Below are 55,333 nucleotides of genomic sequence, written 5' to 3' on the forward strand. Positions count from 1 at the left end.
ACACCCACCCCGGCCAGATCCGGAAGAGACAACGCCACCGACACCACCCCCCGATGACGTCGTCTCACCAATCCAGCCCTACGTCAACGGCATTGGGGCTAAGCGGCCTCGGTGAAGTGGGGTGCGTTTTCGCGTCGTGCGGTGCGGTGGATCGCAAGGCGGAGCGGCGCGCTTGTGCTGGACGTACCAGGGTGCTGCGACAACGCGGCGAGGTGCCGTGCCGGGCGGTGCGGGGGCGTGCCCCACTTCCCCGAGACCGCTTAGGCATCTGCCCCGGTGCCGGCCCCGGCTCAGGCGCCCGCGGCCGCCGCGCCCAGCAGGCCCGTCCAGTCCGGGATCTTCACCGAGCGGCGGCCCAGCGAGCGCCCGAGGTCGGCCTCCGCCGCCTCGATCGCGAGCCAGCCCGGCCACTCCACCGGGTGCAGTCCCGCCGCCCGCAGCGCGTCCAGCGGGTCGCCCGGCAGCTCCCGCCGGGCCAGCGCCCCCGCGTCCTGGAGCAGCGAGGAGGCCGTCTCCTTGGCGCAGGGCCGGTTGGTGCCGATCACCCCGGTCGGGCCGCGCTTGATCCAGCCCGCCACGTACTCGCCGACCGAGGCCCGGCCCGCGCGCATCACCCGGCCCGCGGCGTGCGGGACCGTGGCCTTCGCGGGGTCGAACGGCAGGCCGGGCAGCGGAACGCCCTGGTACCCCACCGAGCGCAGCACCAACTGCGCCTCGATGTCCTCGTACACGCCCGTCCCGGCGACCCCGCCGCGCCCGTCCGGGGCGGTCCGCTCGAAGCGCATCCCGGTGACCCGGCCGTCGGGGCCGCCCAGCACCTCCACCGGGCGGAGGTAGAACCGCAGGGCGATCCGGCGCCGGGCGTCGCCCGGGTCCTGCTCGGCCCAGCCGCGCAGCGCCTCGAGGTTGCGCCGGGCCACCGCAGGCAGCGCGGCGGCCGTGCCCTGGTCGGTGTACGCGGGGTCGAGCGCGAGCTCGGCGGGGTCCACCACCGCGGCCACGCCGGGCAGTGTGCCCAGCTCCCGGAGCTCCTTGGTGGTGAACTTGCCCTGCGAGGGCCCGCGTCGGGCCACCATCGACACCGACTTCACCCCGCTGTCCGCGAGTGCGCCGAGGGCCGGCTGCGGCATGTCGGTCGGGGCCAGCTCCGGCTCGCCCCGGGCCAGCATCCGCGTCACGTCCACCGCGACGTTACCCGCCCCGACGACCACCGCCGAGCCCACCCCGGGCAGGTCGAAGGCCTCGCCCTCGGCGTCCGGGTGCCCGCTGTACCAGGCGACGAAGGCCGTCGCGGAATGCACCCCGGCCAGCTCCTCGCCGGGGATCCCGAGCATCCGGTCGCGGGCGGCGCCCACGCAGTACACCACCGCGTGGTACAGCTCCAGCAGCCGTTCGGTGGTCAGCTGCGGCCCGCCGACCTCGACGTTGCCGAGGAAGCGGATCCGCTCGTCCTCCAGCACGGTGCGCAGGCTGCCCTGCAGCGATTTGATCTTCTCGTGGTCGGGGGCCACCCCGTAGCGCACCAGCCCGTACGGCGCGGGCAGCCGGTCCAGTACGTCGACGCGGATGCCCGGCACCTCACGCTGCTGTACGAGTGTCTGAGCGGCGTAGACCCCGCTGGGGCCCGAACCGACGACGGCGACACGAAGCACGGCGGAGCTCCTCCCGCAGGTGCTCCCAGCATGCCACCGGGCCCGGCGGCCGTCAGCCCATCGCGCGCATCCGGTGGATCTCGGCGGTCTGCGTGGCCACCACCTCGTTGGCCATTTCCTCCACCGCCCCGTTGTTTCCGGCCGCCAGCGCCTTGCCTGCCATCTTCACCGCGCCCTCGTGGTGGGCGGTCATCAGGGTGAGGAAGAGCCGGTCGAAGTCGGCGCCCTTCGCCTCGGTGAGCTGTTTCAGCTGCTGCTCGGTCGCCATGCCCGGCATCGCGCCGTGGTCGTGGCCGGCCGGAGCTCCGGAGGGGGCCGGGTAGCGGGCCGACCAGCTCTCCATCGCGCGGATCTCGGGCTGCTGGGCGGCCGAGATGCGCTCGGCGAGCCGCTTGACCCCGTCCGCCGAGGCTCGCTCCGGGGCCAGCGCGCTCATGGTGAGCGCCTGGCGGTGGTGTTCGGCCATGTGCTGCACGTAGGCCCGGTCCGCCGCGTTGGGTTTGTCGTCGGGCTGCCTCTTGGCAGCTTCCCCGGGGGAGAGGGTGCGGGCCTTCTCGCCCGGTCTGCCGGGGGCGATGACCTGCGCTCCGCCGTGCTCCGCCGCGTCGTGGCCGTCGCCGCTCCGGCAGCCGGCCAGGGCGAGCAGGAGGCCCGCGGCCACGACCGCCCCGGTGGTTCGACCGAGTAAGCCCTTTGCCATGTCCATGGTAAGGAACATACTGCCGGGGTCCTGGTTCCGTTCCCACCACGAGCGGAATCGATCGGACTCCCATGGGAGGGCACAGTGACCTCGAAGCACACCACCAGAGTGCGGCACAGGAGTCTGGGGGCGGCCGTGGCCGCGGCCGGGCTGCTCGCCACGCTGTTCGCGGCCGGTCCCGCGGCCGCCACCCCCGATCCGGGGGACTTATCGCCCGGCAGTGCAGGCAGCGCCTCGTCCGCGCAGGGTGCGGACCCGGCCGCGGGCCGCGAACTCGCCCCCGGCGAGATCCCCGGCCAGGACGAGATCGTGCACAGCGCGAACGTCAGGCACCTGGCCAACATCCCGAGCACCTACCCGGGCGTCATCAACACCGACCTCGCATTCCAGGGCAAGTACGCCTACGCCGGCAACTACAACGGCTTCACGATCTACGACATCGCCAACCCCAAGGCCCCGAAGGCCGTCAGCCAGGTGCTGTGCCCCGGCGGCCAGAACGACGTCTCCGTCCAGGGGGACCTGCTCTTCCTCTCCACCGACTCCTCGCGCAGCGACGACTCCTGCAACAGCGTCTCGCAGCCCGCGACGGAGAAGTCCTCGTGGGAGGGCATCAAGATCTTCGACATCAAGGACAAGAAGAACCCGAAGTACATCAAATCCGTCGAGACCAACTGCGGCTCCCACACCCACACGCTGGTGCCGGGCGAGCGCGACATCTACCTCTACGTGGCCTCCTACTCCCCGAACGAGGCGTTCCCGGACTGCCAGCCTCCGCACGACGGCATCTCCGTGATCAAGGTCCCGAAGAAGAACCCGACGCAGGCCGCCGTCGTCGCCTTCCCCGTTCTCTTCCCGGACGGCGGCAACCCGGGCGGGCCCGCCAACCCCGGTGTCACCAAGACCACCGGCTGCCACGACATCACCGTGCTGCCGTCGAAGAAGCTGGCCGCCGGCGCCTGCATGGGCGACGGCATCCTCTTCGACATCAGCAAGCCCGAGCAGCCGCGGGTCATCGACCGGGTGCAGGACAACGTGAACTTCGCGTTCTGGCACTCGGCGACCTTCAACGAGAAGGCCGACAAGGTGGTGTTCACCGACGAGCTGGGCGGCGGTGGCGGCCCCACCTGCAACGAGGCCACCGGCCCGAACCGCGGCGCCGACGGCATCTACGACATCACCGGCCGCGGCGACCAGCGCAAGCTCGTCTTCCGCAGCTACTTCAAGATCCCGCGCCTGCAGGCCGACACCGAGAACTGCGTGGCCCACAACGGCTCGCTGATCCCGGCCGGCGGCGGCCGCGACATCATGGTCCAGGCCTGGTACCAGGGCGGCGTCTCGGTCTGGGACTTCACCGACTCCGCCCGGCCCAAGGAGATCGGCTACTTCGAGCGCGGCCCGCTCACCACCGACCAGCTCGGCCTCGGCGGGTCCTGGTCGGCGTACTACTACAACGGCCACATCTACTCGAACGACATCGCCAAGGGCCTCGACGTGCTGCGGATCGACGACTGGCGCACCGAGGGCGCGAAGTGGGTGCGGATGGACCGCCTCAACGTGCAGAGCCAGCCCGACTACCACTGACGGCCGGCGGTGTCAGCCTTTTGAGGGAAACGTTCCGCCGGGCGGTCCGCCGTCCGGCGGGACGCCGAGCTCCCAGTCCAGCCCGTACCGCTGGAACAGCTCCGCCCGCAGCCGCGCCAGCGGCATCGGCGCCCCCGGCAGCAGGACCGCGACCACCGCGCCCATCAGCAGCGCCCGCAGCAGCGGGTAGTCGGTGTCCACGTCCGCCGAGCCGTAGCGCGTGACCGTGTCCCGGAGCAGCTCCGCCAGCCGCTGCTGCTCCGGGCACTGCACGAACCCCTCGGCCTGGAGGATGCCCGCCATGTGGGTCCGCATCAGCAGCGGCTGGTCCCGGGCGAGCCCGAGGATCGCGTCGACGGCACGGGCGAGCCGCTCGCGGCCGTCGTCGCTGCGCGGCTCCCGCTCCAGGGCCGCGTCCAGCGTGAGGTGCATCAGCCGGTGCACCGCCGACTGCAGCAGCTGGCGCTTGCCCGGGAAGTAGTACGAGACCAGGCCGCGGGCCGTGCCCGCCCGATCGGCGATGTCGCCGAGCGTCGTTGCCTCGTAGCCGTGCTCGGCGACGAGATCGACCGTGGCCTGGAGCAGCCGCTCCCGGGAACGTCTGCGCAATTCTTCATTGACCGATGCGCTGCGCGGGGACATGCTTACTCCTGCGTTGACTGGCTCCCAGCCAATATACTCAGCGCACGGGGTCGCCTGCTCTGGGCGACGCGGGGGATCGCCCAGAGCAGGGACTTCCACAGCTCGAGGGAACGACGAGTTTCGGCCTGTCCGCACCCGGGAGGGCGGGATCAGGCCGGTGGGATCGGACCGGCCTGATCAGGTGAGCGCGCGCAGACCCGGCATCAGGGCCACCACCAGCGGTACCGCCGGGACCAGCGTGGCCAGGGCCGTCAGCCGCAGCCGGCGGCCCGCCGACAGCCGGGGCGCCGCCGACAGCAGCCGCCGCACCCGCTCCGAGACGTGCGGCTGCGGACTCGGGTAGGGCCCGAACACCCCCCGGTCCTCGTTGAGCCCGACCAGCGCGAGCGCGATCGTCAGCCTCCCGTACCGCCGCGAGGCCACGTCGTCGGCGGCCAGTTCCACGAGCCGGTGCATCTCCGCCTCGAACGCCGCGAACACCGGCACCTGCGGGAATCCCCCCGCCAGCGCCCGCGAGCAGTACAGCAGCCAGTCGTGCCGGGCCTCCGCGTGCCCCTGCTCGTGGGCCAGTACGGCGTCCAGCTGGCTCCCCTTGAGCCGCCCGAGCGCGGCCGTGGTCACCACCAGCTGCGGGGCCGCACCCGGCAGCCACCACGCGTCGGGCCGCGTTCCCTCCAGTACGACGAGCCGCGCCCCGGCCGGGTCCTCCCCGGGCAGCAGCGGCGCGCGTACGAGCATCTCGGCGCCCCGTGCCCGCCGCCGGGCCCGGGCCCGCAGCACCTCCCGGGTCAGCCGGGCCCCGGTCCACAGCCCGCCGCCCGCCAGCGCCAGCGCGGTGCCCACGGCCCACGGGCCGCCTGTCGGGCCCAGCGCGTACGCGTCGACCACCCCGTGCGGCGCGGCTGCGAAGAGCCGGCCCCGGACCGCCAGCCAGGCGGCGGCCGCGCTCAGCACCATCGACAGGGCGAAGCACAGGAGAACCGCGCCCACCACGCACTGCCACACCCACAGCGCGACGACGGGCTCACGGTCGGGCCATTCGGCCCGGGCCAGCAGACGGGGGGCGAGCACCGCGGTCAGAGCGCCGAGCAACAGGAGTGCGGCGGGGACCATCATGTCCGCCAGCCTATGAGTGCGGGGCTACCTGCGGGTACGGGCTTGCGGCATTGGTGACGCAGGACACGTTTGCCCGCCGCGTCCGAGAACGTCACAGGCTCAGCAGCATCGCCAACATACCCATCCCCATGGCGAGTCGGCACGCCCGCGTCAGCTCCGTGGGCACCGCCTTCGGCCCGCCCGGGACCGGCTGCACCCCCCCGCCCGCCGTCACCAGCCGCGCCCCGCCGAGCAGCACGTACCCCGCGAAGTACAGCAGCAGCGTCCCGGTGACCAGCGGCAGGCCCCCGCCGTGCCCGTGGCCGGCGGTCATCGTCAGCGCCATGTACGCCATGGCCAGCGAACCGACCAGGTGGTGGGCGTGGTGCACCCCGCCCCGCAGCAGCCACAGGGCGTGCAGCGCGGCCCCGCAGAAGACGGCCAGCAGGATCCCGGGGCCCCACGGCCCGATGCCCGACGGCACGGCCATCACCGCCATCCCGAATCCCATCAGCGCCTCGCCCGCCGCCCCGCCGCGCGCCTCCCGGCCCGATCTGCGCACCCGCCGCAGGCAGTACGCACCGCTCACCGCGCACAGCAGCACGAGCAGCCAGGCGGGGAGGGAAGCGGGAAGGGACATCGCGGGACCGTGCACGGCGCAACCCCCGGTTCGTCGGCGTCACCGGAAGAGATGCCCCGGCCCGGATGCCCGCACGCCGCCCCGGGTTAGGCTCTCCATGCCGCACCGGGCATGTCATATGCCGCCGAGCTGAACGGAGCCCCCGATGTCGACCGCCCACCCCACCGCTCTGAACTTCCGCAGTGCCGTAGAAGCGGACGTACCGGATCTGGTGGCGCTCGTCGAGTCGGCCTACCGCGGGGACGCCAGCCGCGCCGGCTGGACCACCGAGGCGGACTATCTGGACGGGCAGCGCACCGACCCCGAAGGGGTCCGCTCGATCATCGACTCCGCCGACAGCGTCCTGCTCGTCGTCGAGCGCGCGGGCGAGCTCGTCGCCTGCTGCCAGCTCGAACACCGGGGCGACCACGCCTACTTCGGGATGTTCGCGGTCCGCCCGGGGCTGCAGGGCGGCGGCCTCGGCAAGGAGATCCTCGCCGAGGCGGAGCGCCGCGCCCGCGAGACCTGGGGCGCCAAGGAGATGCGGATGACGGTGGTGAACGTACGGGAGGAGCTCATCGCCTACTACGTGCGCCGCGGCTACCGGCGCACCGGCGAGCTGAGCCCCTTCCCGTACGGCGACGAGCGTTTCGGCGTCCCGCTCCGCGACGACCTGGCCTTCGAGCTGCTGGTCAAGCCGCTGTAGCGCGGGAGCCCGGGGCCGGGCGTGGCGTCAGGCCAGGAACCGGCCCGTACTGCGGATCTCCGGGAAGTCGGTGGCCGCGCCGTCCAGTTCGAGAGCCCGGGCCAGCCGCAGCTGCTGCAGGGTGTTGACGGTCCAGCCGGTCACCTTCAGCCCGGCCGCGTGGACCGACTCCACCGTGTCCAGGGTGAGTTCGCGGATGTCCAGGGCGACCGTGTGCGCGCCGGAGGCCAGGGCCCGGGCCACGACGTCCGCGGCCCCGCCGCTCAGGTCCGAATGGAGCACGGTCCGCACCCCCGGCAGCAGCCGGGCCGTCTCGGCGAGCAGCTCGTCGTGGACGGAAGCCGCCTCCACCCGTGCGCTCAGGTCGCGGCGCAGGACCAGCTCCGCCAGCGCGGCCGCGGCGGCCCCGTCGTGGACCGACACCTGGAGCGGGGTCCGGACCGCGTCCAGGACCTCCTCGAAGGCCGGCACGTGCTCGCCCTGGCCGGCGTCCAGCTCGCGCAGTGCGGACAGGGTCAGATCGGCGACGGCCCCGGCGCCGTCGGTGGTCCGGTCCACGTCGGCGTCGTGCAGGACGACGAGCACGCCGTCCTTGCTCAGCTGCACGTCCAGAGCGATGACGTCCATCCCGGAACGTTCCGCGCGGACGAACGACCGCAGGGTGTTCTCAGGTTCGACACCCATGACCCCGCGGTGACCGATGGTGAGGAAAGTCAAGGTTCTCTCGCTTCCGTCGACGGCGGCTCCCCGCGCGGTCGCGGTGTCCCTGCCGGCCGCGCGGTGAGGACGCATGCTAGTGCGCCGGGGATGCGATGAGACCGCCCGTGCAGCACCCGGAACGAGGCCGTCGGCCGGTTCCCGCCAGGGCTGTACGCCGCCGCGGGCCCCGGGGCGGCCCTGCCGTGTCACCCGGGCGTGGGCGCGTCCCCGCAGCCTTGACGATCCGGGTCCGCCGCTCCGCTCCGGGCCCCCGTCCCGGTCCCGGACAGCTCCGCGAGATCCGCCAGCAGGGCCTCGCCCAGCTCCAGTTCGGCCAGGTGCTGCCGCTCGCTCCAGCGCAGCGCGAGCGCCGGGAAGGCCCACTCCGGCACCTCGCCCGCCTGCTCCATCGCCTCGCGTACGGCGGCCAGTTCGCCCCGGGTGCGCTCCAGATGGTCGCCGACCATCGCGCGCAGCCGCTCCGGCTCGGCGAGGTGGCCGAGCCAGACCCGCAGCAGCAGCCCGTGCTTGAGTACCGGGGGACCGGCCTCTGCGGTGTCCGAGGCCCAGCCGGCGAGGGCCTCGCGGCCGGCGTCGGTGATGGCGTAGCGGCGCTTGGCCCGGGCCTCCTCGGGGCCCGAGCGCGCGGAGGCCGTGTACCCCAGCTCCTCGAGCCGGCGCAGCTCGGCGTAGATCTGGCTGATGGCCGGGGACCAGTAGAAGAAGCGCAGGGAGGAGTCCGCCCACTTCTTCAGCTCGTACCCGGTGCGCTCCCCGGGGAAGGACAGCAGCCCGAGTACCGCCCATGCGGTCGGCGGAAGGTCTTGCTTCTTCGACGTATGACTACTAGTCATATTCCGAATTGAAGTATGGCCGGGCACGGGACGCAACCCTGGAGGCATCGTGAAATTCTCCGTGATCTTCGAAGCTCAGCTCGCCGACCCGACCGTGGAGCGGGAGCACCAGGTCATCCACGACTGCGTGGAGCAGGCCGTGCTCGCCGAGCGCATGGGTTTCGACCGGATCTGGGCCGTCGAGCACCACTCGCTGAAGTGGTACGCACACATGTCCGCCCCGGAAGTCTTCCTGACCTGGGTCGCGGCCCGGACGCACACCATACGCATCGGCCACGGGGTCGTCTGCATGCCGTTCAACTTCAACCACCCGGTCCGGGTCGCCGAGCGGGCCGCCATGCTCGACCTGCTCTCGGGTGGCCGCCTCGACCTGGGCGCCGGGCGTGGCGGCACCGCACAGGAGACCTCCCTGTGCGGGGTCGACAGGGAGCGGACCACCCAGGAGGTGGAGGAGGCGCTGCGGATCATCGGCAAGGCCTGGCAGGAGGAGGAGCTGGAGTACCACGGTGGGCTGATCGACATCGCCCCGCACCCGATCCTGCCGCGGCCGAAGCAGACCCCGCATCCGCCGCTGTTCCTGGCGTGCAGCCGCGCCGAGACCCTCGTGCAGGCCGCGGAACTGGGCGTCGGGGCCCTGGTCATGGGCTTCGCCGGGCCGGAGTCCATCGCCGGGATGCGGGGCGTGTACGACGGGGCGGTCGCCGGCCGGGACGGCGCCCGCTTCGTCTCCACCGCCGTCAACGACCACTTCTCGGTGCTCTGCCCGACCATCGTGCTCGACGACCCGGCCGAGGCGCGCCGGATCGGCATCCGGGGCCAGCGGTTCTTCGCCCAGTCCATCGGCCACTGGTACGGCGGGGCGGGCGTCCCGGACGAGGCCGTGGTCGCGGGCGCCGACGAGGCGGCGGAGATGGACAGGGCGGCCGAGCAGGTGGTGGCCCGGCTGCACGAGCAGGACATACCGGTGCGGCCCACGTCGACGGCCACGTTCCGCGCCGACCACGCGTACGGGAGCGCCGACGACGCCATCGCGTACGTCCAGCGGCTGAAGGAGGCGGGGGCGGACGAGATCATGTGCCTGATCCAGATGGGCACCGTGCCGCAGGAGGCCTGCCTGGAGACGCTGCGGCAGTGGGGCGAGAAGGTCATCCCGCACTTCCGCGACGTGTGAGCGGCGGCGCCTGAGCATGCGCCCGCCCGGTGGGTGACGGACGTCACGCACCGGGCGGGCGCGGGCTGCCTGCAGGGCCGGGCGGACGTGAACCTCGGTACGCGAAAGGGGCGAAGCCGTCGCTCGAAGGGTGGACGGCGGGAAGAATTACGGTGTCGGTAGGGGTCTCGCAGGATAATTTCCCGAGCAGCCTCTTGAGCGGGAGAGGCCTGCACACATACGCTGTGTTGACGCGAGGTTCTCCTGTGGAGGAAGTGACATGACGGAAATTCTTGTGCCGGGTTCTGGCGGTGCGGTGATAACCGCCGGTGCGCGGGTGGTGGACCACCCGGCGTGGCCCGGGCTCAAGGCCGCCGTGGAGGAGATCCGCCCCTGGCAGTCCAAGGACGGCTCCATCGACTTCGAGGCCTCGGGCGCCCCCGTCCCGGTCGATGCCGAGGCCGCCGTCGAGCGGGCGATCGGCGCCGTCGAGACGCTGTCGCCGCTGCTGCCGCACGCCGCCGCGTACCACCGCGCGCTCGTCTCCGACCTGCGCAAGTGGGTCGCGGACGGCTTCAAGGTGCCGGACTTCCTGGACTCCCTGCTGGCCTTCCACCCGGCCGCCGAGCGCGCCGACGGGCTCCAACACCTGGTCGTCTTCCCCATGTACACGCAGAACGGCAACCTCGACCGCAACTTCGAGGCCGTCGTCCTGAAGATGGTGTGGCCCGAGTGGCTCTCCGAGCTGGAGCGCACCCGGTACGACAACCCGCTGTTCCTCGGCATCACCTTCGAGGACTTCACCCCGGGCTACGACACCCACTCCGCCGTGCTCTTCCCGGAGACCATCGCCGTCCGCGAGGCCCCCGAGCGCTTCACCTGGGGCGGCATCTTCTGCGACCGCGAGGCCGCCCGGTACCGCAAGGTCACCGCGGCCGCCGTCGACATCCTCGGCATCGAGCTGCCCGAGGACATCGCCCGCATGGTCGAGGACCAGGAGCGCTGCGAAAAGGCTTTCGTCCTGTGGGACATGGTCCACGACCGCACCCACAGCCACGGCGACCTGCCGTTCGACCCCTTCATGATCAAGCAGCGCCAGCCGTTCTGGATGTACGGCCTGGAGGAGCTGCGCTGCGACCTCACCGCCTTCAAGGAGGCCGTGAAGCTGGAGTCCGAGGGCAACGAGCACGGCCGTGACGTGCAGTACGCCGTCCTCTTCGACCGGATGTTCCGCTTCCCGGTGTCGGGCGACCGCAACCGCAACTACGACGGCCTCGGCGGCCAGCTGCTCTTCGCGTACCTCCACAAGCACGACGTCGTGCGCTGGACGGACAACACGCTGAAGATCGACTGGATGCGTGCCCCGCAGGTCACCAACCAGCTGTGCGCCGAGATCGAGGTCCTCTACCGGGCCGGCATCGACCGCCCGAAGCTCGTCCACTGGTTCAAGGCGTACGAGCTCGTCTCCACGTACCTCGCCCCGCACCCGGGCTCCAAGTGGGCCAAGGGCCCCGACGCCCTCGACCTGACGCAGCCGCCGCGCAAGCTCGTCGACGACGTGCTTCCCGACGAGTTTCCGCTGAGCATGTTCTATGAGGCGCTCGCCAAGAAGCTCAAGGGAGTGATCGCCTCCACGAAGGGCATCACTGCAGTGAATGCCGATTCGGCCGAGCGGGTCGCCGCGTGAGCACTCGCCCACAGGAGGCTGCACAGATGAACAGCGCTGGGAAGACCGGGAACGGCAAGCTCCACGGGGCTGTCGTCGCGGTGGCCGGGGCCGGCGGCCCCGCCGGCCACGCCGCCCTGCTCCGCCTCGCCGAGGCGGGTGCCGTGGTCGTGGCGGCCGACGCCGACCCGACGCGTCTCGCGGAGTCCGTTGACGCGGCCCGCTACGCGCACGGCGGCGCCACCGTCACCGGTGACACCGTGGACCTGCTCGACCTGGAGGCCACCAAGGCCTGGGCCGAGCGGACCGAGAAGGAGTTCGGCCGCGTGGACGGGCTCGTCCACCTCGTGGGCGGCTGGCGCGGCAGCACCACCTTCACCGACACGGACCTCGCGGACTGGGACTTCCTGGAGAAGCTCCTGATCCGCACCGTCCAGCACACGTCGCTCGCCTTCCACGACGCGCTGCTGCGCAGTGACCGCGGCCGCTTCGTCCTCGTCAGCCAGTCCGGCGCGCACAAGCCGGTCGCCAACAACGCCGCGTACAACGCCGGCAAGGCGGCCGCCGAGGCCTGGACGCTCTCCCTCGCCGACTCCTTCCGCAAGGCGGGGGGCGAGGAGGGCCCGGGCGCCGCGGCTGCGATCCTGGTGATCAAGGCACTGGTGCACGACGCCATGCGCGCCGAGCGCCCCAATGCGAAGTTCGCGGGCTTCACCGACGTCAAGGAGCTGGCCGAGGCCATCGCCGGCGTGTGGGAGCGGCCCGCCATCGATGTGAACGGACAGCGTCTGTGGCTCACTCCGCAACCGTGAAAACCGATGCCCGCCGCCACCACGATCCGGCGGTACGCGGTTTCGCGAGCGACAACTACGCAGGGGTCCATCCAGAGATCCTGGAGGCCCTTGCCCTGGCCAACGGCGGCCACCAGGTCGCCTACGGCGAGGACGAGTACACCGAGAACCTGCAGAAGATCATCCGCAGCCACTTCGGCCCGTACGCGGAGGCCTTCCCGGTCTTCAACGGCACCGGCGCGAACGTCACGGCCCTCCAGGCCCTGACGGACCGCTGGGGTGCGGTGATCTGCGCCGAGACGGCGCACATCAACGTCGACGAGGGCGGCGCCCCGGAGCGGATGGCGGGGCTCAAGCTGCTCACCGTCCCGACTCCGGACGGCAAGCTCACCCCCGAGCTCATCGACCGGCAGGCGTGGGGCTGGGAGGACGAGCACCGGGCGATGCCGCAGGTCGTCTCGATCACCCAGAACACCGAGCTGGGCACGGTGTACACGCCGGACGAGATCCGGGCGATCTGCGAGCACGCGCACGGCCACGGCATGAAGGTCCACCTCGACGGGGCCCGGATAGCCAACGCCGCGGCCTCGCTCGACGTGCCGATGCGCACGTTCACCAACACGGTGGGCGTGGACGTGCTGTCGTACGGCGGCACCAAGAACGGCATGATGTTCGGCGAGGCCGTGGTGGTCGTCAACCCGGACGCGGTCCGGCAGATGAAGCACATCCGCAAGATGTCGATGCAGCTCGCGTCGAAGATGCGGTTCGTGTCGGTGCAGCTGGAAGCGCTGCTCGCCAAGGACCTGTGGCTGCGCAACGCCCAGCACGCCAATGCGATGGCGCAGCGGCTGGCTGCGGGCGTGCGCGAGACCGACGGGGTGGAGATCCTCTACCCGGTGCAGGCCAACGCGGTGTTCGCGAAGCTGCCGCACGAGGTGTCGCGGCGGCTGCAGAAGCGTTACCGCTTCTACTTCTGGGACGAGGTCGCCGGGCACGTGCGCTGGATGTGCGGCTTCGACACCCAGGAGGAGGACGTGGACGGCTTCCTCCAGGCGCTCAAGGAGGAGCTCGCCCGGTAAGGGTGTCAGCCCCCTTCGATATTTGAATAAATATACCCCCGACCGTAAATTCATTGATCCTCGGTCGGGGGTATGTCTATGCTCCGGGCCATGCAGCTGATCCCGCAAAGCCCAGACAGTCACGCCTATATAGCGGCGGACGAGGTCATCGACCACGACCACCCGCTCGTCCGGGAAACCGCCGACGCCCTCTGGACCGCTACCGGCGACGCATACTCATACGCCAAGGTTGCCTTCGAGTTCGTCCGCGACACCATCCCGCACTCCGGCGACTCCGGGGACCTGCGCGTCTCCTGGCGCGCCTCGGACGTGCTGGGCACGCGCAACGGCATCTGCTACGCCAAGTCCCATGCGCTGGTCGCCCTGTTGCGCGCCCAGGGCATCCCGGCCGGCCTCTGCTACCAGCGGCTCGCCGACGACGACGGCTCGAACCCCGTAGTCCACGGGCTGATCGCCCTCCGGCTGCCCGGCGCCGCGGACTGGGCCCGCCAGGACCCCCGCGGCAACAAGCCCGGCGTGGACGCCCAGTTCACCCTGGACGCCGAGCGACTCGCCTTCCCCGTACGCCCCGAGCTCGGCGAGGTCGACTACCCCGAGCTGTACGCCACCCCGCACCCCGTCGCGCTCAAGGCCCTCCGGGAGTCCGCCGACCGGACGGAGCTGTGGCGGAATCTCCCGACGGCGTTGTAGCCGCCGCCCCGCCGGCCGGTGCCGGGGCCTGCCGCGCCACCAGTGCGTGCAGCAGGGCCGCCGCCAGGATCAGTACGGAGATCCCGGCCAGCAGCGACTGCGGCGGCGCGGCCGCGGCGAAGCCCACGAGGGCGGCGCCGACCGACGCGGCGGTCAGCTTGAGCCCCGCCCCGAGGGTGAACACCTGGGTCCGTACCGCGTCGGGGGCGTACTCCGAGCGGATCCGGAGGGTGGCCGTCAGCAGCGGCCCGTCGCACACCCCGGCGGCGGCGAACAGCACCGCCGCGAGGGTGACGGACGGGGCGAAGGCGGCCACCGCCAGGGCGGCCCCGGTGCCCGCCATCGCCCAGCGCGCCAGCCGCCCCGGCTCCAACGCCGTGATCCGGCCCAGCGTCAGGGACCCCGCCAGCGCGCCCACCGCGAAGGCCGTCATCAGCACGCCCCCGGCGCCCGGGCTGCCGAGCCGCGAGGCCAGCAGTACCGAGGTGGTGGTGAGCGTGCCGATGCCGACGAAGGCCAGCGTCGTGGCCGAGGTGATCGCCCGCAGCTCCCGGATCCGCCACAGGGCCGCCAGCCCGGCGCCCAGACCGGCCGGGGGAGGACTCGTCCGGGCCGCGCCCGGGCTCGTGCCCGCGGCGGCCCCGCGGTTCGTCACCGGGGCCGGCTGCGGGGTTCCGTACGGGAGGGTCGCGGCCAGTGCCGCGGCGAGTGCACCGGCCAGCGTGAGCGCCGCCATCGCGGGTGCGGCCGAGCCCAGCGCGGCGGCCAGGCCCACCACCGCCGGGGCGGTGACCGCGGCGGCGTTGTAGGTGGACGCGTCCCACGCGTACGCCCGGTCCCGCCCGGCCCCCGCCGGGACCAGACCGGCGACCAGGCTGGACATCCCGCCCGTCACCATCGGCCCGCAACTGCCGCCCAGCAGCGCCACCGCGAGGACGAGCGGCGCCGGGGCCCGGCCCAGCAGCACGGACAGGGCCGCCACCGCGCAGGTGAACCCGGCCAGCGCACCCACGTGGAACAGCCTCGGCCGGCGGGTCCGGGAAGCGGCCACTCCGGCGAGCGGTGCCGCCAGGATGTGCGGAGCCAGCCAGGCGGTCAGGACGAAGGCCCCGTGCGCGGCGCTCCCGGTGCGCTCGAGGGCCAGCAGGACCACCGCGAGGCTCATGCCCTCCGAGGCGAACCGCGCGGCCAGCGCGGCGGCCAGGTACCGTCCGAACCCGTGCATCCCCGGAGCCCCCCTCGAGATGTGTAACGTGATAGTGGCACAAGACGTTACGTCATACAGGTGTAGTGCGAAAGGATCCGGAGATGACCGATTCCGCGCAGGGGTTCTCGGTCGGCCGGCGGCTGATCGATTTCGCCGAGGCGGTCCGCGTGGACCCCGAACTCCCGCGCGCCGAGCTGGCAGTGCTCCTCGCGCGGCACGGGGAGCACCCCGGAGACCTCACCGAGGAGGCCTTCACGGAGGCGGGCGCGGCCGAACTGCGCGCCGCCGCACGGCGGATGGGTGCGGTGCTCGCCGAGACCGACGAAGACCGGGCCGCCGAGGCCCTGAACGCGCTCTTCGCGCACTACGGCACCCGGCCCCGGCTGACCCGGCACGACGGCCACCCCTGGCACCTGCATGTGGACCGGGGGGAGCGGGCCGGCTGGGGCGAGTGGTTCCTGGCGTCCGGAGCCCTGGCGCTCTCCCAACTGCTCACCGAGTACGGGCGGATCGCGTGGGGTGCCTGCGCCGCCGAGGGCTGCGGGCGGTTCTTCCTCGGCGCCGGGCCCGGCAGCGCCCGCCGCTACTGCTCCACCGCCTGCGCGACGCGCGCGCGGGTCGCCGCGCACCGGAGACGCAAGCGCGCCGAGGCGTCCGGGCAGGTGGGGGCGTAGGCGGACCGGTCCGCGGAAACAATAGGAAAGTTTCCTGTCGGACAACGTTGTCAACTTGGCATGCCCATGGGTACTTTCGCGGCAGGAATTCCCCGTTCCCCCCACCTCCGACCGGAAGGCGCTTCATGCGTTACGGAGTCCCCGCGGGGCTGGCCGCCCTCGCACTCGGCTTAACCGCGGCCCTGACCCTCACCCCCACCGCCCACGCCGGCCCCCCACGGCCGGCCCCCTCCGCCGCGCCCGCCCCCGCGCAGTTCGCCCACCCCGGAGTCCTGAACAGCCGCGCCCAGCTGGACTTCGTACGCACCAAGGTGCAGGCCGGACAGCAGCCGTGGAAGGGCGCGTTCGACGCGATGCTCGCCAGTGAGTACGGATCCCTGTCGCGCACGCCCAAGCCGCGCGCCGTCGTCGAGTGCGGCTCGTACTCGAACCCGAACATCGGCTGTTCCGACGAGCGCGAGGATGCCATCGCGGCGTACAGCGACGCACTCGCCTGGTACATCACCCGCGACGCGAAGTACGCGAAGAAGTCGATCGAGCTGATGGACGCCTGGTCCGCGAAGATCAAGGACCACACCAACAGCAACGCCCCGCTGCAGAGCGGCTGGGCGGGATCCACCTGGCCGCGCGCCGCCGAGATCATCAAGCACACGTACACCGGCGGCTGGCCGAACCAGGGGCGGTTCGCGACCATGCTGCGCGACGTCTACCTGCCCGAGGTCATCAACGGCAAGCCGAACAGCAACGGCAACTGGGAACTGATCATGATGGACGCCGCCGTCGGCATCTCCGTCCATCTCGACGACCGCGCGAGCTACGACAAGGCCATGGCCGTCTACCTCGGCCGGGTCCCCGCGTACTTCTACCTGGCCTCCGACGGCCCGCAGCCGAAGTACCCGCCGCGCTCGAGCATCGACACCAAGAGCGAGCTGATCGACTACTGGCACGGCCAGAGCGCGTTCGTGGACGGCCTCGCCCAGGAGACCTGCCGGGACTTCGGCCACACCGGCATGGGGATCGCCGCGACCATGCACGTCGCGGAGACCTCGCGGATCCAGGGCCGCGACCTCTACCCGGAGTTCAAGGACCGCTTCCGGCACGCGCTCGGCTTCCACGCCGCGTACGAGCTCGGCGCACCGGTGCCCTCCTGGCTGTGCGGCGGGAGCCTGACCAAGGGCATCGGCCCGGCGACCGAGGTCGGCTACAACGCCCTGCACACGCGGCTGGGCATCGGCATGGAGAACGCCCGCAAGCTCACCGAGGGGCGGCGCCCCGCGGGCACCGAGAACCACTTCGAGGCATGGGAGACGCTGACCCACGCCGAGAACCCCAACTGACGGGCAGGCGCGCCACTCGGCAGGCACAGTACTGCGGCCCCGCCGTGAACAGCGGGGCCGCAGGATCACCCGACCCGGTGGTGCGGGATCAGCCCGCTTCCTTGACCTGGGCGGCCGTCGGCGCGGTACCGCCCAGGTGCGCCGGCAGCCACCAGGAGTCCTCGGGACCCTTGGGGGCGGCCGGGTAGGCGCGCTGCGCCGCATCCAGCAGCTCCTGCACCCGCTCGCGCAGGCGGCGGGTGATCGCCCCGGCGTACTGGTCGCTCGGCGCCTCGATGGGCTCGCCCACGCGCATCGTCACCGGGATGTGGCTGCGCTTGAGGTTCTTCGGACGGCCCTTGGTCCACAGCCGCTGGGTGCCCCACAGCGCCACCGGGATCAGCGGGACACCGGCGTCCTGGGCCATGCGCGCGGCACCCGACTTGAAGCTCTTGAGCGTGAACGACTGGGAGATCGTCGCCTCCGGGAACACGCCGATGATCTCGCCGGCGCGCAGCGAGTCGAGGGCGTGCTGGTAGGCCGTCTCGCCCTGCTTGCGGTCCACCGGGATGTGCTTCATCGCGCGCATCAGCGGGCCGGACACCTTGTGGCGGAAAACCGACTCCTTCGCCATGAAGCGGACCAGACGCTTCTGAGGCCGCGCGGTCAGGCCGGCGAAGATGAAGTCGAGGTAGCCGATGTGATTCGACACGAGAACCGCTCCGCCCTTGCGCGGGATGTTCTCCGTGCCCTTCATGTCGATGCGGATGTCCAGCGCCCTGAACAGGGTGTGGGCGGCGCCGATCACCGGAGGGTAGACGAGCTCAGCCATGAGGGGGAGACCCCGCTTTCTGCCTGGGGAGGTGCTCCCGGCCGGAAGTTACGGCTGCGTAGGTACGCGGCCCTTGGGGATCGTGCCCCATACGCGCGCTGCTGGCCAGCCCAGACGTCTGTGCCCGAGGAGATTCTCGTCACGCCGGGAATGCGACGCGTGTCCGGGGCGCTCGGATCACCGTACGAACACATTCAATGATGCAGGAATGAGGTCCGCGGTGACGGCTGGTGTCGGGCGTCTGGGTGCGGCGGAACTGGGTGCCGAGCCCGGGGAGCGGGCCAGCCTGGTGCAGTTCTCCAGCGCGTTCTGCCAGCCTTGCCGGGCCACGCGGCGGATCCTCGCCGAGGTGGCGGAACTGGTCGAGGGGGTCGCGCACATCGAGATCGATGCCGAAGCCCACCTCGAACTGGTGCGCGCTCTGGGCATCGAGAAGACGCCGACCGTGCTCGTTCTGGACTCCGCGGGCCGGATCGTGCGGCGCGCGGCGGGGATGCCGCGCAAAGCGGATGTGATCGCCGCGCTGGGTGCCGCGGTATGACCGGCGCGCCGGTACACGCGCCCGCACGCAGCGTGACGCGCCTCGCATCTGCCCCGTGTGGCTTGACTGTGTACACGAGAGATCGCCAGGCTGGCCGCATGCGGTATGAACTCCTGCTTTACGGGCGGGTCCACGTGGACCTCGTCCGCTACGCGAGCGCGCGTTGTCGGAGCCACTGAACGACCCCGGCCTCCGACCCGATCCGACCGCGCCCGTGCCCGCCGCCTGTGCGGCAGAAGGAAGCTCCTCGATGACAGCCCCGCCGGCAATCCCGACGGCCCAGTCCGCACGATTCGGCACCGCCCAGCCGGGCTCGCCCGACCTGCTCCGTTCCGTCTTCCGCCGGCATGCCGCGGGAGTTGCCGTGATCACCGCCGCCGACGGCGGCCGACCGGTCGGGTTCACAGCGACCTCGCTCAACTCGGTCTCGGCCGATCCGCCGCTGCTGTCCTTCACGATCGCCACCGGGGCGTCCAGCTGGCCCGCGATACGCGACTCCGAGCACCTCGGCGTCCACATACTCGGCGAGCACCAGACGGAGCTGGCGGGCCTGTTCGCCCGCAGCGGAGCCGACCGGTTCGGGCCGGCCACGGGCTGGGCCCCGGGTCCGCACGAGGTTCCGCTGCTGGACGGCGTTCTGGCGTGGCTGGTGTGCCGCGTCGTGGCGCGGGTGCCGGCCGGGGCGCACCGGGTGATCATCGCGGAGGCGGTGGCCGGGGACCCTGCCGGCGAGGGCCGCCCCCTCCTGTACCACCAGGGTCGCTTCAACGCGTTGCGCGACTGAATCGTCCCTGCTGGGGCGGGTCTGGGCGGCGTTGGACAGATCACAGTTCACCGGCCTTGCAACCGTGCGGGACCCACGGTGTACTGACGAGTAACATTCCCATCGGAGCGCGGGCCGCCCCGACCGGGATCCGCCCGACAAGGCGCCTATGCTGCCTGCACAAGGCGGTATCAGAAAAAAGACGATGCGGTAGGAGAGCCGGCGTGAGCCTGAGGATCGTTGTCTGTGTGAAGTACGTGCCCGACGCCACCGGCGACCGGCACTTCGCCGATGACCTGACGGTCGACCGCGACGACGTCGACGGTCTGCTGTCGGAGCTCGACGAGTACGCCGTCGAGCAGGCGCTGCAGATCGCCGAAGAGGCCGACGACGCCGAGATCACCGTCCTGACGGTGGGCCCCGAGGACGCCAAGGACGCGCTGCGCAAGGCGCTGTCCATGGGCGCCGACAAGGCCATCCACGTCGAGGACGACGACCTGCACGGCACCGACGTCATGGGCACCTCGCTGGTGCTCGCCAAGGCGATCGAGAAGGCCGGCTACGACCTGGTCATCACCGGCATGGCCTCGACCGACGGCACCATGGGCGTGCTCCCGGCGATCCTGGCCGAGCGCCTGGGCGTCCCGCAGGTCACCCTGCTCTCCGAGGTCAAGGTCGAGGACGGCACCGTGACCGGCCGCCGCGACGGCGACTCCGCGAGCGAGCAGCTGGAGGCCTCCCTCCCGGCGCTCGTCTCCGTGACGGACCAGTCGGGCGAGGCCCGCTACCCCTCCTTCAAGGGCATCATGGCCGCCAAGAAGAAGCCGGTGGAGTCCTGGGACCTCGAGGAGCTCGAGATCGAGGCCGACGAGGTCGGTCTCGAGGGCTCCTGGACCGCGGTCGACTCCGCGGCGCAGCGCCCGGCCCGTACCGCCGGCACGATCGTCAAGGACGAGGGCGAGGGCGGCAAGCAGCTGGCCGCCTTCCTTGCGGAGCAGAAATTCATCTAAGAGGCAGCCTGGCCGGCCCGAGGTTCATCCAAGACCTTCGGCCACCCCCTCATAGCCCCCAGACACTTCGCAATAGCAGGAGAGCAGTCCCATGGCTGAAGTTCTCGTCTACGTCGATCACGTGGGCGGCGCCGTCCGCAAGCCCACCCTCGAGCTGCTGACGCTGGCCCGCCGCATCGGCGAGCCCGTCGCCGTCGCCCTCGGCGCCGGTGCCGCCGACACCGCTGCCGTGCTCGCCGAGCACGGTGCCGTCAAGGTCCTCACCGCCGACGCCCCCGAGTTCGCCGACTACCTCGTCGTACCGAAGGTGGACGCGCTCCAGGCCGCGTACGAGTCGGTGTCCGCCGCCGGCTCCCTCGCCGCCGTGCTCGTCCCGTCCTCCGCCGAGGGCAAGGAGATCGCCGCGCGCCTGGCCGTCCGCATCGGCTCCGGCATCATCACCGACGCCGTCGACCTGGAGGCGGGTGACGAGGGTCCGGTCGCGACGCAGTCCGCGTTCGCCGCGTCCTTCACCACCAAGTCCCGTGTCTCCAAGGGCACCCCGGTCATCACCGTCAAGCCGAACTCGGCTCCGGTCGAGGCCGCCCCGGCCGCCGGCGCCGTCGAGGCCCTCGCCGTCACCTTCGGCGCCCTGGCCACCGGCACCAAGGTCGTCGCCCGCACCCCGCGCGAGTCGACCGGCCGCCCCGAGCTGACCGAGGCCGCGATCGTGGTCTCCGGCGGCCGCGGCGTCAACGGTGCCGAGAACTTCCACATCATCGAGGAGCTCGCGGACTCCCTCGGTGCCGCCGTCGGCGCCTCGCGCGCCGCCGTCGACGCCGGCTGGTACCCGCACTCCAACCAGGTCGGCCAGACCGGCAAGTCGGTCTCCCCGCAGCTGTACATCGCCTCCGGCATCTCGGGCGCGATCCAGCACCGGGCCGGCATGCAGACCTCGAAGACCATCGTGGCCATCAACAAGGACTCCGAGGCCCCGATCTTCGACCTGGTCGACTACGGCGTGGTCGGCGACCTCTTCGCGGTCGTCCCGCAGCTGACCGAGGAGATCAAGACGCGCAAGGGCTGACCTGCGCTTCTCTTCGTGGCCTGACCTTTGGCTGACCTTCTCGGGGCCGTGTGGTGTTTCTCACCGCACGGCCCCGAGTCGTTTGCCCGTGTCGGTGGAGGGACCATTGACTGGGCGGAACCCCGACACTAAATTCTGCTATGCGGATCTAAGCTTCCGTGAAGCGGAAAAGAGGAGAGTGCACGATGGGTCAGCAGGAGAAGGTGGCGACGAGCCTCGCAGGCGCGGTCAGCGAGGGCATCAGCGCCTCCCTCGCGCCGGTGGACGCGGAGCTCGCGCGCCACTACCCGGGCGACCCCGGCACCCGCCAGCCCGTCCACACCGTCTACGTCCCCGGTGACGTCTTCGCCGCCGACACCATCCGCTCCTGGGGCGACCAGGCCCTCGCGGCCCTCGACGAGCACGCCCCGGACGCCGCGACCTTCGCCAAGGTGCTCGGCATCAGCGACGAACTGGCCGTACCCGTCTACGACCGCGTCCGCGCCAAGCTCGCCGCCGAGCCCGTCGAGGACCTCCGCGTCGACTTCGAGGACGGCTTCGGAGTCCGCTCCGACGAGGAGGAGGACCAGGCGGCCGCCCGCGCCGCCCGCCTCGTCTCCGAAGCCTTCTCCAATGGCACGAACGCCCCGTACATGGGCATCCGCATGAAGTGCATGGAGTCCAACGTCCGCGACCGCGGCATCCGCACCACGGACATCTTCCTGTCCGGGCTGCTGGAGCACGGCGGCCTCCCCGACGGACTGGTCCTCACCCTCCCCAAGGTCACGTACGCCGAGCAGGTCAGCGCCTTCGTCAAGCTGCTGGAGGCCTTCGAGGCCGCCCGCGGCCTGCGCCCGGGCCGGATCGGCTTCGAGATCCAGATCGAGACCAGCCAGTCGATCGTCGCCTCCGACGGCACCGCGACCGTGGCCCGGATGATCGAGGCCTCCAAGGGCCGCGCCACCGGCCTGCACTACGGCACCTTCGACTACAGCGCCTGCGTCGGGGTCTCCGCCGCGTACCAGTCGAGCGACCACCCGGCCGCCGACCACGCCAAGGCGATCATGCAGGTCGCGGCCGCCGGCACCGGCGTACGCGTCTCCGACGGCTCGACAAACGTCCTGCCGATCGGCACCACCGAGCACGTCCACGAGGCCTGGAAGCTGCACTACGGCCTCACCCGCCGGGCCCTGGCCCGCGCCTACTACCAGGGCTGGGACATGCACCCGGGCCACCTCCCGACCCGCTACGCGGCGGTCTTCACCTTCTACCGCGAGGGCCTCGAGACGGCTGCCGCGCGCCTGAAGGCGTACGTCGCGAAGATCGAGGGCGACGTGATGGACGAGCCGGCCACGGCCAAGGCCCTGGCCGGCTATCTGGTCCGCGGCCTGGACTGCGGCGCGGTGGGCACCGACGAGGTCACCGCCCTGACGGGCCTGACCCGCGCCGAACTGGACGCCTTCGCCATCCCCCGCCGCTCGGCGACCCTGACGGCGACCGCCTGATCATGATCTGAACGCGTGGCCCGGCCGGAACCCCGGCCGGGCCACGCGGCGTTCTACAGGGGGCCGGTGATCCACCGGCGCAGCGTGCCGTCCCATCCCGCGGTGGCGAGGAGACTGCCGTCGGGGGAGAAGGCGAGCCCGCCCACGGCCCCGTCGTGGCCGGTGAGCGCGCTGCCGACCCGCTTGCCCGTGGCCGGGTCCCACAGCAGCGCCACACCGTCCTCACCGGCCGAGGCCAGGAGGCGTCCGTCCGGCGAGAAGGCGAGCTCGTAGACGGCCGAGGCATGGCCGCTCAGCGGTGCGCCGAGCTGGACCCCGCGAGCCGGATCCCAGAGCCGTACGGTGGCGTCCGCGCCGGCCGTGGCCAGGGCCCGCCCGTCCGGTGCGAAGGACACCGCCCACACGGTTCCCCGGTGGCCGTCGAAGGGGACGGGCAGCTGCCGCTGGGTGCGGGGATCCCACAGCCGTACGCCACCGTCGGCGCCGGACGTGGCCAGCAGCTGCCCGTCAGGGGAGAAGCAGATCCCGACCACCTCGTTGCTGTGGCCGCGCAGGGCCTTTCCGACTGCCTTGCCGGTGTGCGGGTCCCACAGCCGCACCGTGGTGTCCGTGCCCCCGGTGGCCAGCAGCCGCCCGTCGGGAGAGAATGCGAGCCGTTTCAGGGCGCCGGTGTGGAGGGTTCGTATCTCCCGGACGACGGTGCTGCTCGCCGCATCGCGCAGGCAGACGGACCGGTCGCCGGACGCGGTGGCGAGAAGGCTCCCGTCGGGTGAGAACGCCAGCCCCAGGGCAGGACGGACGGTTCGGCGAGGCGCGGCCAGCGGGGCGAGCGCGAGACGGGGTCCCAGAGGCGGAGAGACTGTTCGCCGGTCGTCGCGGCGATGCTCCATCCGTCCGGCGAGAACGCGGTCCGCACGAGCGGGCGTCCGGCGGTGACCGCAGGCAGCTGGACCGCCCGGCGCATGCGCAGGGCGACGGCCAGGGCCCGGGCGGCGAGCGGGGTGCCCCCGCCGGTGTCGGCACGTGTGTAGAGCAGCACCGTCCGGTCGCCGGACGCGGTGGCGAACATGCGCCCGTCCGCGGAGAAAGCCACCGCGTTGACGTCGGCTCCGTGGTCGCCGAGGGGCGCCCCCAGCGGCCGGCCCGTCGCGGTGTCCCAGAACCGTACGGTGCCGTCGGCGGCGGCGCCGGCGAGGAGCGTGCCGTCCGGGGAGAAGGCCACGGCGTTGACGGCCACCGTATGGCCGACGAGGGATCGTTCGCGGCGGCCTTCCCGCAGGGCGATGCTGCCGTCCCGGCGGCCCAGGGCGACGACACCGCCGCCGGGGGAGAGCGCCGTGACCGCATCGGCGAGCTCCGGTTCGTAGAGCGTTTCACCGACGGGCCGTTCGCCCGAGAGGTCCCATACGCGTGCACCGGTGTCGACGGCCAGCAGGCGCCCGTCGTGCGTGAAGCGTGCCGTGGTGAACCGCCCCCTGTCGGGGGTGGAGAGCAGGTGGCCGGAGAGCAGGTCCCACAGGTGTACGGCCCCCTCGGCATCCAGCGTGGCCAGCCCGGCCCCTTCCGCATCGCAGGCCAGGGCGCGGACCCGCGGGGTGGGACCGGCCAGCGGAGAGGCCTCGGACGACTCGGCGGGATCGAACCGGTGGACCACCGACCTGACCGTGGCGTCGACCGTCATCAGCAGACCGTCGGCGGTGAACGCCACCGGGGCCGTCCCCGGCCGGGGCAGGCCCGTGCTCTTGCCCGTCGTGGTCTCCCACAGACGGACTGTGTTCCGGTCGGCGGAGGCCAGGTACCGGCCGTCGGGGGAGAAGGCCACGTCACGGACGGCCTGGTCGTGGCCGACGAGGCGGAAGGCGAACGTGTACGGGGCAGGCCCCGCGGGCCGCTCGGCGGGTGGGCGAGCGGGCGCTGCCGGCGGAGCCGGGTCCGTCGCGGTCTCGGGGGCCTGCGGAGCCTTCAGGGCCTCCGGCACCGGCGGGGCGGTCACTGCCGCCGTCCGGGCGCGGGCAGTGCCTGCGGACTGGAGCTCGGCCAAGGCGCGCCAGCGACGCCGCCAGTCGGACAGCTCCGGTGCGTTGTGGGCCGGGACGGTCCGCTCCTGGCCGTACTCGTCGTACGCGTGCAGGATCCGGACCAGGCCCATGAGGGTGTCCACCCGGACCAGCCGCCTGCCGTTGAAGGCATCGCTCTGCGTGGCGGGCGACAGCTGGATCCCGGCGCCCGATCTCGCCGCCCGGGTGACGAGATCGCGGTACGAGGGGTTGCCGCGCTCGATCCGCAGGCGGCGCAGATCGGCGGCGAGGGCGGCCAGTTCCTCGTCGAACGTGCCCGGTGGTTGCTCCTCCATGGCGACCACCGTAGAGCGCCCACGGCGGTACGGCCCCGAAGTTTGCGGAACAGGACGGAACGACGCGGAACAGTGCGGATCAGGTGGTGCGTTCCGTCGAACACCCCAGCTGTTCACGGGGGTTCGACGCTGATCGACTTCGGCCCGGATCCGTTCCGTCCCCGCTGTTCAGGGCCCCGAGTGGCGGTGGGATCGGGGCATGGACACCACACCGCCGGACACCGAGCCGCCGTTCCTCCCCCTGCACACCGCCGTCGTGGTTCTCGCCGCCCTGTTCGGCGGGCTCGTCGTCGGCGGGCTGACGTACCTCGGCGGTACGCATCCCGCCCTGGCCGTGCTCGCCGGGCTCACCGCCGCCGGTGGGGCCGTGCCCGTGCTGCGGGAGTTGATCCGGTGAAGCCTCAGGAGGCCGGGGGGAGTTCGCCCGAGCCGCGCGGGATCAGGCGGGTCGGGAGTTCGATGCGGGCCGGGGGGAGGGCGGCGCCTGCGAGGCGTTGGAACAGGCGGTCGGTGGCCACCCGGCCCAGGGCCGCCGCATCCTGGGCGACCACCGTCACCCCGGGGCGCAGCAGATCGGCCAGCTCGAAGTCGTCGAAGCCGACCAGGGCCACCGGCGGCCGGTGTTCGGCCAGGACCCGTACCACCGTCACCGTCACCCGGTTGTTCCCCGCGAAGACCGCGGTGACGGGCTCGGGGCCCGCGAGCATCGCCCGGGCCGCCTCCCCGACGCGGTCCGGGGTCGTCCGGCCGAGGGAGACCCAGGACTCCGCCACCGGCAGGCCCGCGTCCGCCATCGCCGCGCGGTAACCTCGCAGGCGCTCCGTCGCCGTGTGGATGTGCGGCTGGTCCCCGATGAAGCCGATCCGGCGGTGGCCGCCCCCGATCAGGTGCGCCACCCCCTCGCGGGCGCCGCCGAAGCTGTCCGACAGCACCACGTCCGCGTCGATCCGGCCCGCCGGGCGGTCCACGAACACCGTCGCCACACCTGCCCGGATCTCCGGCTCCAGGTAGCGGTGGTCGTCCCCGGCCGGGATCACGATCAGCCCGTCCACCCGGCGCGCGCACAGCGCCAGCGCCAACTCCCGCTCCCGGTCCGGATCCTCGGCGCTCGACCCGTTGATGAGCAGCGCCCCGTGGGCCCGGGCCACCTCCTCCACGGCCCGGTTCAGCGGTCCGTAGAAGGGATCCGCGAGGTCCTCCAGGACCAGTCCCACGGTGGCCGTACGGCCCTTGCGCAGCACGCGCGCGCTGTCGTTGCGGCGGAACCCGAGTGCCTCGATGGCCTCCTGGACCCGCCGCACCGTGTCCGGGGTGACCCCCGCCTCGCCGTTGACCACCCGCGACACCGTCTTCAGGCCCACGCCCGCGCGGGCCGCCACGTCCTTCATGGTCGGCCGGTTGCCGTAGCGGGGGTCGGACGGGCGGCGGGTCTGCGGCACGGGACGGAATCCTCCGGAAGTGGTGGGGTACGGCTCTGACCTTGAGGATAAGCACTGGGCCGATGACCGGGTTTCCGTGGCAGGGTGATGCGGGCAAGCCACTGGGGGCTCCGGACGAGCCATGGGGAGAGGGGTAGACGTGATTGTCTGGATCAACGGCACATTCAGCGCCGGGAAGACCAGCACGGCCCGCGAACTGACCGGGATCCTGCCGGACAGCACCCTGTACGACCCGGAGCTCGTCGGGGACGCACTACGCCAACTGCTGCCGCGCAAACGCCTCGCGGAAGTCTCCGACTACCAGGACCTGCCGAGCTGGCGGCGCCTGGTGGTGGACACGGCCGCGGCGATGCTCGCGGAGCTGGGCGGGGTGCTGGTCGTACCGATGACGCTGCTGCGGCAGGAGTACCGGGACGAGATCTTCGGCGGGCTCGCGGCGCGCCGGATACCGGTGCGGCATGTGCTGCTCGCCCCGGCGGAAACGATCCTGCGGGAGCGGATCGCGACGCGGGAGGAGCCGGGCGACCCGGCCGACGTGGACGTGCGGGTCCGGCAGTGGGCGTACGACCACATCCCCGCGTACCAGCATGCGCTGGGCGGCTGGCTCGCGGCGGACGCGCACGTCATCGACAACGGGGACCTGACCGTTCGGGAGACGGCGGAGCGGATCGCCGAAGCCGTACGCACGGACGCGGCCCGGGTCTGCGACATCGTGCAGACGCCGGAGCCGACGCGGGAGACGGTGGCGGCGGGGGTGCTGCTCTTCGACGACGAGGACCGGGTGCTGCTGGTGGATCCGACGTACAAGCCGGGTTGGGAGTTCCCGGGCGGGGTCGTGGAGGCGGGTGAGGCGCCGGGGTGCGCGGGGGTGCGGGAGGTCGCGGAGGAACTGGGCCTGACGCTGGACGCCGTACCGGGGCTGCTGGTCGTGGACTGGGAGCCGCCGATGCCTCCTGCGTACGGGGGGCTGCGGCTGCTGTTCGACGGGGGCCGCCTCTCGGCCGCCGCCGCGGCCGGGCTCCGGCTGCCGGGCCCCGAGCTGCGGGCCTGGCGGTTCGTGACGGAGGAGGAGGCGGCCGGGCTGCTGCCCCCGGTGCGCTACGAGCGGCTGCGCTGGGCCCTGCGGGCCCGGGAGCGGGGCCGCCCTCTGTACCTGGAGGCGGGCCGCCCCACCCCGTAACCCGACGGGGCCCGGGAGCTTCGCTCCCGGGCCCCGTCGGGCAGCGGCTACGGAAGGACCGGGTCCGACTCCGTTGCCGTGAGGAGGGTGGCCGCCGTGTCCTCGGTCAGCGGGTCGCCGTGGCCGAAGCAGGCCACCGACGGGGAAAGCGCCGCGAGGCGGCGGAAGGAGGACTGGGCCTCGTCACGGTCCACGTTGAAGACGCCCAGCATCACCTGGCCCACCCCCGCGATGCAGTCGCCCGCGAACAGCACGCCGTGGCGCGGCAGGTGGATGCCGATGCTGCCCGGCGTGTGGCCCGGGGCGTGGACCACCACCGCGCCGTCGCCGAACGGGAGCACCTCGCCGTCCTCGACTTCGCGCTCGACCCGCGTCGGCGGCGCCTCGGGGACCGTCAGACCGTGCTCGTACAGCGGGATCTCCCAGTCCAGCAGGACTGGCTCCGGCACCGGTAGCTCGCCCCGGATCACCGGGGCCTCCAGCCGGTGCGCCACCACCTCCGCGCCCCAGCGGGCGGCGAGTTCGTCCGCGGCGCCGATGTGGTCGCGGTGGCAGTGCGTCAGGACGATCCGCTCCAGCCTTTCCGGGCTCAGCCCGAGGGAGCGGACGGCCTCCTCGATCGCCGCCGCCGATCCGGCATGGCCGGAGTCGATCAGGGTCAGCGCTTCGCCGTCGCGCCACAGGTACGCCTGGCCGATCGGGAAACGGAGCATGTGGAGCCGCTGCGGGAGTACCTCTACAAGATCCATACCCCGAACGTACGTGCGCCGACTCCGCCCCCGGCACGCCTTTCACCGGGAGCGAAGTTCGCCCGTAGCGCAGGTCAGCCGCGCTTGGACTCCGCGTAGTTGACGAGGAACAGCGCCTCCGCGACCGAGAGGCGCTCCAGCTCCTCCGGGGAGACGCTCTCGTTCACCGCGTGGATCTGGGCCTCCGGCTCGCTCAGCCCGATCAGCAGCATCTCCGCCTCCGGGTAGAGCGTGGTCAGCGTGTTGCACAGCGGAATCGATCCGCCCATGCCCGCGACCTGCATCTCCTGACCCGGGTACGCCACCTGCATGGCCGCGGCCATCGACGCGTACGCCGGGCTGCTCGTGTCCGCCTGGAACGGCTGGCCCTGGCCCACGACCTCGAGTTCGAGGTGCGCCTGCCACGGGGTGTGCGCCACCAGGTGGGCCTCCAGCAGCTTGATGGCCTCCGCCGTGTCCACGCCCGGCGGCACGCGCAGGCTGATCAGCGCGCCGGCACTCGCGTGCACCGAGGGGGTGGCGCCCACCACCGGCGGGCAGTCGATGCCGAGCACGGTGACGGCCGGGCGGGCCCACAGCCGGTCCGCTATCGTGCCCTCGCCGATCAGCTCGACCCCGTCCAGCACCTTCGCGTCGGCGCGGAAGTCCGCCTCCGGGTACTGCAGGCCCTCCCAGACGGCGTCCGAGGCCAGACCGTCCACCGTGGTCGAACCGTCTGCGGCGCGCAGCGAGTCCAGCAGCCGGATCAGCGCGGCCAGCGCGTCGGGGGCGACGCCGCCGAACATGCCGGAGTGCAGGTTGCCGCCGAGGGTGTCGATCTTCACCTTGATCAGGGTCATGCCGCGCAGCGTGGCCGTCACGGTCGGCAGGCCGAGCCGGAAGTTGCCCGCGTCGCCGATGACGACCGTGTCGGCGGTCAGCAGCTCCGGGTGCGCCTCGGCGTACTGCTGGAGACCGCCGGTGCCCTGCTCCTCCGAGCCCTCGACGATCACCTTCACGCTCACGGGCACACCGCCGTTGGCCTTCAGCGCGCGCAGCGCCAGCAGGTGCATGATGAACCCGCCCTTGCAGTCCGCCGCGCCGCGCCCGTACCAGCGCCCGTCGCGCTCGGTCAGCTCGAACGCGGGGGAGATCCACGCGGTGTCGTCCAGCGGCGGCTGCACGTCGTAGTGCGCGTACAGGAGAACGGTCGGCGCACCCTCCGGGCCGGGCAGGAAGCCGTACACCGACTGGGTGCCGTCCGGGGTGTCCAGGAGGGACACGTTCCGGAAGCCCTCGGCGCGCAGCGCGTCGGCCACCCAGTTCGCCGCGCCCTCGCTCTCGCTCCGGGGGAACTGCGCCCAGTCCGCCACCGACTGGAAGGCCACCAGCTCGGTCAGCTCCTGCTTGGCGCGGGGCATCAGCGAGGCGATGGTCTCGGCGATCGGATTCTGGGACATGGGCACGCTCCTTTTGGGTGCGACGTTGTGTACGTGTACGCCGTCCGCATCCGCGTCGTGGGCGTATGCGGGGTACGTCGAAAGACAGTCCCGATCCTCGCACAGCAGGATGGGGCGGACTCGCGCCGTAGGATTTCCCTGCATCGGAGCAACCGCATGATCAGGAGCAGCAGCACATCGTGAGCAGCGACGACAGCACCGTCGGGGGACCCGACTCAGCAGCAGGGCAGGCCGCTCAGGGGGCGGGGGACGGGATGGCAGGGAGCGCCGGGGGAACCGGCGAGGTGTGGGACGTGGTCGTGGTCGGGGCCGGACCGGCCGGCGCCTCGGCCGCGTTCGCGGCGGCGACGGCCGGGCGGCGCGTACTGCTGCTGGAGAAGGCCGAGCTGCCCCGGTACAAGACCTGTGGCGGCGGGATCATCGGCCCGTCGCGCGATGCCCTCCCGCCCGGTTTCGTCCTGCCGTTCAAGGACCGCATCCACGCGGTCACCTTCTCGCTGAACGGGAAGCTGACCCGGACCCGCCGTTCGCGGCAGATGCTGTTCGGGCTCATCAACCGGCCCGAGTTCGATGCCGCGCTGGTCACCGAGGCCGAGAAGGCCGGCGCCACCGTCCGTACGGGTACGGCCGTCGCGCGGGTCGAGCAGCACGGGGCGGCAGTGCCCGACCGGCGCACGGTCGCCGTGGTGCTCGCCGACGGGGAGACCGTCCTGGCGCGCGCGGTGGTCGGCGCCGACGGCAGCGCGAGCCGGATCGGCGCGCACGTCGGGGTCGAGATGGACCAGGTGGATCTCGGCCTGGAGGCCGAGATCCCGGTCCCGGAGACGGTCGCCGAGGACTGGAAGGGGCGGGTGCTCCTCGACTGGGGCCCGCTGCCCGGCAGTTACGGCTGGGTCTTCCCCAAGGGCGACACCCTCACCGTCGGGGTCATCTCGGCGAAGGGTGACGGCGCCGCGACCAAGCGGTACCTGGAGGACTTCATCGCCCGCCTCGGACTGGCCGGGTTCGAACCCGCCGTCTCCTCCGGGCACCTGACCCGCTGCCGCAAGCCCGATTCCCCGCTTTCGCGCGGCCGGGTACTGGTCGCGGGGGACGCGGCCGGACTGCTGGAGCCGTGGACCCGGGAGGGCATCTCCTTCGCGCTGCGCTCGGGCCGGCTGGCCGGGGAGTGGGCCGTGAAGATCTCCGAGGCTCAGGATGCGGTCGACGCGCGCCGCCAGGCCCTCAACTACGCGTTCGCGGTCAAGGCCGGACTGGGCGTGGAGATGAGCGTCGGCAAGCGGATGCTGACCGCCTTCGAGGCTCGGCCGGGGCTGATGCACGCGGCGATCACCGGCTTCCGCCCGGCATGGCGGGCCTTCGCCCGGATCACCCGGGGTGCGACGACGCTGCCCGACCTGGTGCGGACGTACCCGATGGCCCGCAAGGCGCTGCACGCCCTGGACGGCAGGCAGGCGCGGAACCGGGCACAGGGGCCGGAGCAGGGGCAGGGGCAGGGCGGGAGCCAGGGGCAGGAGATGGGGCAGGCCTAGGGGTCCCGGGCCGGGGCCGGGGGAGCGGGCCAGGCCCCTTCCGGGCCGGTGTGTGGACGATGGTGGCGGTCTTGCCTGCGGTGCGGGCAAGGCCGCCGCTGCTTTGGTCAGGGGTGGCGGGCTGCGAGGGGTGCGCCCTGCCCGTCAGTTCGACATCGTGATCCGGAAGACCGGGTGGTCGCCGGCGGCCGCCTGGAGCTCGGCATCGGTGGACTGCGCGGTCACGCCCTGGAAGAACCGGCCGACCTCCCAGCCCCACTTCTCCAGGTAGGCGCGCAGCACGGCGGCCTTCTGCACCGGGTCGGTGAGCTCGGTGACCGTGAACGTGCGCACCTTGCGGCCCACGCGGAGTTCGCCGCCGCCCGCCACCCGCATGTTGCGGACCCACTGGGAGTGGCCGCGCGCCGACACCAGGTACTGCTCGCCCTCGTACGTGTGCGGGTTGACCGGGATCCGCTGCATCTCGCCGGACTTGCGGCCGCGCACCGACAGCTCGGCGGTGCCGGCCAGGCTGATGCCGAGCCGGGCCAGCTTCCCGAAGAGGGAGTTGAAGCGGGTTTCGAGCGCGCCGGCCTGGACGTAGTACGGGGTGGGCCTGCTGCTCATGACTGCCTCCGGTGGTGCTGGGAGAGCGGTGCTCTCGCTTGAGATCAGTGTGCACGGATCGTTGCACCAAAGCAAGAGCACCGCTCTCAAAATGGATCGGCGATCCCATTTTTGGGCACTGCTCTGACTTCGTGGCACACTGCTCGCATGAGTACCGTGCGCGGGGCCCGGGAGCGGGCCCGTATCGAGGTCACCGCCGCCATCAAGGACGAGGCGCGCCGCATGCTGGCGGCCGAGGGCGCCGCCAAGCTCTCGCTGCGCGCCGTGGCCCGCGAGCTGGGCATGGTCTCCTCGGCCCTCTACCGCTACTTCCCCAGCCGTGACGAGCTCCTCACCGCCCTCATCGTCGACGCCTACGACAGCATCGGCGCCGCCGCCGAGCAGGCCGACGCGCGCGCCCGCGCCGCCGGTGCCCCGCCCCGCGAGCGCTGGATCTCCGTCTGCGAGGCCGTCCGCGCCTGGGCGCTGGACCACCCGCACGAGTACTCCCTCATCTACGGCTCCCCGGTCCCCGGGTACAGCGCCCCCATGGACACCGTCGGCCCCGCCTCCCGCGTCGGCAACACCTTGATCGCCATCGTCCGCGCCGCCCACGCGGGCCGAGGCCTCGCCCTCCCGCCGCTGCCCGCCGACCTGCGCCCCGAAGCCGTCCGGATGACCGCGGACTTCGCCGAAGGGCTGCCGCCCGAGGTCACCGCAGCCCTGGTCGCCGCCTGGGCCCAGCTGGTCGGCCTCATCTCCTTCGAGCTGTTCGGCCAGTTCAACCGGGTCGTAGAGGACCGCGCCACCTTCTTCACACACGCCGCGGGCCAACTGGCCCACGGGGTCGGGCTGCCCGCCGCATGACCGCGGCTCACATGATGAGGTGACAGATCGCTTGTCTGTTCCTCGCACCAATGCGAGTGGTTCGGCTTTCACCGAACGGGCGCCCGCCTAGTGTTCGTCGGGTCGTGCCCCTGCCCCCGCCCCTCGCCGGAGGAACAGTCATGGCCCGCGCAGTGAAGGCCCTGTACGCCGTCCTGATCACCTCCTTACTGGCCGCCCCGGCGCCCGCCGTGACCGCCTCGGCCGGCACGGGCGAAGTGGCCGCGGCCGAGGACGCCACCCCGGCCCCCAGACCCCGGATAGCCGGCGTGCGGGGCCTGGAGATCGGCGTCCCCGCGTACGCAAGGGCCGGCGACCCCATGCTCGGCGACCTCGTCGCCACCACACCCGCCGCCTCCGTGGTCGTCCTCAACCCCGGCAACGGGGACGCCCCCTTCGACGTACCCTGGCAGGCCCACGCCGACGCGCTGCGGGCCGGGACCACCGCCACCGGCGAGAAGACCAAGGTCCTCGGCTACGTCCACACCGACCACGGCAACCGCGACATCGCCGCCGTCAAGGCCTCCGTCGACAACTACCTCAAGACCCGCGACGGCCGCCTGCACGTGGACGGCATCTTCTTCGACGTGGTCAGCCGCGACTGCGGCCCCGGCAACACCACCCGCGACCACTACGCACAGCTGCGCGCGTACGTGCAGGACACCATGAACGCCGCCGACCCCACCGCGCCGGACCTCGTGGTCGACAACCCCGGCACCGCCATCGCCGACTGCTACCTGGAACCGGGCCACCGCACCGCGGACGTCTTCGTCACCTACGAGGACACGTACGCCGCGTACACGGGCGGCGGCTGGCTCGGCGGGAACGTCTTCGGCGCGTCGGGCGCCTACCGCCCCGGCACGGAACTCGACCCGACCGGCACCGCGTTCTGGCACCTCGTCCACGCGGTCCCGGACGCCGCCGCGATGCGCACCACCCTCCGCACGGCCTTCGACCGCGGCGCGGGCTACGCGTACGCGACCGGCACGCTCATGCCGAACCCGTGGGACGAGTCGCCGAGTTGGAAGTTCCGCAGCCAGACCGCGTACGCCGCCACCGTGGGCTGACCCCGTCGCCCGTCGCCCGTCGCCTGCGGCCCAGGGGCAGACTTTCGGCAGTGCCGCGGGCCCGGGGCGATTCCGTAGGGTCGCGGGCGTGAGAGCAGTGATCGACCAATGCCCCTGGCCCGCACCCGTCTCGGCGGCGGCTCTGGCCGTCGGGACCGCGGCCGCGGCCGGCGCCGCCGCGGGCACGGGCAGCGGCTGGTGGGTGATACCCGAGGCGGGCTGCGCGTTCCTCGCCGGCGGGCGGCCCGGGCGGGTGCGGAGCACGGCACTGGCGCCGGCCGCGGTGGTCGCGGCCGCCGTCGTGGCGGTGGCCCGCGCACCGGCCTGGCTCGTTTGGGCGAGCCGGTTCACGGGCGCCTGGTGGCGGCGGCCATGGTGCCCTGGTGTGCGGGCCGGTTCCTGCGCCAGTAGCGCGAGCTGGTACGGGCCGGGTGGGAGCGGACCGCACAGCTCGAACGGGAGCAGGATCTGCTCGCGGACCGGGCCCGGCTGCGCGAGCGGACCCGGATGGCCCAGGACATGCACGACCTCCTCGGCCACGAGCTGCCCTGCTCGCCCTGTCGGCGGGCGCGCTCCAGCCGGCTCCCGGCCTGCCGGGCGAGCACCGGGCCGCCGCCCGGGACATCCGGGCCCGCGCGGGCGCGGCCGTGGACCGGCTCGGCGAGGTGATCGGCGTCCGGCGCGACGAACCGGGTCCCGGGCCGGAAGAGCTCGAGGACCTGGTGGCCCGTGCGGTCGGGGCCGGGCTGGACGCAGGGCTCCGGCTGGAGGGTGACGCAGCACCCGGACAGGTGCCGCCGGTCGTGGACCGGGCGGTCCACCGCGTGGTCCGGGAGGCGCTGACGAACGTGGCCAAGCACGCTCCCGGCCACCGGGCGACCGTCGTGGTCCGCCGTACGAAGGCCTGCACGGAGGTCCGCGTGACGAACGCGCCGCCGCCGGATCCGGCGCCGGGCCCAGGGACCGGAACGGGGGTTGCCCGGGCAGCCGGGGCGGGGTCGCCGGGTGGCGACGAGCGGCGGCTCGGGCTCGTCGGGCTGGGGGAGCGGGTCCGGGCGGCCGGCGGGACCTTCGCCACCGGGCCCGAAGGCGGGGGCTTCGGGATCCGGGCCACGCTCCCGCACCGGCTGCCGGCTGCCGGCCGCCGCCCCGGAGCACCGGCCGCCGCCCCGGAGCACCGGCCGGCGCGCCGGAGGTTCGGCCGGAGCGCTGCCGCGGCCGTCCTGGTGCCGCTGTTCACCGTGGCCGCGCTGGTCACCGGCGTACGGGTGTGGGACACGGTGACGGACCGCCGGTCGGTGTTCGCCCCCGAGGGCTACGCCCGCCTGCGGCTCGGCCAACCCCGTGCGGAGGTCGCGCCGCACCTGCCCGAGCGGCAGACGGCCCGCCGCCCGGCGGCTCCCGTGCCCCGGCCGCCGGATGCCGCCTGCGAGTTCTACGTACAGACCGCCGACCCCTTCGACGACCGGTCCGCCGACGCGTTCGACCCAGACACGCACTCCCACTCCCAGGAAGAGGAAGCCCGGTGACACAGATCCGGATACTGATCGCCGACGACGAGCCGATGATCCGCGCCGGCGTACGGGCCGTGCTCGCCACCGACCCCGGCATCACCGTCGTCGCCGAAGCCGGCGACGGCCGCGAAGCGGGGGAACTGGCCCGGCTCCACCGCCCCCGGGTGGCCGTCCTCGACATCCGCCCCCGACGATCGTCAGGGTTGTGCCGCCCGCCCGGCCATGATCCGGCTGTGAGCCGGCCATGAGCCGGCTGTGGTCCGAGCACGAGCCGAACGAGGCGGTCAGCGACCGTCGTTCTCCGGGCGGCGGGCGAAGCGCCACAGGACGTGGGTGACCCGGAGCAGGAACACCACCGCGGCCAGCACGCCGCCCGTCAGGGTCAGGACGGCATCGGTGGTGGGGGAGACGTCGAAGACCAGGGCAGGGCCGTACACCGCACCGAACACGAGGGCGGCCGCAAAGCACGCGCTGACGAAGGCGTAGCCGATCTCTATCGTGATCGCGTCGCGGTCCGCCTGCGTTCGTCGCCCCATGCGCGCAGTGTCACAGTTCGTACCGTACGGTCACAAGAGCCCCGCAGGGCTCCGGTCAGCCGATTCCGGCCGTCTCGGTCCACTGCCGCGCCAGCGATTCGTCCCCGGTCACCCCGGGGCCCAGCAGCGGGAGCCGGTTCCACAGCGCCGCGTACAGCCACGACGCCTCGCCGGTGACCTCGCAGTCCGCCGGGTCGCCCGTGTCGCCCGCCACCGTGCGGGGCGGCTCCGGCGAAAGGTGCATGGTCCACACCGCGCCCGTGTCGGCGGCGCGGATCCGCAGCACCCGCGGCTCCTCGGTCCGCATCCGGCTGCGCGGCCGCGCATGGAAGCCGGTCAGCAGTTCGTCCACCCCGTCCTCGGCGAACTCCGATGCCATCGGTGCGAAGGCCACGCCGAGCGCCGTCTCCGCGTCCATCCGGTGCACGGCCGTCTCGTGCGCCTGCCGGCGCGCCCAGAACGCCAGCGGCGACGGCGCGGCCGTCGGCAGGAAGGTCCAGCACTGCACATCGGCCGGAGCCTCGGTCAGCGTCCGGACCAGTGCTTCGTGCGCCTCCCGGTACCAGGCCAGCAGCTCGGAGCCGACCAGCTCGGGGGCGTCGGGGAACGGGCCCGGCTCCACGACGGCGTCCCTGACGTACCCAGCGGCCCACCGGTGCACCGCACCCGTGTGCTGCAGCAGATCGGAAACCCGCCACCCCGGACAGGTGGGCACCGGGGCGTCCGTACCCGCCCGTTCGGCCGTGTCGGCGAGCAACTCGCCTTCCCGCGCAAGGGTCTCCACATACTCTGTGATCTTCATGCGGGCAGTGTCCCACCGACCGGTGACAATGGGGCCATGGACGGGGAACCCGGGGAACTCTTCCCGCGCGAGCGGACCGAGATCGCCCCCGGCGCCGTGCACGTGCCCGACTGGCTCGCGTCCGAGCGCCAGCGGGAGCTGCTCGAGGCCTGCCGCGCCTGGGCGCGCCCGCCCGCCGGGCTGCGCACCGTACGGACACCCGGCGGCGGGACGATGACCGCCCGCCAGGTGTGCCTCGGACTGCACTGGTACCCGTACGGTTACGCCCGCACCGCGGTGGACGGCGACGGGGCCCCGGTCAAGCCGATGCCCGGCTGGCTCGCGGAGCTGGGGCGCGAGGCGGTGACCGCGGCCGGGGCCTGGGCAGGAACCGGAACCGGAACCGGAACCGGAACCGGCATCGCCGAGGCGTACGACATCGCGCTGATCAACTTCTACGACGGCGACTCCCGCATGGGCATGCACCGCGACGCCGAGGAAAAGTCCGGCGCACCGGTCGTCTCCCTCAGCCTCGGAGATACGTGCGTCTTCCGCTTCGGCAACACCGCCTCCCGCGGCCGCCCGTACCAGGACGTGCCGCTGCGCAGCGGCGATCTGTTCGTCTTCGGAGGCCCGGCCCGGCTGGCCTATCACGGGGTGCCCAAGGTCCTGCCGGGCACCGCCCCGCCCTGGCTCGGGCTGACCGGGCGGCTGAACATCACCCTGCGGGTCGGCGGGCCGGGGACACCCCCCGACTGACCGGCGGCGCCGCGCACACCACCGATCATGCGAGGATCCCTGTCATGAACGGCAACGGGGCCCCACCGCGGGTGGGGGAGAGGACCAAGCTGGAGCGGGGCCGCGGCGCCCTCGGCCCGGCGCTGGAGCTCGTCCACACGGGCCGGGCCCCGACCCGCGCCGTCCTGACGGCCGAGCTGGGCGTCACCCGCGCCACCGCCGGGGCCGTCGCCGCCGAGCTGGAGGCGCTCGGCCTGATCCGTGTGGACTCCCGCCCGGGCGGCGCGGGCGGGACCCAGGGCCGCCCCTCGCACCGGCTCTCCATCGACGAGAACGGCCCCGTGGCGCTGGCCGCGCAGGTGCACCCCGACGGCTTCCGGGCCGCGCTGGTCGGCCTCGGCGGCCGGATCGTGGCCACCGCCCCGGGCAAGGTCACCGTCTCCGCGGACCCGGCGCAGGTGCTGGGCGCCGTCGTCGACGCGGGCGCGGCGCTCCTCGCCGACACCGGCCGCCGCTGCATCGGTGCGGGCCTCGCGGTCCCGTCGGCGGTCGCGGAGCCGGACGGTACGGCGCTCAACCCGCTGCACCTGGCCTGGCCGGCCGGGTCTCCCGTACGGGCCGTCTTCGCGGAGTGCGTGAAGGCGGCCGGGATCGACGGCCCGGCGCTCACCGGGAACGACGTCAACCTGGCTGCGCTCGCCGAGCACCGGCACGGCGCGGGCCGCAGCGCCCAGCACCTGCTGTGCGTGGCCACGGGCCACCGCGGGGTGGGTGGCGCTCTGGTGCTGGACGGCCGCCTGCACAGCGGGAGTTCGGGCCTGGCCCTGGAGGTCGGCCACCTCACCGTCAACCCGGAGGGACGGCCCTGCCACTGCGGAGGCCGCGGCTGCCTGGACGTGGAGGCGGACCCGCTGGCCTTCCTGACCGCGGCGGCCCGCACCCCGGGCCCGGAGGTGTCGCTGCTCCAGCAGGCCCGCGACCTGCTGCGCGAGGAGTACGCGGAGCCGGCGGTCCGGGCGGCCGCCGAGGAACTCATCGACCGGCTGGGCCTCGGCCTCGCGGGGCTCGTGAACATCCTCAACCCGGACCGGATCATCCTGGGCGGCCTGCACCGGGAGCTGCTGCACGCGGACCCGGAGCGGCTGCGCGCGGTGGTCGCGGACCGCAGCCTGTGGGGCCGCAGCGGCGGAGTACCGATCCTGCCGTGCACCCTGGACCACAACAGCCTGGTCGGCGCGGCAGAACTGGCCTGGCAGCCGGTGCTGGACGACCCGCTGGGGGCCCTGGGGGCGGCGGCTTAGCAGACACCCCCAGGGCGTCCTGGCCGGGCTCGCCGCCGGGCCGCCGCCGGCGCCCTGGCCTGCCGGCGCCCTGGCAGCGCTGGTGCTGCCGGGGCGCGGGATGCGGCGACGGAACCCTCACCCGGGCCTGGCGCCGACCGACGCGGCCACCGACATGCCGGTCGGGACGGCGCCCGGGTCCACGGCGACGACCACCGCCGGCACGGGTTCTCGTACGGGCATGGATCCGTTGCCGACCGGCCGCTGCTGCGCCGATGCCGCCGGGGCGGCGCGGAGCGAGAACCACACCACCTTGCCGGGGCCGTCGGCCTGGTTGCGCGCGCCCCAGGCCTCGCTGACCGCCGCGACCAGCGCGAGCCCGCGCCCACAGGTCTCCAGGGCGTCCGCGGCCGCCTCCCGCAGGACGGGAAGCCGCGGATCGCTGTCGTACACCGAGACCGTGAGCCGCCCCAGCCGCAGCTCGATCTCGACCGTGCACGTCTTGTCCGGCTGCGCATGGCGGTGGACATTGCTGAGCAGCTCCGTCACGCCGAGCGCAGCCCGGTCTATGAGCGGATCGAGCTGCCAGTGGCGCAGTTGCGCTGAAACGATCCTTCGGATCTGCCCGATCCGGGACGGCAAGGCCTGCAGTTCTACGACGCAGTGCCTGCGGGAATGACTGATCACGGCTGCGACTCCCCGACATGAGTGTTACGGGTGCTGCACCCTCGGTAATGCTCCACCAGGGTCACCCACGGTGCCCGTGTATGCAACCGAACGCGATCGAAAGCGATCCGCATAGATACCCAAAGTGACTGTTTGTGCAGGTGAGGGAGGTACATTGCGAAAGCAGGGGGCGAAGAACCGCATGAAGGAGCAAGGCGCATGAGCACCACCCGTACCTCCGGTACGACGGCTACGACAATCGACGTCGACCGTAGCGACGCGGACTACCGCGCCTGGCTGAAGGAGGCCGTCCGCAAGGTCCAGGCCGACGCCAACCGTTCCGCCGACACCCACCTGCTGCGCTTCCCGCTCCCCGAGGAATGGGGCATCGACCTCTACCTCAAGGACGAGTCCACCCACCCGACGGGCTCCCTCAAGCACCGCCTCGCGCGCTCGCTGTTCCTCTACGCGCTGTGCAACGGCTGGATCCGGCCCGGCCGCCCGGTCATAGAGGCCTCGTCCGGCTCGACCGCCGTCTCCGAGGCGTACTTCGCCAAGCTCATCGGCGTTCCGTTCATCGCCGTCATGCCGCGCACGACGAGCCCGGAGAAGTGCCGCCTCATCGAATTCCACGGCGGGGAATGCCACTTCGTGGACGACTCGATGAAGATGTACGAGGAGTCGGCGGAGCTCGCCGCCCGAACGGGCGGGCACTACATGGACCAGTTCACGTATGCGGAGCGGGCGACGGACTGGCGCGGCAACAACAACATTGCAGAATCGATGTACCAGCAGCTGCAGTTGGAGCGTTACCCCGAGCCTGCGTGGATCGTGGCGACCGCCGGCACGGGCGGCACCTCCGCGACCATCGCGCGCTACGTGCACTACATGCAGCACGACACCCGCGTCTGCGTCCCGGACCCGGAGAACTCCTGCTTCTTCGACGGCTGGACCAACAACGACCCGCACGCGAGCAGCGATTGCGGCTCGCGCATCGAGGGCATCGGCCGGCCGCGGATGGAGCCGAGCTTCGTGCCGGGCGCGATCGACCGGATGATGAAGGTGCCGGATGCGGCGAGCGTCGCCGCGTGCCGGGCGCTGGAGCAGGCCATCGGGCGCAAGGCGGGCGGGTCGACCGGTACGGGTGTGTGGAGCGCCCTGAAGATCATCTCGGAGATGGTGGCCGAGGGGCGCAAGGGCAGCGTGGTCACGCTGCTGTGCGACCCGGGCGACCGCTACCTGGACAAGTACTACTCGGACGAGTGGCTGGCCTCGCAGGGCCTGGACATCGCCCCGTACACGGAGACGCTCGAGACCCTGCTGGCCACGGGCGTCTGGCGCGAGCCGGCGGCCTGACCGGCGGGGACCGCCCGGCGCCCGTGCCGGTGGCGTGTCATGCGCCGCCCGTCGGTCGCTGCGCCGACAGGCGGGCGTCCAGGGCCCGGACCGCCGAGCGGAACGAGTGGCCCAGGCCCGGGCGGGCACCGGTGAGGGCGAGCCGGAAGAGCGCCGGGCCGTCGGCGGCGAAGGTCCAGCGGATCAGGGTGCCGGGTCCCGGCTCGGCGGGAACGAGCCGCCACTCCTCCAACAGGGCGCGCACCCCGGGGGCGTTGGTCTCGTCGACCCGGTACGCGTAGCGCCGCTCGGGATCCGCCGCCATGATCGTCTCCTGGAAGCGGGTCCCGCCCACCAGCCGGACCTCCCGGCCCGCACCCCCGTGCGTCGGCCGGGCCAGGGTCACCGCCCCGAACCAGCGCGGCCAGCCCTCGACCTCCTCGGCCAGGGCCCGGTACACGGCCTCGGGCGATGCCGCCGTCCGCGCGACGAAGCTCAGGCGGATCGGGGCGTCCTCGATGAAGTCCAGCCCCACCGGGCGGAGTCGGCGTGCCATGGGGTGCCTCCTGGGGGTGTGCAGCGGAACGTGTGTGCGCGTGTGGTGCGCGTACCATAGCTGGCGCCCCGTCAGATGTCCGCTGTTTCTTCGCCGCCCCGGCCCCGCCCGCGCGGCCCCTGCGGCCGCGTCTCCCGGGCCGGTCGGTGGCAAGCCCCGGGCCGGAGGATCGCCCGGAGGGGGCCTAGGCACGGGGTCCGTGGCGCGGGATGCTGGAGCTGCGCTGATCTCGCCCCGCTAGCGGAGGCCGCCGTGCCGGACACCCCCAAGCCCCCGCATCCCCTGGCCCTCGAACTCCTCACACCCCCACGGCCCCTGGCCCTGGAACTCCGCGTGCACGGAGTCCACGGCGCACCCCCCGACGAGCTGCTCGGCGACCCGCGCACCGTCCGGATCACCGGGGACTCGACCGCCGCCGTGTTCCGCCGCGCCGCGGACGCCGACGCCGAGGACCATCCCGAGTGGTACGCCGGCCGGCCCGTGGTCGAGGCCTACTGCTGGTCCCGGCTCACCTCCGGCAACGGCGCCCGCGCCCTGTGGCTGCTGCTCCTGCCCTTCATGGTGGTCAACCTCGCCCACTGGGCCCGGCCGGCCGCGCCCGCCACAGGTCCGGCGCCGCGCGGGGTACGGACGTACGGGGTCCTCGTACGGGTCCTCGCCCTCAGCCTCACCCTGCTGCTCATCGCGGCCGCCTGCGAGGTCTCGCTCGACCTCCTCGCCTGGCAGTGCGCGGGATCCACGGGCTGCACCGGCTCCCGTTCCTGGCTCGGGTTCCTCGAACCCGGCGGCTGGTGGGGCCAGCCCGGGCGACGGCTCGCCCTCGGCGCGCTGGTCCCGGCCGCGCTGACCGGGCTGCTGTGGTTCCTGTCGAACCGCACGTGGAGCGCGTACGAGTCCCAGCCACCGCCCGCGGACACGGCCGCCCCTGCAGCCGCCGCGGGCACTGCGCCCGCCCTCGGCCGCCCCGGATTCTGGTACGGGCGGCGCATCGTGGCCCGGCTGCGCGCCGCGCACACCGCCGCCGGGCTGCTCACCGTCGCGGCCGCCGTCGCCGTACCCACCGCCCGCTACGACCGCCGCGTCGGCACCCCAGCGCTCGAGGCCCTCGGCTGGGCCGTGGAGGTGCTGCTCGCCGCCGGGGCCGTCGCCGTCGCCTGGGTCGTCTGCCGGCGCGGCCGCACCGAGGCCCGCGCCGACCACCGCCTCGACCGCGCCGCCGTCACCCTGCTGCCCGGCTCCGCCCTCGCGCTGCTCGCCGCCGCCCTGCTGTACGCCGGCTGGTCCCGCCCCGGGTGGACCTCCGCCGGGCGGCTCCCCGGCGACTTCGCCTTCGGCGCGCTCATGCTCGGCCAGGGCTGCTGCGTCCTGTTCCTCGCCGCCGTCGCCGTCCGCCTGTACCGGCTGGCCCCGGACCAGGCGACCGCCCTGTACGGCCTCGGTGGCCCCGCCATCGCCATGCTCGGCTGCGCCCTCGGCGGGGTGATGTCCGGCGGCGTCGCCCAGCGGGTCGCCGACTGGCTGGACGGAGCGGGAGCCACCGGACCGGCCGGTGCTCCGCTGCCCGCGCCGCCCGTGCTGCTGTCCTGGCAGGCCGCCGTACTGCCCCCGCTGATCCTCGTACTGGCCCTGCTCGCCGCCTGGTTCGCCGTACGCGGGATCCGCGCCCGGCGCAGGCTCGCCGCCGGGGTGGCCGCCGAGTACCCGGGGGAGCCGCCCGACGAGGACCGCAGCCGCCGGATCGCCGGGGCCCGGGCCGCCGCCGCGCTCACCGATTCCGCGCCCTGGTTCGTGGCCGCCATCTCCGGGATCACCTTGCTGCTCGGCGCGGGCGCCCTCGCCGGAGCCTGGATCAGCGGCCGGGTCCCGGGCGAGGCCGCCCGTGGCGCCCACCCGCTGCTGGAGACCGCCGCGCGGGCCGCGCAGGACGCCGGGTCCTGGCTGATCGGCCTCGGCTTCATCCTGTTCGTCACCTGGGGCCGCCGCGCCTACCGGGATCCCGCCGCCCGCCGCACCATCGGGGTGCTGTGGGACGTCGGCACCTTCTGGCCGCGCGCCGCCCACCCGTTCGCGCCGCCCTGCTACGCCGAGCGCGCCGTCCCCGACCTGACCTGGCGGATGACCGGCTGGACCGGTCGCACCGGCGGCCGCCTGGTGATCTCCGGCCACTCCCAGGGCAGCGTCCTCGCGGCGGCCGCCGTCTGGCAACTGCCGCCGCAGGTCCGCCGCCGGGTCGCCCTGCTCACGTACGGCTCCCCGCTCCGGCGGCTGTACGGGCGCTGGTTCCCGGCGTACTTCGGGCCGGGCCCGCTCGGCGCGCTGCACGGCGACGTCGACTGCTGGCGCAACCTCTGGCGCGCCACCGACCCGATCGGCGGCCCGGTCCTCGCTCAGGCCGGCGACACCACCCGCGCGGACTGCCCGCCGGGCAAGGCAAGCCCCCACGGCCCCGCAGGCCCGTCCGCCCCGGCCGACTCCGTGGACCGGGGGCCGCTCGCCGACCCGCTCGCCTACGGGCGCAGCGCCCGCCACCCGCTGCCCGCGCCGATTCTCGGCCACTTCGACTACCAGGCCGACCCCGCCTTCGCCGCCGAACGCGATGCCCTCCTGGCCCGGTTGGCGGGGCCCGCCCGCCGCGCCCGGTCGGCCGCACCGGCAGAGCCGCCCGCGGGCGGCGGCACATCGGCCACACCCGCCGTGCCGGCCCCCAGGGTCAGCAAGGAGCCGGCAGCGCAGGCAGAGCCGGAAGATCCTCCGGGAACAGCAGGGTGAGCTCGTCCGTGCCCGGATCCGACAGTTGCGCCACCCGGCCCGCATGCCGCTCGACCATCGACTCGAAGGTCTGCCGGGCCGTGCGGCCGTTGCCGAACGCCGGGCCCTTGGGCAGCTCCGTGAAGTACGTCAGCAGCGCTTTGGCCGTGCCCTCGCCGAGCCGGTACTCGTGCTCCTCCGCCTGCTGCTCCACGATCCGCAGCAGCTCCTGCGGCCCGTAGTCGCCGAAGGTGATGGTCCGGGAGAACCGCGAGGCCACACCCGGATTGACGGTCAGGAAGCGGTCCATCTCCGCCGTGTACCCGGCGACGATCACCACGACCGCGTCCCGGTGGTCCTCCATCAGCTTCACGAGGGTGTCGATCGCCTCGCGCCCGAAGTCCCGGCCCGAGTCCTCCGGCGCCAGCGCGTACGCCTCGTCGATGAACAGCACCCCGCCGCGCGCCCGCTCGAAGGCCTCCTGCGTACGGATAGCCGTGGAGCCGATGTGCTCACCGACCAGGTCCACACGGGACACCTCGACCAGGTGCCCGCTCTCCAGGACCCCGAGGGAGGCCAGGATTTCCCCGTAGAGCCGGGCCACCGTCGTCTTGCCGGTGCCGGGGGAGCCGGTGAACACCAGATGGCGGCGCACCGAGGCGGCCTTGAGGCCCGCCTGCTGCCGTCGCCGGCCCACCTCGATCATGTCGGTGAGCGCCCGCACCTCGCGCTTGACGCTCTCCAGGCCCACCAGAGCGTCGAGCTGGCCCAGCACCTCGCCGGAGCCGCGCGCCGCCGACGACCCCCGGTCCGCCTCCTCCACCGGGCGCGGAGCGGGCACCTGCGCCGCATGCGCCGCAGGGCTCTGGACCGCGCCGACCGTACGGATGCCCGCGCGCTCACCGGCGAGAGCCCCGGCTGCGGCCGACTGGGCGGCGAGCCGCGACCCGGACTCGTCGCTCGTGCACTCCTCGGCGAGGGGGCCGTCCTCCGAGAACTCGTAACCCCCGCGCGCGCAGCGCTCGGTGTGGCAGCCGGTCAGCGTGGTGCGGCAGCCGTCGATGATGTGGAAGCCGAAGCCGGAGCTGCCCGTCACCCGGCAGGAATGGAACGTTCCGCGACCGCCCGCCGACACGTAGAACCCGGCCTCGGACGGGGAGCTCACCGTGCACCGCTCCAGCGCGGGATCGGCGCCCTTGGTGACGATCACCCCCGTCTGGACCGCGTCGATCGTGCAGTTGGCGAGGATGCCGCCGCTTCCGTGGTCGCGGAACCAGGCCCCTGTCGCCGCCTCCCGGATCCTGCAGTCGTCGACCTGTGCGGTCGCCCCGTCGCTCACCGAGACGGCGGTGTTGCGCACCTGGGACAGATCGCTGTCGACGACGTCGGCGCGTGAACCCCGGTCCAGCACGAACACCGCGTCCGGCACGTCGTGCACCCGGCACGAGTTCAGGGAGGCCGTGGCCCCGTCGCTGATCCACACCGCCGGATAGTCGCCCGTGCTGTCGTGGATCTCGCAGGACTCGGCATCCACCCGGGTACCCGGATCCCACACCGACAGACCGTTGCGGCCGAACCGTCGGACGGTGGTGCGGCTGAGCGTGAGCACCGAACGGGAGCGCAGGTCCACCGCGTTCTCCGGGATGTCGTGGATATCGCAGCCGGCAAGGGTGAGCACCGCGTCCGTGTCGAGGGTGACCCCGTCCGTCGAGGTGCGGTGCACCGCGCAATCGGTGAGCCGGGCCGCCGCGCGCGCGGCGATCTGCACACCGGTGCCCTTGATCTCGTACACCTCGCAGCCCAGCGCCTCCAGCCCCGAACCCTCGCCGGTGACCGCGATGCCCGCGCCCGACGCATGGTGGATCCGGCAGCGCTCCAGACGCGGATGCCCGCCGCCCCGGACGGAGACCCCGGCCTGTCCGGCAGCCACCACCTCGCACTCCTCGAACACCCCACCGCCACCGTCCAGTACGGCGATGCCGACGCCCGCCGGGTTCTCCACCGTGCACCGCCGCACCAGCGGGCGGGCCCCGCCGCGCACCTCGATGCCGGCCGCCGAGCGGGTGCTCACCCGGAGATCGGTGAGCTCGGGGGAGCCCTCCTCGACGAGCAGCGCGGGCGCGGCCCGGTCCTGCCCCTCCAGGTGCAGGTCCTGGACCACGGCCGAGGCGCGCACCGTCAGCGCGACCCCGTCGAGCGGGGCGATCCGCACCGAACCGACCGAGCCCTCCGGCCCGCGCAGGGTGACGGCATGGTGCAGCACCAGGTTCTCCCGGTAGGTGCCGGGGGCGATGGACAGCACGTCCCCGTCGCCTGCGACGGCGAGCGCGGCGGCCAGCGTCGGATACTCACCGGAGCGGCGCCGCCACCGCGAAGCCCCGCCGTGCGTCACCTGGACCGCGCCCTGTGCCATGGTGCTGTCGTGCCCCCGCTCTCGTACTCGCGCTGTCGAAGCGACTGAAACCACCGCTGCCGCCCACCGCAGTGGCGGCGACCGACTCCGGCCGCTCCACCGTAGCGCGCGCGGGGCCGGTGAGATGCCAGGTCAGCTGCCCGCACCCGCCCGGCCCCAGTCCGGTCCCGCCGCCGCCCACGCACGGTCCAGGCGTATGTACCGACGGTGTATGAGCCTTCGTACGACGAGCCGGCGGACCGTCTCCACCAGTGCAGCCGCGCCGAGAGCGGCGGCCAGGCCCACCACCGCCGCGTGGGCACTCGCCGAGGCCCCGTCGAGCGGACGCCCCACGAGCCTGCCCTGCGTATCGGTCCAGATCCGGAACCGGTCCCCTGCCTGCGGCGGTTCCTCCGCGGCCGGCACCGTGCCCTGGTGACTGCTTCCGTCGGGCGCCGTCCACGACGCCACGATCTGCGTGCGCTGCGGGCTCTGCCGCTGCGCCGAAGGATCAGCGCCCGCCCCCGCGCCCGAGGCCGGCTCGGCGGCCGGCCGCACCACCACGGCCGGGACGAGGTACCGCTCCTGGCGCTGCTCGCGCGCGGCCCGCTGCAGCGTGCCGTCCACCTCCAGGCCTGCGACCGTGCCGACGGCCGGAGCCACCAACAGGACGCACACCAGCGCGGCGAACGCCACCCACGCCTCGAAGAGATCTGTAGGCCGGCGCAGCGGATTGCGCCGCCAACGCCACACACCCATGGCTGTCCACACGGTCCGGCACCCCCTTTGCCTCCGTCTGTCTGCGGTCCAAGCCTCCCGCATGCCCCGGCAACGCGCATTCCGGGACGCGCGGCAGTCGTGTCACCCGATCCGGTGCACGAAGTCACGGAAGCCGAAGCCGAACTCCCGCACCTTCCCGCCACACCTGTCGAATGCACCAACGGCCCGCCCACGGTGCTTGGTTCCAGCGTTCCCCCAGAGCCCCTCGAATGTGTCATTCCGAGGGGCTGCCGCACGCTCACTCCAGGACGCGGACCTCGTCGCCCACCCGCACCGTGCCCACCCGCACCGGAACCAGCTGCCGCCCGAAGGCCAGCGACTTGCCGATCCGCCGGTGCCGGGCCAGGGTCTTGAGCGGTTCCTTGCCGCGCTCCGCCGTCGCCTGGTCGGTGGTCGTGACGATGCACCGCCCGCACTCCCGGACCCCGCGGAAGACGGCGTCGCCGATCGCGATGCGCCGCCAGCCGTCCTCCGCCCATGCCTCGGCGCCGGCGACCACCACACTCGGGCGGAAACGGTTCATCGGCAGCGGACCCTCCTCGGGATGGTCCCCCTGCGCGATCAGCGAGTTCAGCGCGTCCAGCGACGCGAGGGTCACGAGCAGCACCGGATAGCCGTCGGCGAGGCTCACCGTCTCGCCCGGCAGCGCGTACTCCGGGTCGACGGGCCGCCGCACGGCAGGGTCGTCCATGTGCACCAGCCGCGCCGGAACCCCCAGGTAGGCGCTGAACCAGCCGGCCGCGGCGCTCGCGGCGACCACGGTCTCGACCTTCTTGCCGAACAGCACGACCGGCTCCAGCGGACCCGGCTCCGGCACCTCCACGACCAGCTCGGCCATGCCCGGAGCCGACAGCGCGACGGCGCCTCCGTCCAGCGGACGCGCCGCGGCCAACGCCAGCCGGGGCTGCTGGCGTTGGGTGATGACCGTGCCCTCGGTGTCGACGAGCGCCCACCGCCGGTCCCCGGACAGACCCCAGGGCTCCACGACCACCTCGTCGGGAGCTGTCCCCGCTACCGACTTGACGGGATGGACGTGGAGCGCCTGGACATACAAATTCGCCATGGGAGCATCCTGCCAGGAGCTCCCACGCACGCTCCGACGAGCGTCAGCGGGCCCGTCAGTAGCCACGCCCCTGGTACGGGCGGCCGTACGGGTCCTCGTACGAGGCGGCCGGAACCGGAGCCGGAACCGGAACCTGCATCGGGCGCGGTGCGGCCGGACGCATCGCCTCGTACCCGGTGCCCGTGGCCACCGGTCGCGGCTGCTGCGGCTGCGCCTGCTGCATGTAGCCCGCGCGGGCCACGGCGGGCTGCTGCTGCGGGATGTACGGAGCGGGCGCGTTCTGCAGCGGCATCGGCGCGGGCGCCGCCTGCTGCTGGTACGGGGGGTACCCGTACGCCGGGGCTTGCTGCTGCGGCATGGCCGGGGGCAGCGCGGGCATGGACGAGGCGAGGGCCGGGAGGTACCCACCGCTCGAATAGCCGGCGCTCGGGGAGTCGTACGCGGCCGGAACGCGGATCGGGGCGATCTGCGGGGTGCCGCGTTCGGCGACGAGGGAGTCGTAGATGGGGGTGTCCGGGAAGGAGGGCGCGGAGTAGTAACCGCCGCCATAAGTGGAGCGGGGGGAGGTCATGGGACCTAAGTTAAGCCCACGACTTCACCGGGTCCATAGCGAGGTGTGACGAACACCGCCCTGACCTGCATATTCCCAGGTCAGAGCCACACCCTTCACTTCTCGTTCATGTGCACGTTTCGCCACTTCCGCCCCGGGTTGTTCCTACTCGTACTCACCGGTTGGGTGTTGCACCGACTTGCTGCTGACGCAGCGTCACAACACGGTGACCTGGTATGACATCGGCACGGGCAGCAGTCCGCCGTTTCAGGCATCACTCGGACGGGCATAGGTTCGGCCCTTCCACGCCGCGCCGCGGCCCCGGTAGTGCTGGACGGCCGAGTCGACCGTCATCAGGAGGTACAGGAGGGCCGTGAGCGGAAGCAGCGGAGCCAGCACGGCCGGCTGGCGGTAGTAGCGCAGCATCGGCAGATAGGTTCCGGCCATCAGCAGCCAGGCGAGGGCGCCGGCCCACGCGGTGGCGGCGTGCCCGGTGGCCAGACCTGCGAGGAGGGCGACCGGGGGGACGAGGTAGACGAGCACGAGCCCGGCCACCGTCCCGGCCAGCAGCAGCGGCCGGTGGCGCAGTTGCGTGTACGCACTGCGCGAGATCATCCGCCACAGGTCGGCGAGCGCGGGGTACGGGCGCACGCTGTCCACCCGCTCCGCGAGCCCCAGCCAGATCCGGCCGCCCGAACGCCGCACGGCACGGGCGAGGGAGACGTCGTCGATGACGGCCTGCCGGATCGACTCCGGCACGCCCGCCCGTACGGCGGCCTCGGTACGCAGCAGGACGCAGCCGCCGGCCGCGGCGGCGGTCCGGCCGGTCGGGCGGTTGATCCGGCGGAAGGGGTAGAGCTGGGCGAAGAAGTACACGAAGGCCGGTACGACGAGCCGCTCCCAGAGGCTGACAACACGGAGGCGGGCCATCAGCGAGACGAGGTCGAGCTCGGCGGTCGTCGCGGCCGCGACCAGCTCACGCAGGCTGTCGGGCTCGTGCGCGATGTCGGCATCGGTGAGGAGCAGGTACTCGGGCTCGGTGGCGTGAGCGGTCCGGGCGAGCGCGATGCCGTGCCGCAGCGCCCACAGCTTCCCGGTCCAGCCGGGTTCCGGCTCGCCGGGGGAGACGACGGTGAGGGGCAGCCCCGGCTGCTCCCGGGCCAGCCGCAGGGCGAGGGCGCCGGTGCCGTCGGTACTGCCGTCGTCGACCAGGATGACCTCGGCTTCGCCGGGATAGTCCTGGGCGATGAGCGAGGGCAGGCTGTACGGCAGCACCCCGGCCTCATCCCGGGCCGGGACGATGATGGCGACGGAGGGCCAGCGGGCGGGGGCGCTGCGCGGAGGGAGCCGGACGTCGGTCCGCCAGAACATGCCCTGGGCGAACGTGAGCCAGATCCAGACGACGAGGGATGCGCAGGCGGCGCAGAGAAGGCCCATACGGGCAGTCTGCCGAACCCCGCGGAACGTGTCCCGCATTCGGGCGGGGTGGGGGTGGCGGGGGTCGAGCGGGCGGGGTGGGGGGCGGGAGCGTAGGAGGGTGGGGTCCGTCGACTCGGGGTCGGAGGAGCTGGTCGGGGAGGCGGGGCTGGAGGGTGGGTCCGTCGAGCCGGGTCGGAGAGGCGCGGCGGAGGGGTGGGGGTGAGGTTCGTGTGCGCGGGGTCGGGAGGGTTGGTCGGGACGTGCGGGCCGGTCCGTGTACTCGGCGACGGAAACGTCGATCGGGAGGACGGGGTCGGGGTCTGTCGGCTCGGGGCCGGGGGAGTGTCCGGGGGCGTCCCGTCAGTCCACTGTCCTTCCGTGTCGTGCCGGCCCGTGAAGGGCGCTCCTTCGTCGCGTCGATTCGCGATGTCGCTGCGCTCCACCCTTGACTGCCCGGCCCGCCCCAGAATGCCAAAGACTGTTGGGAAGCCCCCGAAGGATGGCCGAGGGGTTCAGGGTTCCGATCAGCCCCGATCAGAGATGCCGAGCAGGGGCCCCCGTCCATCCGCACCCAGCCCACCAGGACCACCGAGCCAGGCCGGTGACACGGCCGCGGGGAGGGGAAGGCCTCCCTCAAGGGCCCATATGCACCCTTTCCGGACCCTGGCAGGGTCAACCTGCACCAGACAGCGATGAGATGACGATGCGGTGCCGGTTGGGCCGTGGACGCATCAAATCGCTACTTGCTTCTCATCGCTTGTCGTCCGGCGGCCGTCTGGGGCTGGACATAGGCCGCCCAGACGCCTCCCATGGGCAGGTTTCCGGGCGTCTGCACGCCATTTGGGGCGAAAAGCCGGTGAGAGGGAGCCTGATGCCGGATTTCTCAACCCCTCACTCCGGCAGGGCGCCTTCCGGCACGCAGCTGGAGAACAAAAGGGGCAAACGACCCGCTGTCGCATGCCGGGCTGCCCCTGTGCCGGTCGCGGGCGGCTTATGAGCGGCCACAGACGGCCGCCGGACGCCAAGCCGGGCGGAGCACGTAGCGACCTGACGCGCCTGCGGGCCCAGGCCTACCGGCATGGGCATCTGGTCGCTGTCTGGTGCGGCTTGACCCTGCCCGGGTCCGGAAAGGGTGTCCTGTGGGCCCTCGAGGGAGGCGTGGCCTCCCCGCGGCGCAATCGCCGACGCGGCTCGATGCTCCTGGTGAGCGGACTCCGGATGACAGGGGCTGCCGGTCAGGATCTGTGATGGGCCCTCATCGGAACATGAACCCCCTGACCGTTCCTGCGGGGGCTTCCCGGCAGTCTTATGGCATTCCGGGGCGGGCCGGTCGGTCAAGGGTGGCCGAAGGCCATCGCGTAGCGACGCGACGAAGGAGCGCCCTTGACGGGCCGGCGCGACACGGAAGGACAGTGGACTGCCGGGAAGCCCCCGGACACTCCACCGACGCCGACTCGACAGGCCGCCCGCCCGCCGCCCCCCGCCCCGGCCATCCCGCCTCCGCGGGCCTCGCCCGCCGGCGTCCCCGAGTGGCACGTCGACGCTGCGTGCGCGGACCCGGCGGCTCAGGTCCCGTCGTGCCCGGTAGTCCGGTTGGCTGGCCTCGTCGCTCTGTCCCGTTTGTGGTGGCGGCCTCCCGTCGACGGGATCCAGCCGCTCAGGTCCCGCCGCGCCGGCACCCCCGGTCGCCTGGTCCTTGCGGCCCCCACCCCCGGTTCGCCCGGCACTCCCGGCCGGCCGGTCCCCTCCGGCCCCCGCCCCGCCAGCCCACCCCCGCCCACCTGGCCCCGCCCCACCCTCGCCCCGACCCCACCCCACCCCCCCCGGATTGGGGGTTTTCCGGGGGGCTTCGATTAAGGTGACCAGGTGAAGATCGCCCTCATGGACTCCGGAATCGGCCTCCTCGCGGCGGCTGCCGCGATGCGGCGGCTGCGGCCCGACGTCGATCTGGTCCTCTCCTGCGACCCCGACGGCATGCCCTGGGGGCCGCGTACCCCCGCCGATCTGACCGGGCGCGCCCTCGGTGTCGCCCAGGCCGCCGCCGGGCACCGGCCGGACGCGCTGATCGTGGCCTGCAACACCGCCTCCGTGCATGCCCTGCCGACGCTGCGGGCCGAGCTCGAGCCCGGGATCCCGGTGATCGGTACCGTGCCGGCGATCAAGCCCGCCGCCGCCGCGGGCGGGCGCGTCGCCATCTGGGCCACACCCGCCACCACCGGCAGTCCGTACCAGCGCGGGCTGATCCGCGACTTCGCCGCCGGGGCCCGGGTCACCGAGGTGCCCTGCCCGGGACTCGCCGACGCCGTAGAGGCGGGGGACGGCACCGCCGTCGCCGTCACCGCGGCCGTTGCCGCAGCCGCCGCGCTGACCCCGGCCGACGTCACCGACGTCGTCCTCGGCTGCACGCACTACGAACTCGTCGAAGCCGCCATCCGGGCCGCCCTGGCCGAGCGGACCGGCGGCGCCGACCTCCGCTTCCACGGCTCCGCCGAGCCCGTTGCCGTACAGGCGCTGCGCCGCCTCGGCGTCCTCCCCGAGCCGGGCCTGCCCCGTACCGGAACCCTGACCGTCCTGCTCAGCGGGCAGGAGGGGGCGCTCCCCGCTGCCGCGCTCGGGTACGCCGAAGGGCGGCTGCTCGCGGAAGAGGGCGCGGCCGTCGGGCGATGAGGGGGCGATGACCCCGCAGGACCTCGAGCTCGTCGCGGCCGCCACCGATCTGGCCCGGACTCGCTGTCACGGCGAGGATCACACCGTGGCGGCGGTGGCCCGCGCCCGTGACGGCCGGACCGTCGGGGGCGTGAACGTGTACCACTTCACCGGAGGCCCCTGCGCCGAGCTCGTCGTCCTCGGCGCGGCCGTCGCGCAGGGCATCCGCGCGCTCGACACGATCGTCGCCGTCGGGGACCGCGAACGCGGAGTGCTCCCGCCGTGCGGCCGCTGCCGCCAGGTGCTCCTCGACCTCCACCCGCGGCTTCGGGTGATCCTCGGGTCAGGCGGCGCGCTGAGGGCCGTGCCCGTGGCGGATCTGCTCCCCGAGCGCTACGTCCGCCCCGCGAGCGACTGAGCGAGCGCGCGCAGCGCGTCCGCGTCCAGTACCCGGTCCCCGAACCCGGGCAGCGGTACGTGCAGCGGAGCGGTCCACTCCGGCGGGATCGCCGCCTGCCCGTAGCGTGCCCCCGCCAGGATGCCCGTGACCGCCGCCACCGTGTCGGTGTCCCCGCCCAGGTCCACGGCGGCCCGTACGGCCTCGGCGAACGCGGTGGTCGTCCGCAGCGCCCACACGGCCGAGCCCAGACAGGGCCAGACCGCTCCGTTGAACTCGGTGGCCAGCCCCGGATGCCAGTCGGGGCCGAGGACGAGCCCGTACCGCTCGCGGTGGTCGGGGTGCACCGCTGCGAGCGTCTCGGGGAGGGCGGCCAGCGGATCGCCCCCGTCGAGAGTCACCCGTACGAGCTCGTGCAGCACGGCCGTGCCCTCCCAGGCGGCCCGGTCGCCGTGCGTCAGCGCGGCGATCCGCCGGGCGGCGTCCATCGTGCCCTCCCGCCCGGCGGCGGCGAAGTACACCGCCGAGGTGGAGGCCCGCATCAGGGAACCGTTGCCCGCCGCCCGCGCGTTGATCTGGAAGTGCAGTGCGGCGGCCAGGTCCCAGGCCTCGCCGTTGGTCAGCACGTCCTCCGTCTGGAGCCCGATGTCCTTGGGCGCGTCGGCCGCCCAGCGCTGGAACCGCCCGAAGATGTCGGGGAGTTCGAGACCGTGCTCCAGCAGGGACTCGCCGACCAGCACGGCCATCTGCGTGTCGTCGGTCGCCTCGCCCGGGTCCCAGCCGCCGCCCCCGCGCATCTCCTCGCCGCGCGCGGTCAACTCGCCGGCGGGCCCGAACTCGTAGGGTGCGCCGAGCGCGTCACCGACGGCCGAGCCCAGAACGGCGCCCACGGCACGGTCGACTCGAGTGATCACGGTTCCTCCTCGGACGGTTCGGGGCATACGCAGACCAGTAGACCGCGTGCGAAGCCTGCCAGGTCGTCGAGGCCGGCGGCGGCGAGGGTGCCCGGGGCCCCGGTCAGCAGGTGCGGGAGCGCGCCGTGCAGCGCGAGGGTGAGGGTGCGGGCCCGGTCCGGTCCGGCCGGCAGCCCGGCCGCGTGCAGCAGGTGTGCGTGCCCGGATCCGCCGCCCCGACGGCAAGGTGCTGGCCGCCCTGCCGCTCGAACGGATCGAGCGCAAGGCCGGCCGCCCCGAACTCCTCATCTCCCGCTCGTACTTGATCGACGCCCTGCTCGTCGAGCTCGACCGGCTCGGCGGCACGCAGATCGCGTACGGGCAGCGGCTGACCGACCCGGACGGGCTCGACGCCGACCGCGTCGTTGGCGCCGACGGCATCAACAGCGCCGTGCACACCGCCCGTTTCGGCACGGCCGTCGGCCCGCGCCCCGTCGGTACCGTCGCCTGGATCGGCATCGCCGGATACGAGACCGGTGTGTACGGCGAGACATGGGGTGCGGGCCGCTTCTTCGGGATGACCCCCGTCGAACCAACTGGTACGCCACCGTCCCCGAGACCGCCGCGACAGCGGCCGCCACCCCCGAGGCGGCCGCCGAACAGCTGCGTACCGCGTTCGCCGGCCGGCACGACCCCATCGCGCAGGTCCTCGCCGGCACCGATCCGGCGACCTGGATCCGGTACGAGCTGCGCCACCTCCATCCGGCGCTGCCCACGTTCGTCGACGGCGGCCGTACCGCCCTGGTCGGCGACGCGGCCCACGCCATGACCCCTCACCTCGGCCAGGGCGCCTGCACCGCCCTCCTCGACGCCGAGGCCCTAAGCGACGCTTAGCCCACGCTTACGGCCTCGGGGGTAATTGAGATCGGGACGCGTCGGCTTGGCGGTTTGGCTGGCGGATGATCAGCAGGTAGTCGTGTGCACGAGTACCAG

The 55,333-nt window shown here is 73.1% G+C and carries 52 protein-coding genes and 5 pseudogenes; 29 read left to right on the forward strand and 28 right to left on the reverse strand.

The features are described from left to right. Positions 1–290 precede the first annotated feature (290 nt). Both AB0M76_RS39100 and AB0M76_RS39105 read right to left on the reverse strand, forming a co-directional pair. The gene (locus AB0M76_RS39100) at positions 291–1,652 is read right to left on the reverse strand and encodes an FAD-dependent oxidoreductase (RefSeq protein WP_365957498.1); all 1,362 of its coding nucleotides are present in this window, start codon (positions 1,650–1,652) and stop codon (positions 291–293) included. 52 nt (positions 1,653–1,704) lie between these two features. Continuing rightward, positions 1,705–2,358, reverse strand: coding sequence for a DUF305 domain-containing protein (locus AB0M76_RS39105; protein WP_365957499.1), 654 nt, complete (start codon positions 2,356–2,358; stop codon positions 1,705–1,707). 78 nt (positions 2,359–2,436) lie between these two features. Between AB0M76_RS39105 and AB0M76_RS39110 the strand changes: the two genes are divergently transcribed. Continuing rightward, entirely contained in the window at positions 2,437–3,933 is a 1,497-nt protein-coding gene (locus AB0M76_RS39110; RefSeq protein ID WP_365957500.1) for a hypothetical protein, read from the forward strand. Between the two features lie 12 nt (positions 3,934–3,945). Here AB0M76_RS39110 and AB0M76_RS39115 read toward each other — a convergent pair whose 3' ends face one another. From AB0M76_RS39115 to AB0M76_RS39125, 3 genes are all read right to left on the reverse strand, one after another. Beyond that, positions 3,946–4,575, reverse strand: coding sequence for a helix-turn-helix domain-containing protein (locus tag AB0M76_RS39115; RefSeq protein WP_365957501.1), 630 nt, complete (start codon positions 4,573–4,575; stop codon positions 3,946–3,948). Positions 4,576–4,752: 177 nt separating this feature from the next. Further along, complete coding sequence (locus AB0M76_RS39120) at positions 4,753–5,691, reverse strand: M56 family metallopeptidase (RefSeq protein WP_365957502.1); 939 nt, start codon at positions 5,689–5,691, stop codon at positions 4,753–4,755. Positions 5,692–5,782: 91 nt separating this feature from the next. Beyond that, positions 5,783–6,310 carry a DUF5134 domain-containing protein gene (locus AB0M76_RS39125; protein WP_365957503.1) on the reverse strand — a complete coding sequence of 176 codons (528 nt, stop codon included), beginning with the start codon at positions 6,308–6,310 and terminating at the stop codon, positions 5,783–5,785. Positions 6,311–6,455: 145 nt separating this feature from the next. Between AB0M76_RS39125 and AB0M76_RS39130 the strand changes: the two genes are divergently transcribed. Next, positions 6,456–6,995, forward strand: a complete 540-nt coding sequence (locus AB0M76_RS39130; RefSeq protein WP_365957504.1) for a GNAT family N-acetyltransferase — start codon at positions 6,456–6,458, stop codon at positions 6,993–6,995. A gap of 27 nt (positions 6,996–7,022) precedes the next feature. Here AB0M76_RS39130 and AB0M76_RS39135 read toward each other — a convergent pair whose 3' ends face one another. Beyond that, a complete protein-coding gene (locus tag AB0M76_RS39135; protein ID WP_365957505.1) occupies positions 7,023–7,712 on the reverse strand; it encodes a glycerophosphodiester phosphodiesterase family protein in 690 nt (229 codons plus the stop codon). A gap of 188 nt (positions 7,713–7,900) precedes the next feature. Continuing rightward, entirely contained in the window at positions 7,901–8,548 is a 648-nt protein-coding gene (locus tag AB0M76_RS39140; RefSeq protein ID WP_365957506.1) for a PadR family transcriptional regulator, read from the reverse strand. A gap of 49 nt (positions 8,549–8,597) precedes the next feature. Between AB0M76_RS39140 and AB0M76_RS39145 the strand changes: the two genes are divergently transcribed. The 5 genes from AB0M76_RS39145 (at position 8,598) to AB0M76_RS39165 (ending at position 13,924) form a co-directional block, all read left to right on the forward strand. After that, positions 8,598–9,719 carry an LLM class flavin-dependent oxidoreductase gene (locus AB0M76_RS39145; RefSeq protein ID WP_365957507.1) on the forward strand — a complete coding sequence of 374 codons (1,122 nt, stop codon included), beginning with the start codon at positions 8,598–8,600 and terminating at the stop codon, positions 9,717–9,719. A gap of 259 nt (positions 9,720–9,978) precedes the next feature. Beyond that, the gene (locus AB0M76_RS39150) at positions 9,979–11,385 is read left to right on the forward strand and encodes a DUF6421 family protein (RefSeq protein WP_365957508.1); all 1,407 of its coding nucleotides are present in this window, start codon (positions 9,979–9,981) and stop codon (positions 11,383–11,385) included. Positions 11,386–11,411: 26 nt separating this feature from the next. After that, a complete protein-coding gene (locus AB0M76_RS39155; RefSeq protein ID WP_328622222.1) occupies positions 11,412–12,176 on the forward strand; it encodes an SDR family NAD(P)-dependent oxidoreductase in 765 nt (254 codons plus the stop codon). After that, positions 12,173–13,234 carry a low specificity L-threonine aldolase gene (locus AB0M76_RS39160; protein ID WP_266631753.1) on the forward strand — a complete coding sequence of 354 codons (1,062 nt, stop codon included), beginning with the start codon at positions 12,173–12,175 and terminating at the stop codon, positions 13,232–13,234. The genes AB0M76_RS39155 and AB0M76_RS39160 overlap by 4 nt, the downstream gene beginning before the upstream one ends. A gap of 90 nt (positions 13,235–13,324) precedes the next feature. Then, a complete protein-coding gene (locus AB0M76_RS39165) occupies positions 13,325–13,924 on the forward strand; it encodes a transglutaminase family protein (RefSeq protein ID WP_365957509.1) in 600 nt (199 codons plus the stop codon). Here the strand turns inward: AB0M76_RS39165 and AB0M76_RS39170 are convergent. Continuing rightward, positions 13,860–15,149, reverse strand: a complete 1,290-nt coding sequence (locus tag AB0M76_RS39170) for an MFS transporter (RefSeq protein WP_365957510.1) — start codon at positions 15,147–15,149, stop codon at positions 13,860–13,862. The genes AB0M76_RS39165 and AB0M76_RS39170 overlap by 65 nt on opposite strands. 83 nt (positions 15,150–15,232) lie before the next feature. Between AB0M76_RS39170 and AB0M76_RS39175 the strand changes: the two genes are divergently transcribed. Together AB0M76_RS39175 and AB0M76_RS39180 are read left to right on the forward strand one after the other, a co-directional pair. Next, complete coding sequence (locus tag AB0M76_RS39175; RefSeq protein WP_365957511.1) at positions 15,233–15,805, forward strand: CGNR zinc finger domain-containing protein; 573 nt, start codon at positions 15,233–15,235, stop codon at positions 15,803–15,805. 125 nt (positions 15,806–15,930) lie between these two features. After that, positions 15,931–17,142 carry an alginate lyase family protein gene (locus AB0M76_RS39180; protein WP_365957512.1) on the forward strand — a complete coding sequence of 404 codons (1,212 nt, stop codon included), beginning with the start codon at positions 15,931–15,933 and terminating at the stop codon, positions 17,140–17,142. A gap of 88 nt (positions 17,143–17,230) precedes the next feature. Here the strand turns inward: AB0M76_RS39180 and AB0M76_RS39185 are convergent, their stop codons facing one another. Next, positions 17,231–17,953, reverse strand: coding sequence for a lysophospholipid acyltransferase family protein (locus AB0M76_RS39185; protein ID WP_267001163.1), 723 nt, complete (start codon positions 17,951–17,953; stop codon positions 17,231–17,233). Positions 17,954–18,161: 208 nt separating this feature from the next. Between AB0M76_RS39185 and AB0M76_RS39190 the strand changes: the two genes are divergently transcribed. The 6 genes from AB0M76_RS39190 to AB0M76_RS39215 all read left to right on the forward strand — a co-directional run bounded on the left by AB0M76_RS39190 (position 18,162) and on the right by AB0M76_RS39215 (position 22,817). Further along, entirely contained in the window at positions 18,162–18,494 is a 333-nt protein-coding gene (locus AB0M76_RS39190) for a thioredoxin family protein (RefSeq protein ID WP_365957513.1), read from the forward strand. A gap of 98 nt (positions 18,495–18,592) precedes the next feature. Beyond that, complete coding sequence (locus AB0M76_RS39195; protein WP_353962368.1) at positions 18,593–18,673, forward strand: putative leader peptide; 81 nt, start codon at positions 18,593–18,595, stop codon at positions 18,671–18,673. A 71-nt stretch (positions 18,674–18,744) separates the two neighbouring features. Then, positions 18,745–19,278: a flavin reductase family protein gene (locus AB0M76_RS39200; protein ID WP_328622227.1), complete on the forward strand. Its 534-nt coding sequence runs from the start codon at positions 18,745–18,747 to the stop codon at positions 19,276–19,278. 203 nt (positions 19,279–19,481) lie between these two features. After that, the gene (locus AB0M76_RS39205; RefSeq protein ID WP_365957514.1) at positions 19,482–20,267 is read left to right on the forward strand and encodes an electron transfer flavoprotein subunit beta/FixA family protein; all 786 of its coding nucleotides are present in this window, start codon (positions 19,482–19,484) and stop codon (positions 20,265–20,267) included. 91 nt (positions 20,268–20,358) lie between these two features. After that, positions 20,359–21,333, forward strand: a complete 975-nt coding sequence (locus AB0M76_RS39210; RefSeq protein ID WP_365957515.1) for an electron transfer flavoprotein subunit alpha/FixB family protein — start codon at positions 20,359–20,361, stop codon at positions 21,331–21,333. A gap of 185 nt (positions 21,334–21,518) precedes the next feature. Then, on the forward strand, positions 21,519–22,817 hold the full coding sequence (locus AB0M76_RS39215; RefSeq protein ID WP_365957516.1) for an aldolase: 1,299 nt from the start codon (positions 21,519–21,521) through the stop codon (positions 22,815–22,817). Positions 22,818–22,870: 53 nt separating this feature from the next. On the opposite strand, the gene AB0M76_RS39220 is transcribed toward AB0M76_RS39215, so the two are convergent. The 3 genes and pseudogenes from AB0M76_RS39220 to AB0M76_RS39230 all read right to left on the reverse strand — a co-directional run. Beyond that, on the reverse strand, positions 22,871–23,416 hold the full coding sequence (locus AB0M76_RS39220) for a WD40 repeat domain-containing protein (RefSeq protein ID WP_365957542.1): 546 nt from the start codon (positions 23,414–23,416) through the stop codon (positions 22,871–22,873). A gap of 27 nt (positions 23,417–23,443) precedes the next feature. Next, a pseudogene (locus AB0M76_RS39225) lies at positions 23,444–23,707 on the reverse strand (hypothetical protein); the annotation flags it as partial. A gap of 149 nt (positions 23,708–23,856) precedes the next feature. Continuing rightward, positions 23,857–25,170: pseudogene (locus AB0M76_RS39230) on the reverse strand (WD40 repeat domain-containing protein); the annotation flags it as partial. 199 nt (positions 25,171–25,369) lie between these two features. Between AB0M76_RS39230 and AB0M76_RS39235 the strand changes: the two are divergent. Next, positions 25,370–25,567 (forward strand): hypothetical protein, encoded by a 198-nt coding sequence (locus AB0M76_RS39235; protein ID WP_365957517.1) that lies wholly within the window; start codon positions 25,370–25,372, stop codon positions 25,565–25,567. Positions 25,568–25,571: 4 nt separating this feature from the next. Here AB0M76_RS39235 and AB0M76_RS39240 read toward each other — a convergent pair whose 3' ends face one another. Next, positions 25,572–26,558, reverse strand: coding sequence for a LacI family DNA-binding transcriptional regulator (locus AB0M76_RS39240; RefSeq protein ID WP_365957543.1), 987 nt, complete (start codon positions 26,556–26,558; stop codon positions 25,572–25,574). Positions 26,559–26,730: 172 nt separating this feature from the next. On the opposite strand from AB0M76_RS39240, the gene AB0M76_RS39245 reads away from it, so the two are divergent. Beyond that, positions 26,731–27,789: an NUDIX domain-containing protein gene (locus tag AB0M76_RS39245; protein ID WP_365957518.1), complete on the forward strand. Its 1,059-nt coding sequence runs from the start codon at positions 26,731–26,733 to the stop codon at positions 27,787–27,789. A 47-nt stretch (positions 27,790–27,836) separates the two neighbouring features. Here the strand turns inward: AB0M76_RS39245 and AB0M76_RS39250 are convergent, their stop codons facing one another. Then, on the reverse strand, positions 27,837–28,538 hold the full coding sequence (locus tag AB0M76_RS39250) for an MBL fold metallo-hydrolase (RefSeq protein ID WP_365957519.1): 702 nt from the start codon (positions 28,536–28,538) through the stop codon (positions 27,837–27,839). Between the two features lie 74 nt (positions 28,539–28,612). Next, a complete protein-coding gene (locus tag AB0M76_RS39255; RefSeq protein WP_365957520.1) occupies positions 28,613–29,977 on the reverse strand; it encodes a dipeptidase in 1,365 nt (454 codons plus the stop codon). A 254-nt stretch (positions 29,978–30,231) separates the two neighbouring features. Between AB0M76_RS39255 and AB0M76_RS39260 the strand changes: the two genes are divergently transcribed. Continuing rightward, positions 30,232–31,509, forward strand: coding sequence for a geranylgeranyl reductase family protein (locus AB0M76_RS39260; protein ID WP_365957544.1), 1,278 nt, complete (start codon positions 30,232–30,234; stop codon positions 31,507–31,509). A gap of 144 nt (positions 31,510–31,653) precedes the next feature. On the opposite strand, the gene AB0M76_RS39265 is transcribed toward AB0M76_RS39260, so the two are convergent. After that, positions 31,654–32,115, reverse strand: coding sequence for a nitroreductase/quinone reductase family protein (locus AB0M76_RS39265; RefSeq protein ID WP_266669675.1), 462 nt, complete (start codon positions 32,113–32,115; stop codon positions 31,654–31,656). 147 nt (positions 32,116–32,262) lie between these two features. Between AB0M76_RS39265 and AB0M76_RS39270 the strand changes: the two genes are divergently transcribed. Continuing rightward, positions 32,263–32,961, forward strand: a complete 699-nt coding sequence (locus tag AB0M76_RS39270; protein ID WP_365957521.1) for a TetR/AcrR family transcriptional regulator — start codon at positions 32,263–32,265, stop codon at positions 32,959–32,961. Between the two features lie 140 nt (positions 32,962–33,101). Beyond that, complete coding sequence (locus AB0M76_RS39275) at positions 33,102–34,046, forward strand: spherulation-specific family 4 protein (RefSeq protein WP_365957523.1); 945 nt, start codon at positions 33,102–33,104, stop codon at positions 34,044–34,046. 347 nt (positions 34,047–34,393) lie between these two features. Here AB0M76_RS39275 and AB0M76_RS39280 read toward each other — a convergent pair whose 3' ends face one another. Then, entirely contained in the window at positions 34,394–34,867 is a 474-nt protein-coding gene (locus tag AB0M76_RS39280) for a hypothetical protein (RefSeq protein ID WP_365957524.1), read from the reverse strand. On the opposite strand from AB0M76_RS39280, the gene AB0M76_RS39285 reads away from it, so the two are divergent. Together AB0M76_RS39285 and AB0M76_RS39290 are read left to right on the forward strand one after the other, a co-directional pair. Next, positions 34,850–35,575: a hypothetical protein gene (locus AB0M76_RS39285; protein ID WP_365957525.1), complete on the forward strand. Its 726-nt coding sequence runs from the start codon at positions 34,850–34,852 to the stop codon at positions 35,573–35,575. The two genes, AB0M76_RS39280 and AB0M76_RS39285, sit on opposite strands and share 18 nt — an antisense overlap. Positions 35,576–35,610: 35 nt before the next feature. After that, positions 35,611–35,745: pseudogene (locus tag AB0M76_RS39290) on the forward strand (DNA-binding response regulator); the annotation flags it as partial. A gap of 99 nt (positions 35,746–35,844) precedes the next feature. Here the strand turns inward: AB0M76_RS39290 and AB0M76_RS39295 are convergent. Continuing rightward, the gene (locus AB0M76_RS39295) at positions 35,845–36,096 is read right to left on the reverse strand and encodes a DUF6332 family protein (protein WP_365957526.1); all 252 of its coding nucleotides are present in this window, start codon (positions 36,094–36,096) and stop codon (positions 35,845–35,847) included. 55 nt (positions 36,097–36,151) lie between these two features. Next, on the reverse strand, positions 36,152–36,898 hold the full coding sequence (locus AB0M76_RS39300; RefSeq protein ID WP_266669685.1) for a maleylpyruvate isomerase family mycothiol-dependent enzyme: 747 nt from the start codon (positions 36,896–36,898) through the stop codon (positions 36,152–36,154). A 36-nt stretch (positions 36,899–36,934) separates the two neighbouring features. Here AB0M76_RS39300 and AB0M76_RS39305 point away from each other — a divergent pair, with 36 nt between their 5' ends. Beyond that, entirely contained in the window at positions 36,935–37,636 is a 702-nt protein-coding gene (locus AB0M76_RS39305) for an alpha-ketoglutarate-dependent dioxygenase AlkB (protein WP_365957527.1), read from the forward strand. A gap of 44 nt (positions 37,637–37,680) precedes the next feature. Beyond that, positions 37,681–38,916, forward strand: coding sequence for an ROK family protein (locus AB0M76_RS39310; protein ID WP_365957528.1), 1,236 nt, complete (start codon positions 37,681–37,683; stop codon positions 38,914–38,916). Between the two features lie 117 nt (positions 38,917–39,033). Here the strand turns inward: AB0M76_RS39310 and AB0M76_RS39315 are convergent, their stop codons facing one another. Further along, positions 39,034–39,582, reverse strand: coding sequence for an ATP-binding protein (locus AB0M76_RS39315; protein ID WP_365957529.1), 549 nt, complete (start codon positions 39,580–39,582; stop codon positions 39,034–39,036). A gap of 198 nt (positions 39,583–39,780) precedes the next feature. Between AB0M76_RS39315 and AB0M76_RS39320 the strand changes: the two genes are divergently transcribed. Continuing rightward, positions 39,781–40,917 (forward strand): PLP-dependent cysteine synthase family protein, encoded by a 1,137-nt coding sequence (locus AB0M76_RS39320; protein ID WP_365957530.1) that lies wholly within the window; start codon positions 39,781–39,783, stop codon positions 40,915–40,917. Between the two features lie 37 nt (positions 40,918–40,954). Here AB0M76_RS39320 and AB0M76_RS39325 read toward each other — a convergent pair whose 3' ends face one another. Further along, positions 40,955–41,452: an SRPBCC family protein gene (locus tag AB0M76_RS39325; protein WP_365957531.1), complete on the reverse strand. Its 498-nt coding sequence runs from the start codon at positions 41,450–41,452 to the stop codon at positions 40,955–40,957. A 282-nt stretch (positions 41,453–41,734) separates the two neighbouring features. Here AB0M76_RS39325 and AB0M76_RS39330 point away from each other — a divergent pair, with 282 nt between their 5' ends. Beyond that, positions 41,735–44,221, forward strand: coding sequence for a hypothetical protein (locus tag AB0M76_RS39330; RefSeq protein ID WP_365957545.1), 2,487 nt, complete (start codon positions 41,735–41,737; stop codon positions 44,219–44,221). On the opposite strand, the gene AB0M76_RS39335 is transcribed toward AB0M76_RS39330, so the two are convergent. The 5 genes from AB0M76_RS39335 to AB0M76_RS39355 all read right to left on the reverse strand — a co-directional run bounded on the left by AB0M76_RS39335 (position 44,163) and on the right by AB0M76_RS39355 (position 50,422). Further along, positions 44,163–46,613 (reverse strand): right-handed parallel beta-helix repeat-containing protein, encoded by a 2,451-nt coding sequence (locus AB0M76_RS39335; protein WP_365957533.1) that lies wholly within the window; start codon positions 46,611–46,613, stop codon positions 44,163–44,165. The genes AB0M76_RS39330 and AB0M76_RS39335 overlap by 59 nt on opposite strands. A gap of 132 nt (positions 46,614–46,745) precedes the next feature. Then, positions 46,746–47,363: a hypothetical protein gene (locus AB0M76_RS39340; RefSeq protein WP_365957534.1), complete on the reverse strand. Its 618-nt coding sequence runs from the start codon at positions 47,361–47,363 to the stop codon at positions 46,746–46,748. 247 nt (positions 47,364–47,610) lie between these two features. Continuing rightward, entirely contained in the window at positions 47,611–48,435 is an 825-nt protein-coding gene (locus tag AB0M76_RS39345) for an MOSC N-terminal beta barrel domain-containing protein (RefSeq protein ID WP_365957536.1), read from the reverse strand. A 55-nt stretch (positions 48,436–48,490) separates the two neighbouring features. After that, complete coding sequence (locus AB0M76_RS39350; RefSeq protein WP_365957538.1) at positions 48,491–49,006, reverse strand: DUF6643 family protein; 516 nt, start codon at positions 49,004–49,006, stop codon at positions 48,491–48,493. Between the two features lie 246 nt (positions 49,007–49,252). Beyond that, on the reverse strand, positions 49,253–50,422 hold the full coding sequence (locus tag AB0M76_RS39355) for a glycosyltransferase (protein ID WP_365957539.1): 1,170 nt from the start codon (positions 50,420–50,422) through the stop codon (positions 49,253–49,255). 1,848 nt (positions 50,423–52,270) lie between these two features. Between AB0M76_RS39355 and AB0M76_RS39360 the strand changes: the two genes are divergently transcribed. Then, positions 52,271–53,071, forward strand: a complete 801-nt coding sequence (locus AB0M76_RS39360) for an aspartate/glutamate racemase family protein (protein ID WP_365957540.1) — start codon at positions 52,271–52,273, stop codon at positions 53,069–53,071. A gap of 7 nt (positions 53,072–53,078) precedes the next feature. Beyond that, positions 53,079–53,468, forward strand: a complete 390-nt coding sequence (locus AB0M76_RS39365) for a cytidine deaminase (RefSeq protein WP_365957541.1) — start codon at positions 53,079–53,081, stop codon at positions 53,466–53,468. Here the strand turns inward: AB0M76_RS39365 and AB0M76_RS39370 are convergent. After that, on the reverse strand, positions 53,444–54,358 hold the full coding sequence (locus tag AB0M76_RS39370) for an ADP-ribosylglycohydrolase family protein (protein ID WP_365957546.1): 915 nt from the start codon (positions 54,356–54,358) through the stop codon (positions 53,444–53,446). The two genes, AB0M76_RS39365 and AB0M76_RS39370, sit on opposite strands and share 25 nt — an antisense overlap. Beyond that, a pseudogene (locus AB0M76_RS39375) lies at positions 54,358–54,543 on the reverse strand (TetR/AcrR family transcriptional regulator); the annotation flags it as partial. The pseudogene AB0M76_RS39375 and the gene AB0M76_RS39370, both read right to left, overlap by 1 nt. A 14-nt stretch (positions 54,544–54,557) precedes the next feature. Here AB0M76_RS39375 and AB0M76_RS39380 point away from each other — a divergent pair. Next, positions 54,558–55,231 (forward strand): annotated as a pseudogene (locus tag AB0M76_RS39380) (FAD-dependent monooxygenase); the annotation flags it as partial. Positions 55,232–55,333: the final 102 nt, after the last annotated feature.

The sequence above is a fragment of the Streptomyces sp. NPDC051364 genome (assembly GCF_040682115.1).
GTDB lineage: Bacteria > Actinomycetota > Actinomycetes > Streptomycetales > Streptomycetaceae > Streptomyces.

Coding starts and splice junctions, on each gene's coding strand:
- AB0M76_RS39105 (WP_365957499.1), bottom strand. CDS start 2,358: ATGGACATGGCAAAGGGCTTACTCGGTCGAACCACCGGGGCGGTCGTG.
- AB0M76_RS39190 (WP_365957513.1), top strand. CDS start 18,162: ATGAGGTCCGCGGTGACGGCTGGTGTCGGGCGTCTGGGTGCGGCGGAA.
- AB0M76_RS39240 (WP_365957543.1), bottom strand. CDS start 26,558: ATGAAGGACGTGGCGGCCCGCGCGGGCGTGGGCCTGAAGACGGTGTCG.
- AB0M76_RS39170 (WP_365957510.1), bottom strand. CDS start 15,149: ATGCACGGGTTCGGACGGTACCTGGCCGCCGCGCTGGCCGCGCGGTTC.
- AB0M76_RS39195 (WP_353962368.1), top strand. CDS start 18,593: ATGCGGTATGAACTCCTGCTTTACGGGCGGGTCCACGTGGACCTCGTC.
- AB0M76_RS39350 (WP_365957538.1), bottom strand. CDS start 49,006: ATGACCTCCCCCCGCTCCACTTATGGCGGCGGTTACTACTCCGCGCCC.
- AB0M76_RS39130 (WP_365957504.1), top strand. CDS start 6,456: ATGTCGACCGCCCACCCCACCGCTCTGAACTTCCGCAGTGCCGTAGAA.
- AB0M76_RS39300 (WP_266669685.1), bottom strand. CDS start 36,898: ATGAAGATCACAGAGTATGTGGAGACCCTTGCGCGGGAAGGCGAGTTG.
- AB0M76_RS39185 (WP_267001163.1), bottom strand. CDS start 17,953: ATGGCTGAGCTCGTCTACCCTCCGGTGATCGGCGCCGCCCACACCCTG.
- AB0M76_RS39235 (WP_365957517.1), top strand. CDS start 25,370: ATGGACACCACACCGCCGGACACCGAGCCGCCGTTCCTCCCCCTGCAC.
- AB0M76_RS39180 (WP_365957512.1), top strand. CDS start 15,931: ATGCGTTACGGAGTCCCCGCGGGGCTGGCCGCCCTCGCACTCGGCTTA.
- AB0M76_RS39155 (WP_328622222.1), top strand. CDS start 11,412: ATGAACAGCGCTGGGAAGACCGGGAACGGCAAGCTCCACGGGGCTGTC.
- AB0M76_RS39200 (WP_328622227.1), top strand. CDS start 18,745: ATGACAGCCCCGCCGGCAATCCCGACGGCCCAGTCCGCACGATTCGGC.
- AB0M76_RS39245 (WP_365957518.1), top strand. CDS start 26,731: ATGGGGAGAGGGGTAGACGTGATTGTCTGGATCAACGGCACATTCAGC.
- AB0M76_RS39270 (WP_365957521.1), top strand. CDS start 32,263: ATGAGTACCGTGCGCGGGGCCCGGGAGCGGGCCCGTATCGAGGTCACC.
- AB0M76_RS39365 (WP_365957541.1), top strand. CDS start 53,079: ATGACCCCGCAGGACCTCGAGCTCGTCGCGGCCGCCACCGATCTGGCC.
- AB0M76_RS39250 (WP_365957519.1), bottom strand. CDS start 28,538: ATGGATCTTGTAGAGGTACTCCCGCAGCGGCTCCACATGCTCCGTTTC.
- AB0M76_RS39335 (WP_365957533.1), bottom strand. CDS start 46,613: ATGGCACAGGGCGCGGTCCAGGTGACGCACGGCGGGGCTTCGCGGTGG.
- AB0M76_RS39120 (WP_365957502.1), bottom strand. CDS start 5,691: ATGATGGTCCCCGCCGCACTCCTGTTGCTCGGCGCTCTGACCGCGGTG.
- AB0M76_RS39140 (WP_365957506.1), bottom strand. CDS start 8,548: ATGACTAGTAGTCATACGTCGAAGAAGCAAGACCTTCCGCCGACCGCA.
- AB0M76_RS39310 (WP_365957528.1), top strand. CDS start 37,681: ATGAACGGCAACGGGGCCCCACCGCGGGTGGGGGAGAGGACCAAGCTG.
- AB0M76_RS39295 (WP_365957526.1), bottom strand. CDS start 36,096: ATGGGGCGACGAACGCAGGCGGACCGCGACGCGATCACGATAGAGATC.
- AB0M76_RS39325 (WP_365957531.1), bottom strand. CDS start 41,452: ATGGCACGCCGACTCCGCCCGGTGGGGCTGGACTTCATCGAGGACGCC.
- AB0M76_RS39165 (WP_365957509.1), top strand. CDS start 13,325: ATGCAGCTGATCCCGCAAAGCCCAGACAGTCACGCCTATATAGCGGCG.
- AB0M76_RS39355 (WP_365957539.1), bottom strand. CDS start 50,422: ATGGGCCTTCTCTGCGCCGCCTGCGCATCCCTCGTCGTCTGGATCTGG.
- AB0M76_RS39265 (WP_266669675.1), bottom strand. CDS start 32,115: ATGAGCAGCAGGCCCACCCCGTACTACGTCCAGGCCGGCGCGCTCGAA.
- AB0M76_RS39305 (WP_365957527.1), top strand. CDS start 36,935: ATGGACGGGGAACCCGGGGAACTCTTCCCGCGCGAGCGGACCGAGATC.
- AB0M76_RS39125 (WP_365957503.1), bottom strand. CDS start 6,310: ATGTCCCTTCCCGCTTCCCTCCCCGCCTGGCTGCTCGTGCTGCTGTGC.
- AB0M76_RS39345 (WP_365957536.1), bottom strand. CDS start 48,435: ATGGCGAATTTGTATGTCCAGGCGCTCCACGTCCATCCCGTCAAGTCG.
- AB0M76_RS39320 (WP_365957530.1), top strand. CDS start 39,781: ATGAGCACCACCCGTACCTCCGGTACGACGGCTACGACAATCGACGTC.
- AB0M76_RS39215 (WP_365957516.1), top strand. CDS start 21,519: ATGGGTCAGCAGGAGAAGGTGGCGACGAGCCTCGCAGGCGCGGTCAGC.
- AB0M76_RS39175 (WP_365957511.1), top strand. CDS start 15,233: ATGACCGATTCCGCGCAGGGGTTCTCGGTCGGCCGGCGGCTGATCGAT.
- AB0M76_RS39210 (WP_365957515.1), top strand. CDS start 20,359: ATGGCTGAAGTTCTCGTCTACGTCGATCACGTGGGCGGCGCCGTCCGC.
- AB0M76_RS39275 (WP_365957523.1), top strand. CDS start 33,102: ATGGCCCGCGCAGTGAAGGCCCTGTACGCCGTCCTGATCACCTCCTTA.
- AB0M76_RS39150 (WP_365957508.1), top strand. CDS start 9,979: ATGACGGAAATTCTTGTGCCGGGTTCTGGCGGTGCGGTGATAACCGCC.
- AB0M76_RS39115 (WP_365957501.1), bottom strand. CDS start 4,575: ATGTCCCCGCGCAGCGCATCGGTCAATGAAGAATTGCGCAGACGTTCC.
- AB0M76_RS39255 (WP_365957520.1), bottom strand. CDS start 29,977: ATGTCCCAGAATCCGATCGCCGAGACCATCGCCTCGCTGATGCCCCGC.
- AB0M76_RS39260 (WP_365957544.1), top strand. CDS start 30,232: ATGGCAGGGAGCGCCGGGGGAACCGGCGAGGTGTGGGACGTGGTCGTG.